Here is a 56,404-nt window from a genome sequence, read left to right as displayed (position 1 = left end):
ACCATGTCGTTCGGCTCGGTGACGGTGAAATTCTCCTCGCCGAAGAACACGCTGTAACTGAAGAAGAACGGACCCATGAGCGGGATGGTCGCTGTGCCCGCATAATCCTTCGATATCACGAACTCGGACGGCTCCAGCCCGCGCTCGCGCATCGCCTGCTCGACCAGCGGCAGCTTGCGCATGAACTGGGCTGAGAAGCCGCCGACGGTGGATTGCAGGATGATCGACATGGTGATCGCCCAATCGATGCTGTCGGTCCGATCATTCTGGGTCGGATGAGCGGCGAGGCTGGTTCAAGATGACTGGCCCCGCGCCTCCGCGAACATGCTGGACATCACACGCAAGAAAGCCGGCGTTGCCGCCGGCTTTCTGTCTTTTCGATCCGCCAATTTCTCGCCGCGGCGAAGCCCGCTTAGTGCGCGGCTTCCAGCGCGGCCTGTTCGGCCCTTGCGATCGTGCCCTTGACCGCGGACTGCACCTTCTCGAAGGCGCGGACCTCGATCTGGCGGACGCGCTCGCGCGACACGCCGAACTCGGCAGCGAGGTCTTCCAGCGTCATCGGCTCATCGGCGAGGCGGCGAGCCTCGAAGATGCGGCGTTCGCGCGGGTTGAGCACGCCCATGGCGCCGTTCAGCGCGTCACGGCGTTCGTCATACTCCTCGTGCTCGGCCAGCATGGCTTCCTGGTTGGGCGTATTGTCGACCAGCCAGTCCTGCCATTCGCCGGCTTCGCCGTCGTCGCGGATCGGTGCGTTGAGCGACGCGTCGCCACCGAGGCGGCGGTTCATGTCGATCACGTCCTGGTCCGTGACGCCGAGGCGCTTGGCAATGATCTTCACCTGGTCGGGGCGCAGATCGCCCTCGTCCAGCGCGTTGATCTTGCTCTTCGCCTTGCGCAGGTTGAAGAACAGCTTCTTCTGGTTCGCGGTGGTGCCCATCTTCACGAGCGACCAGGAACGCAGAATGTACTCTTGAATCGACGCCTTGATCCACCACATGGCGTAGGTGGCGAGACGGAACCCCTTCTCGGGTTCGAAACGTTTCACCGCCTGCATCAGGCCGACATTGCCTTCCGAGACGACCTCGGAGATCGGCAGGCCGTAGCCGCGATAGCCCATGGCGATCTTGGCCACGAGCCGGAGATGGCTGGTGACGAGTTGGTGCGCCGCGTCGCGATCGTCATGCTCGCGCCAACGCTTGGCGAGCATGTATTCCTGCTGGGGTTCCAGCATCGGGAACTTGCGGATCTCGGCGAGGTAACGGGAAAGGCCGGATTCTCCATTGAGGACCGGCAAAGCAGCGGTACGGGCCATACTGAAGCCCTCCAAAGGTTCAGGCCCCCGATAGCGGCGGGCCAGGCAGACGACCGCTGTGTTAAAGCCGGCCGTAGCTGCGATGTTCCGTTGGTCATTTCCAACGCACGCGCAATATACCCCATGGGGGGCCAAAAAGGGAAGGATTGCTGACGTCACGACCCCGTGTGGCAGCTATAACTTTTTGTAATGTAACGCTTTTCTTAAAGGGCCTGCGTCATGCCGCCGCTTTCAGGGAGCCCTGGAGGAGAAGCAAATCCTCCGGCAAAGCCGCCTCCCAGTGGAGTAATTCTCCGGTCCTCGGGTGCTCCAATACCAGCAAATACGCATGCAGGGCCTGCCGCCCAAGCGCGGTCAGCGCGACCTGCGACTCGGGACCGAGCTGGTTCGCCTTGGTCTTGAAATGCGGGCCATAGACCGCATCGCCCATCAGGGGATGACCGATATGGGCGAGGTGGACGCGGATCTGGTGGGTGCGCCCGGTCTCGAGCTCGCAGGCCAGCAGCGTCGCGATCGGCTTGCCGTCGCGCCCGTTAAAACTCTCCAGAATCTCCCAATGCGTCACCGCCTCGCGGCCGCCCTGGCGCACCGCCATCTTCTCGCGCGCATGCGGATGGCGGTCGATCGGCGCGTCGACGGTGCCGCGATGGCGGCCAGGGACGCCCCAGGCAAAGGCCATGTAGCCGCGGCGCATCGCACCGGTGCGGCCGTGGTCGGCGAATTGCGCGGTCAGCGAGGCATGGGCGAGGTCGTTCTTGGCGACCACCATCAGCCCCGTCGTGTCCTTGTCGAGCCGGTGCACGATGCCGGGCCGGCGCACCCCGCCGATGCCCGACAGCGAAGAGCCGCAATGGGCGATCAGCGCGTTCACCAGCGTGCCGGTCTCGTGGCCGGCCGCGGGGTGCACGACCAGGCCCTTGGGCTTGTTGATGACGATGATATCGTCGTCCTCGAACACGATATCGAGGGCGATATCCTCCCCCTTCGGCTCCGGTGGGGCCGCTTCCGGCACGTCGATTATGATCGTATCCCCGGATGTGACGTGATAAGCGGGGTCGCGGACCGCGGAGGCCTTCAGGCTCACCGCGCCCGCCAGGATCAGGGCTTTCAGCCTCGATCGCGACAGGTCGGTGAGGTGGGCCGCCAGCACGCGGTCGAGCCGGGTCGAGCCCTCGTTGCCGGCGACGACAACCTCCAACCTTTGCGCAGAGCCAGAATTTTCCATGACGACGACTGATACCGCTGTTCCCGAACCGAGCCCCGAGCAGGCCGCGCTGTTCGCGCGGGTGCGGCGGATGATGCTGATCGCGGGGTTGACCACGGCGCTGGCGATCTGCGCCGTGCTGATCGCGGTGGGCTACCGCCTTTTCAAGTCCGAGGGAAGGGCGGCCGAGGCGGCCAGTGACGTCACCGCCATCCTGCCGAAGGGCGCCAAAATCGTCTCGACCGGCCTCGCCGGCGACCGCCTCGTGGTCACCCTGGATGTGGGGGGCGTGATAGAGATCCGCGCCTTCGACGCCCACACGCTCAAGCCGGCCGGACGACTGAAATTCGCCAATGAGCCGTAAAAGGCTCCTCGGGGTCCTTGCGGCGGACAAATTTCGAGGCTATTGGCTAGCCCTCACGCTCCCTTCGTCTAGCGGTTAGGACGCGGCCCTCTCAAGGCTGAAACAGGGGTTCGATTCCCCTAGGGAGCGCCAAATCCGCGATATTCCTCGACTTTTTGCTGCGCCCCCATCCGACGGCGGCCCCGTCCGGCCGCGCGATCTCGCTTGGTCATAGGTTGCGCGCCGCAGCGTCGACGCTGATGCTGATGAAGCGATCGAGTGGACCCGCCCTCACATTCACTCCCGCGCAAAGTAAGCCACATCGCGCCGTCGCTTCCGTGCCGCGCGATGGTTGCATGACGAGGCGCGCGGCTCGGGCTCCGCTCGACGCCTGTTTGAGCGGCGATCGCGAGAAGAGCCTTGGCCGTAAGCCCTGGCCGCAAGTTCAGTGATGCGCCGAAATGCTCCTGACGGTCTCGGTGAGCATATCACCGGACGTGGAATGGCCGACGTCGCCCAGGCTGATGATGCCGACCATCCGCTTGCTCTTGTTGATCACCGGCAGCCTGCGGACCTGCAGCTTCTCCATGTGATGCATCGCCTTGGCGAGGTCATCGTCCTCGCGGCAGCAATGGATGCCCTCGGTCATCACGTCGCGCGCCGTCGCGCGGCCGGCATCGAAGCTGTGGCTCGCGAGCCCTTTGCAGACGATATCACGGTCGGTCACCATTCCGACCAGCTTGTCATCCTCGCCAATCGGAATGCAGCCGATGTCATGCGCCCGCATCAGTTTGGCAAGCTCGGTGATTGGGGTGTTGGGGCTGACCCAGTCGACACCCTTGTGCATCACGTCTTTGACTTTCATGGCGAGCCTCCGTTCGTGGGTTTCAAGTGCGTTGATGCAATGACGGCACCCCCAATCTTCCGAACTCCGACCAGACAAGCGCAGACACTCTCGCCGCCATCCTGCGGAACAGTATGGCGGCGACCTCGCGGCCAGAGTTCCCGCCCAAGATCGCAACGGCAATGGGCGGTCTAATCCTCAGTCATGCGCGCTGAAGCGCCCGTGCGGTGCGTTGGCCGTCAGGCGCGCAAACTGCGCGTGACCCATATGGAGCAGCGTCTCATGATCGCCGGCTTCCATATAGATGTCTGGCTGTGCCTCGATGCTGTCGTCGACGATCATTTCCAATCCGTAGCATTTGCCGACGGCGGGAACCGCACCGTGTGCACAGTCGCTGAACAGCCGATTGACCTCGGTTTCATTGGCCATGTGGACATTGTCGCCGAGGCTTGTCCTCAGGTCCGACAGGCGGAGGTGATGCGATGCGGGCAAGATGGCCAGCATGTATCCGCCGTCGCGCCGCAACACGATGCCCTTGGCGAGGCGGTCCCCCGAGATATGGCATGCCTCGGCCGTTCGAGCCGACGTCATGCTGAGTTCGTGCGGGATCACCTCGTACTGGATGTTCTCAGCGGCGAGGTATTTCTGGAGCGTGGGAGCAACGGCCATGGCATCACCTCCGATGCGGAATGCAAACCATCCACCGTGAGGTCGACCTGCAGACTCTCGCCATACGATGGGCGGCTGCCTGACTAGAGACCCAACATAGATCTTCCATCCGCAAGCTGCAATTCAGCGTTCGCGGTTTTATTCTGCGCGGAGCGCCATCGGTCGAGACTGGCACTCAAAGCCGGCCGTTCCCTCGGAGCCGCGACGACGATGCGCAGGAGCCAGCTTTTCGCCTGGCTCGGCGCAGCCACTCTCTCACGCCGTCGTGCCGTCGATCGAGCGGCGGATCACCTTCTGCACCTCCGTATTCGACAGGAACAGATCGTGGTTGATGATGCCCCAGCCTTCCTGGGAGGCATCGACCACGCGCACGCCGAGCCGCGCGATGACGGCCTTTTCGGCGGCGCCGACCCTGGTCATTCCACCTGCGATCTGTCCCGACAGCGCGAGTGCGCGGTCGTTCGTGGCGGCGATCACGGTGATCTTGCCGGCCAGCGGGCCGATGCGCTGGATCGCCGACGAGAACACGTCCATGTCGATATCAGGCGCGGCAAACACCACCGCGCCGATCTTGCTCGTAACGGTGTCGCCGTATCGCGCATGGAGCTGACGCAGGCTTTCGAGCGTCAGCATGGTTCCCATGCTGTGGGCGACGATGTGCACGCGGCCGGCGCTTGGCGCCGACACCAGCGCAGAGAGTACGCGTTCGAAATCGTCGCGAGACCACATCGCGCTGTCGCGGTCATAGGCATAGTCGAACAGGCCGGCCTTGGAGGGCCAGGAGAACACCATGGTCCGGCCGCGGAACTTGATTCCATCGGAGAGATGGGCGCCGTCCAGCACGGCCGTCTCGAATGTCTGCTTGAAGCCGTGCACATAGATCAGCACGTCTCCTGTCCCGGCTTGCGCAGCGAGATCGCCAGCGTCGGCCGGCACGGGTTCGACCCGATCAAGGCGCCAATCGCCAAGTCCAACGGAGGCGAGGGAAAGACGACTCTCGTCCGGCGCCGCCAGCTTGGCCCGCGCGACCGTCATGGCCGTCGCGCGTTCCGGCCCAAACCAGGGTTTGGCACGGGCGCCGTTGACGGGCTTGCGCGTGGTGGTGACAAGCACTGTCGGATCGACGGAGAGGGACGAGGCGTCGAAGCGCGCGCCGGTCGCACCCAGGCCGGCGCATCCGCCGAGCGCGAGGGCACTTCCTGCCGACATGAGTCCGCCGAGGAAGGCACGGCGCGAAACGGAATGACGGGAGTCGCGTTGCAGAGGACGTCGGACGATCACTGGGAACCTTTGGGAACTTTGCCCACCTCACGCCGCCCCGCCTAGCTCACTGAATGACAATGCAGGCGAGAAGACGGCGGAGCAGCTTCGCGGCCGGTTCAAAGTCATGGCCTTCGAACAGGTGCCGCATCAGCCGATGATGCCGATCGCGTGGAGCGTCCACAATCGCGCAAGGCTTACTCCGTGGCTTTCGCCGCGTAGGCCCGCCCCGTCAAGCGAAACAGGCCAGAGTTTCTGTCAACCCCTCCCCGCAAAAATATTCCCATTTACCGAAATTCGGATTTGTCGTATGTGTCGGCCATCCCAGCCCACCAAAGGGGCGGTCGTACGTCGTTTCGAACGCGGGCGGGGAGTTGCGGTGGACGCGGGCGGCGTTAAAGGCGGAGCTTGCGCGTGCAGGGCGAGGTCATCTCGTGAGCAAGCGTGACCCGCGAAGACGAACGGCGCCCCTGCGTACGGCGAAACCGTGTGGTCCTGGCCGTCGTTGCTACGGTCAAGCCTTTCGCGGAGATGCGAGCGAGCCCAACCGGGAAGACTGCATCATCCAATTCGCGGGGCGAGGGAGGCCAGAAGGAAAGTTCGGCTCCCGGGAGAGCGCGGCATAGGCCGTCAAACCATCGCGCAGGGAAGGCCTGGTTTCGGCTGCCCTGTGTCTCCCCTGTGCATTGCGTGTGCAATCTGTTCAGCACGGGGGTCTTTACGGGTGCCAGCCGGCGCCCGGCCTTCCCTGCGCCCTTTCCTTCGAGAGGGTGAGGAGAGCAGCATCACTCGGGCAAAACATGCCGCGAGGACGCGGGCGCGCGGGTTGCCTGCCAGATGACCTTCCGTGCGAGCATGATGCGTCGGCTTCAGTGGAGGTGGTCGTCGCTTCCGGAATCTGCCTTGATGCGATTTCGAGGTGGAGGGAGTGACGATATGAGCGGCTTGGTGATCTCTGGCGGCCGGGTGGTAGATCCCGCGAGTGGGATGGACGCCGTCGGCGACGTGGCGGTGGTGGACGGCAAGGTCGCCGCGGTCGGCACGGGCCTCGGCGGCGCCGAGCGGGTGATCGACGCGACCGGGCTCGTGGTCGCCCCCGGCTTCATCGACCTGCACGCCCATGGCCAATCCATTCCGGCGGACCGCATGCAGGCGTTCGACGGGGTGACGACGACGCTCGATCTCGAGGCCGGCGTGCTGCCGGTCGGGTCCTGGTATGAGCGCCAGGCGAGAAAAGGCCGCGTGCTGAACTATGGCGCCGCCACCAACTGGGCGTTTGCGCGCATCGGCGCAATGACCGGCTCCAATGCGGAGAGCTCGCTGGAGGCGTTCGGCAACGCCATGCGCGACCGCCGCTGGATGGACAACGTGGCGAGTGATGCGGAGGTCGCCGGCATTCTCGAGCGTCTTTCGCGCGGTCTCGATGAAGGCGGCATCGGCGTCGGCATCCTCAATGCCTACGCGCCGGGCGCCGGCGTGCAGGAGCTGACCGCGGTCTGCCAGCTCGCCGCCGCCAAGGACGTGCCGACCTTCACCCACGTCGCCTTCATGTCGCGCATCGACCCCGAGAGCGCGGTGGAAGCCTATATTCGCCTGATCGGCTATGCCGGCGCCACCGGCGCGCACATGCACATCTGCCATTTCAATTCGTCGAGCAAGACCGACGTCGAGCGTTGCCGCGTGCTGATCGCGAAGGCGCAGGCGCAGGGCCTGCCCATCACGGTCGAAGCCTATCCTTACGGCACCGGTTCGACCGTGCTGGCCGCCGCCTTCTTCAGCGACCCCGAATTCGTCGAACGCAACGGCACCGGCTACGATTCCGTGCAGCGCGTGACCGACGGCTATCGCTTCCATGACCGCGAGGAGCTCTTGAAGGCGCAGGCCGAAGAGCCGTCCTCGCTGGTGCTCTGGCACATCCTCGACATCGATAACAATGCGCATCACCGCGACCTGCTCGACATGTCGGTGCTGTATCCCGGCGGCGCGATCGCGTCCGACGCGATGCCGTGGACGACGTCGGACGGCAAGACCTACACCGGCGATGCCTGGCCGCTGCCTGACGATGCCACCTCGCATCCGCGCTCGGCCGGCTGCTTCACGAAATTCATCCGCGAATGGGTGCGCGAGCGCAAGACCGTGTCGCTGCTCGAAGGCGTGCGCAAATGCGCGCTGATCCCGGCGGAAATCCTGTCGCAGAGCACGCCGGCGATGCGCGCCAAGGGCCGGCTGACGAAGGACGCGGACGCCGACATCGTCGTGTTCGACTACGAGAAGCTCTCGGACCGTGCGACCTTCACGGCGATGAACCGTCCCTCCGAAGGCGTGCGGCATCTCGTGGTCAGCGGCGAGGTGCTGATCAGCGACGGCGTGCTGGACCTCGCGGCGCGGCCGGGTAAGCCGGTGCGCCGCCCCGTCGTCGGGGGCTGACCCATGCCGGTCCCCATTCTCCTGGTGACGGGCTTTCTGGGGGCGGGCAAGACCACGGTCGTGAACCATCTGTTGGCGCATGCGGAGGGACGGCGGATCGCCGCAATCGTCAACGATTTCGGCGCTATCAACATCGATGCGGAGCTGATCGCGGGCGCCAGCGACGGCGTTGTCAGCCTCGCCAACGGCTGCATCTGCTGCTCGCTCGAAGGCGATCTCCTGCGCACGCTTTCGACACTGCTGCGGCGAGATCCGAAACCGGACTACATCGTGATCGAGACCAGCGGCGTCGCCGATCCCGCCGACATCGTCCGCAATCTGATGGACCCCGTGATCCTGCGCGAGGCGCCGCTGGAGACGGTGCTGTGTGTGATCGACGCCGCGACACCGCCGGCCGCCCTGGACGATGCCCTCCAGCGCTCGCAATTGCGCGTAGCCGATATCGTGGCGCTGACCAAGCTGGATCTGGCGGAAGAGGGCGCGGGTGCGCGGATGCGTCAGGCCATCCGCGCCTTGCGCCTTCCCGCCGTGGTGGTCGAGGCGCGGCATGGCGAGATTCCGTCCGCGCTGCTGTTCCCCGCGAACGTCGAGCGTGCGCCCGTGGCGCGCGATCCGGGCCCGAAACGACCGGCGGAGGAGCGCTTCGAGACGCTGAGCTGGACCTCGGACCGCCCGATCTCGCTGCCCCGCCTGCAGCAGGCCATCGGCAAGCTGGCGCCAAAACTCGCGCGCGCAAAAGGCCTGTTCGAGACCGTCGAGCAGCCCGGCCGCCAGATGGTGTTTCAATTCGCCGCCGGCCGCGCCACGCTGGCCCCGGGCGATGCGCCGGCGGCAGGCGTGCCACGGTCGCGGATCGTCTTCATCGCCGAGCTCGGCGTGCTCTCCAAGGCCGAGCTCGACGGCATCATGGATGCGTGCGTTGTCGAATGAAGCTGCAGTCTGTGCCGTCTCACGCGAACTGCGCGACGCCGTTTCCGACCGACCAGTTCTCCGCGGGGGCGTCGAGCACGTTGACGAACACGTCCTCGGGCCGGATGCCCGGGCTTTCGCCGAGCAGGTCCGCGATCCGGCGATACAACGCCTTCTTCTGCTCGGGAGTGCGCGAGGCGAACACCGTGATCTGGATCAGCACCGCGTCGTCGCTGCGCTCGACGCCGTAGGCGTTGCCGCAGCGGAAATTCGCCGGCTCATGCTCCGTGATGGCCATGAACGCGTCGTCCACGGGCACGTTCAGCGCCTCGCGCATGGCGCGGTAGAGGCCGTCGAGAATCGCCTGCCGGTAGGCTTGCGGCTTGCCGGCGCGCATCGAGATGTGGAGCAGAGGCATCGCGCGTCCCTTTGCATGCGGGCCCGACCAGCAGGGCGAATGCGTGCGCCGCTGTTCGGCCCAGTGTTGAAACGGGCTATCAATTCCAATTGGTTTTTGACACGATGTCGAGAAAGCATGTTCTTGACGTTGTGTCAAATACTTCCAAAAGGAGCCGAGCTTGCGGCCGCGCGAATTCGATCATGACGAGGTCCTGCGCATCGCGTTCGACCAGTTCTGGCGCAAGGGCGTGCGCGGCACCTCGCTGTCGGACATCGCGCGCGATGCCGGCGTCCAGCGCGGCAGCCTCTACAACGCCTTCGGCAGCAAGGAAGCGCTGTTCCTGCAGGCCTATGAACGCTATGCCGGGGATTATCTCGCAGCGCTGCAGAAGGCGCTCGGGACGGGCTCCTTGCGCAAGCGCCTCACCGCGTTCTTCGATCTGACCATCACCAATTTCCGCTCGGGCACGCCGCCGCGCGGCTGTCCGACCACGCGCGGGCTGATGGAGCTCGGCGCCGCGGAAGGCGAGGGGCTGGACGAAGACGCGCGCCAGGTCTTTGCGGGCCTTATTTCGCGTATCACAGCACTGGTTCAGGACACGTTGTCGGCAGGCGCCGAGCGCGGCGAGTTCAACGGCAATGCCGCGGCCGCGGCGCTGCACATCGTCACCGTGACGCGCGGCCTCGCCGTGCTCGAACGTGCCTTCGGCGACGAGCCGCAATTGCGCAAGATCGCCGCGCACACCATCGATCTCGTGCTCGGCAGGAAAGGCGGCTAGATGTCAGCACAGAGCAAGCGCGTTGACCGCCCGTGTCGCCGCGGCTTCCTTGCCCGAGCCGACGAACGCGCAGACGATGGATTCGAGCTCGCCCGGCTGCTTGCGGCGCGCGACCGCCAGCAACCGCATCAATTCCGTCTCGTCTTTCGACAGCCGACGACAGGACGGCGGCATGAAGCACAGCTCGCATGGCCGGCCGCTGCGCAGGATTCTGACCAGCGCGGCAGCCCGCGCCACCAGCAGCGGACTGTCGGCAATGCCAGGCGCCTCGTCGGCAAAGCGATAGGCGGCCTCCCAGCAATCGGAGGCGCCGGTGGTGTAGGCCGCTCCGATGAAGCGGAACAGCGACAGCGCGACGCGGCAGAAATCATCGTAGCTGTCGACGCAGGGGCGCGCTCCAAGCGCGGCCTGGAGCGGACAGAGCCGCGATTGGCCGGCGTCAGGCACAGAACCGCAAATATCCGGGGTCATGACCGATCTCGTCAGTGCAATGTCGGGCTTCCGACCAGCCAGCTCTTCATCGCCATGGTCCGGTCATGGTCGAAGGATCGCACCTGGCGGTCGGGCATGATGAGACCAGCCATGCGGAAGATCGTGGCGAAACCCCGCACGGGCGCCAGCGCCCAATCGGCGCCGACCGGCGGCAGCCAGCTCTCGAACCGTTCGCGCACGATGTCGATGCGATCCTGTTGTGCCGCGGCGATGGCCTGCAGAATCCCGCGCTCGCTGTCCGACATGCGCGGACAGGTCGGGCAGTGCACCTCGATCGCGGTGTGGGCCGTGCAGGCGAAGATCTCGATGATGGATTCCAGCGAGAGCACGGCATCGCCCACGCGGAAATGGTCGTACACCTCCTGGACATCGGCTGCGGTCGGAACGGCGCCGCCGCTGCGTGCCTTGGCCCGGAATCCCCAGATGAAGAGCCGTTCCGCCGCACTGAGCGCGGGAAGATCGACAGACCCTGATGATGTCGATTGATGCATGAAACCTCTGGCCCTTGGCTGCGCTCACGCCACAGCTGGCGCTGATTGTCTGCATCGATCGTTCTGCCGGAACCCGCCCCAAGTCAACGCTCGCAGGGGCGATATCGAGGTCTTCTAGTTTTGAAGAGGTTTATATTCGAAGACGGGCGCGGCGCCGCGAGGGCGCGAAAGCCGTGCGCGGCGGCCGGGCCTCGGCGGCCGCTTGGGGAACCCGAATGCTTAAAGCTTTGCTAAGAGGATCGGGATAAATTGGCATGTCTGTCCCGCCAAATTTCGTGAGCTCCGATGATTTTCTCCCGCATCAGTTTCAAGCTGGTCCTGATTGTCGGCATCAGCCTTCTCGGCATGATCGCGCTGGCGCCGATCGCGCTGTCGACCCTGCGCACGCAGATGGTCGCCGATCGTCAGGCCAAGACGCAGCAGATGGTCGATGTCGGCTACGGCATCCTCGCCCACTACCAGAAGCTCGAGAGCGACGGGAAACTCCCGCGCGAGCAGGCCCAGGCCGCCGCGATCGCCGAGATCAAGAGCCTGCGCTACGACAAGGTCGAGTATTTCTGGATCAACGACATGGCCCCCAAAATGGTCATGCATCCGATCAAGCCGGAGCTCGACGGCAAGGATCTGTCCGGGATGAAGGATCCCGCCGGCAACGCGCTATTCATGGGCTTCGTCGACGTCGTCAAGAAGCAGGGCGCGGGCTTCTACGGCTACCTCTGGCCGAAGCCCGGCTTCGACCAGCCGGTCGGGAAAATCTCCTATGTGAAGGGCTTTGCGCCCTGGGGCTGGATCATCGGCACCGGCATCTATCTCGACGATGTCGACGCCGTGTTCCGCCAGGCTGCGACGACGTTCGGCTACGTCTGTCTCGCCGTGCTGGTCCTGGTCCTCGGTGCGTCCTTCGTGATCGGCCGCAGCGTGACCCGGCCACTGGCAAAAATCACCGCGCTGACCGAGCGGCTTGCCGCCGGCGACAGCGCGTTCGAGGTGCCCTATACCGACCGCAACAACGAGGTCGGCGGGCTCGCCAAGGCGCTGGCCGTGTTCAAGGACAATGCGTCGGCCGTCGGGCGGATGCATGCCGAGCAGCAGGAGCTGAAGCAGCGGGCCGACGGCGAGAAGCGCAAGGCGATGACCGATCTCGCCGGCAAGTTCGAGGCGAGCGTTCAGGCCGTCGTCCGCGACGTCTTCAACGAGGCGCGCGCGATGCAGCAGGCAGCCCAGGGCATGTCGGAAACCGCGGACAAGGCGACCGACCGCGCGAGCTTCGTCGCCTCCGCCTGCCAGCAGGCCTCGAGCAACGTGCAGACGGTGGCCTCCGCCGCCGGCCAGCTGTCGTCCTCGATCTCGGAGATCAGCCAGCGCGTCGCACAGGCCGCGACGGTGGCCGACAAGGCCGCCGCCGACGGTCAGCGCACCAACGACACCGTGCAGGGGCTGGCAGCGGCCGCGCACAAGATCGGCGAGGTCATCGACCTCATCAACCAGATCGCCTCGCAGACCAATCTGCTCGCACTCAACGCCACGATCGAGGCGGCGCGGGCGGGCGAAGCCGGCAAGGGCTTTGCGGTGGTTGCGAGCGAAGTGAAGTCGCTGGCGAGCCAGACGGCAAAAGCGACCGACGAGATCGGCGCTCAGATCACGGCGATCCAGGCCGAGACCAATCAGGTCGTCGGCAACATCGAGAGCATCCGTGCCACCATCATGGAGGTCAACGAGATCTCCTCATCGATCGCTGCCGCGGTCGAGGAGCAGGGCGCCGCGACGCAGGCGATCGCCCACAGCGTGCAGGAGGCGGCCTCCGGCACCGACCAGGTCTCGCAGAACATCTCCGGCGTCAGCGACGCGACCGCGGCGACCGGCCAGGCCGCAGGCCTCGTGCTGCAATCGAGCGGCCGCCTGACGCAGAAGCTGCAATCGCTCGAAAACGAAGTCAGCGCTTTCGTCGCGGGCGTGCGCGCGGCCTAGGTCCGGCGCTCGCTTGCGGCGCCGCGAAAATGCTTCGCTATGTCGACGCGTGTCGCCACCCAGACGCGGCCTTCGAGTCGCGCCAATTCCGCGAGAATGGCCTTCACTGCGCGGAAACGCGCAGGCCGGCCGCAAATGCGCAGGTGGAATCCGATCGACAGCATCGCGGAGCGGCCGCGCTCGGCCTCCTCGATCAGCGTCGCGACCGCGGCGCTGACGTAACCGGAAAAATCATCCGGCTGCACGAAGCCGTTCGGATGGAAGAACTTCATGTCGTTGGTGTCGAAGCCGTAGGGCAGGATCAGCATCGATCCGTGCGGCGACCGGCTCCAATAGGGCAGGTCGTCGTCGAGTGCGTTGGAATCGTAGGCGAAGCCGAGATCGATAAGGATGTCACGCGTCCAGGCGCTCTGGCTGCCGCGGGTCATGAAGCCGACCGGCCCAACGCCGGTTGCGTGAGCAATGACGTTGCGCGTCTTCTCGATGTCGCGGCGTTCGGTCTCGGCATCGGCATAGAGCGCGTGCGGCAGCCAGCGCCAGCCGTGCACCGCCGGCTCGTGTCCCGCTTCGATCACGGCACGGGCAAGCTCAGGCACGCGCTCGACCGCGCGGCCGCACATCATGAAGGTCGAGCGGACATCAGCGTCGGCGAAGGCGTCGAGGAAGCGCCACAGGCCGGAGCGCATGCCGTAGTCAAACACCTGCTCCTGCACGAGATCGCGCACGCCGGGCGGTGATGTCGATGCGACCTCGCCGTAGCGCTCGGTCTCGGCGTCGCCCTGCTCGACTGCGAGCTCGGCGCCTTCCTCGAAGTTCACCACGAGCGACACCGCGACGCGGGCGCCGTTGGGCCAGACGATATCCGGCCGCGCGCGGCCATATCCACGAAGATCGCGTTGGATCGGCATGATCAGCGATTCCCGATCTGGCGGCTGACGCCGCCGAAGATCTCGGCGCAGACGAGGCCGGCGAGTGTCACCAGTACGATCACGCCGGAGACCGCGGCGACCCGGACGTCGAGGCTGCCCTCGAGGATCGCCCAGAGCTTGATCGGCAGGACTTCGGTGCGGGCATCGGCGAGAAACAGCGACACCGGCACATTGTCGAACGAGGTCAGGAACGCGACAAAGCAGCTCGCGACGATGCCGCGGCGGATCAACGGCAGCGTGATACGACGGAACGTGTACCAGCGGCTGGCGCCCAGGCTGAGCGAGCAGGTGATCAGCACCGGATTGAGCTGCTGCACGGAAGCGCCGACCATCCGGATCACGAAGGGCACGCAGATGACGGTGTGGCCGAGCACGAGCGTCGCCGCGGACAGGCGGATGCCGAGCAGGTTGAAGACCAGCAGCAGCGACAGGCCGAAGGCCATCGCGGGCAGCACCATCGGCGACATGAACAGCGCGTCCAGCACGCGAGCGATCTTCAGCCTGCTGCGCGCCAGTCCGAGCGCCGCCGCGCCGCCCAGCATCGCGGAGAGGATCGTCGCCGCCGCCGCGACCTTGAAGCTGGTCAGCGCGGGCTCGACGATCTCCTGCGATTGCAGCAGTTCGACATACCAGCGCAGCGACCAGCTCGGCGGCGGGAATTTCAGGGTGATGCCACCGGTGAAGGAAATGATGACAACGACCAGTGTCGGCGCCAATAGCAGCAGCATCCCGAGGCCGGTGATCGTGCCAACGACGCCCGAATATACTCGATCGACGAAGCTACGCTGCATCGACGCCTCGCACGTAGCGGCGGGACAGCGCACCGACGGCAAAGACGATGCCGGTCACGGCCAGCGTGAAGATCAGCGACAGCGCGGCCGAGAACGGCCAGTCCTGCACGCCGACCGCCTGCTGGTAGATGTAGGACGGCATCAGGATGATGCGTCCGCCGCCCACCAGCGTCTGGGTGATGAAGGCGGTCGCCGCCGCGGCAAAGACGAGCAGCCATCCGGCGATGGCGCCGGGCAGCGTCAGCGGCAGGATGACAGTGACGAAGATGCGGGCGCGGCTTGCGCCGAGGCCCTCTGCCGCCCGCGTCAAGTTGCCGTCGAGCCGCAGCAGGCTGTTGATGACCGGCAGCGCCATCAACGGGAGCTGTATCTGCGTCAGCGCCAGGACCATGCCCTCCCAGGTGTAGAGCAGACGGGCAGGCGCTTGCCAGAACCCCAGCGACAGCATCGCCGAGTTGACGATGCCGTCGCGGCCGAGGATGACGATCCAGGCGAAGGTGCGCACCACCGTGCTGGTCAGCAGCGGCAGCATGATCAAGAAGGTGATCAGGGTGCGCATGAACGGACCGCTCGCAGCATAGACGAGCGCGAGCGGATAGGCGAGGACCAGCGTCGCCAGCGCGACTTCTGCCCCTAACCATAACGTGTCCGTCAGCACCTTGATGCTGAACGGATCGGTGAAGAAGCGCAGATATTGCGCCAGCGACAGCTCCGCGAACTGTGGCGTGCGGAACAGGCTGATCGCGACGAGCGCAAGCAGCGGCAGCACGAAGGCTGCGAAGAACAGTGTCGCCAGCGGGACCACCGGCAGCAGCTGTCTTGATGCGCTCGTGCTAGTTCGAATCATCTAGATCTTCACTTCCTTGCTGAAGCGGGTGATCCATTCGCCGCGCAGCGGCTGGAACTTGGTCCAGTCGAGCAGCACATTATTGGAAACGAGCTCGTCGACGCTCTTGGCGACAGTGAGATTCGCGCCAGTCAGCACGACCTTTCTGTTGGTCGGCATCATCACCCAGGGCGCCGCCTCGATGCCCTTTTGCGTTTCGGCTGACATCGCGGTGTCGAGATACTCGAGCACCGCCTTCGGATCCTGGTTGTTCTTCACGATCTGCGCGCTGGTGCGGATCACGACGGCGCCCGATTTCGGCTTGGCGAAGGCAATATCGACGCCCTTGGCGGCGAGCAGCGCCACGTTGTTCCAGAAGTTGAAGGCGATATCGATCTCACCTTGCTGGAACAGCGCCGCCAGCGCGCCGGGCGAGGCCGCGATCGCGCCGACGTTCGGCAGCAGCTTCTTCATCGCTTCAAAAGCCGGCTCGATATTGGTCTCGGAGCCGCCGTTCAGCTTTGCGATCTCGACCATGAAGGCGGTGCCGAGGCTCGAGCCGAGCCCGGTGATGCCGACGCGTCCCTTGTATTCGGGCTTCCACAGATCCTCCCAGGAGGTCGGCGGTGTCGTGATCTTCTTCGGATTGTAGGCGATGCCGATCAATTGACAGGTGATCACGGGGGCGTAGCCGTCGGGATGGCGGAACGCGCTCGGAATGTCGGCGTATGATTTTGACTGTTCGACCGGGAATTTCTCCAACACGCCGCTTGCGATCGCCGGAATCAGCGGGCCCTCGTCGAACAGCACCACGTCGAACGGCGGCGCGTTGCGCGAGGCCTGGATCTTGCCGATCTGGTCGACGCCGAGCAGGGGCGTAAAGGTGACGCTGCCGTCGCTGGTCTTCTTGAAGGCCGGCCCGACCACGGCGCGAAACGCTTCGTCAAAGCTTCCGGGATAGGTCGTCGCCACGATCGAGGTCGCGGCGCGCGATGATGTCGGCCATCCGAGGCTTGCCGCCGCAAGCGCGGCCGAACCGGTCGTGAGCAGCGATCTTCGGGATAGGCTCATGTCAAACGCTCCTTTGCTGATGGTCCGGGACGCCGTCGACCGGCGTGCTGAAAACGCTGACGCGCGAGACGTCGGAGATTGCGAGCCAGGCGGTCGATCCCGTCTGCGCCTTCGCCGTGGTCGCGGCGCGCGCCTGGCTGATCTTCACCGCCTCGCCGCTCGGGGTGACGCCCTCGGTGACGCTGACGGCGCCGAGCGGCACGGTGGCGCGGATCGTGACGGGAATGGCGCCCGGTCGATCGGCGGCGCCGAATGCGATGTTCTCGGGTCGCACCGAGATCGTCACCGGCGTGCCGCGCCGTCGTTGCGCGGAGCGCCCGAGGTCGATCTCGGGACCCGCCTCCAGCAACACGCGGTCCGCCTCGGTGACGGTGCCGCGCAGCAAATTGGTGTGACCGATGAAGCTCGATATGAAGAGGCTGGCCGGCCGGTCGTAGAGCGCGTCCGGGTTGTCGATCTGCTCGATGCGTCCCTTGTTGAGGACGACGATGCGGTCGGCCATCGACAGCGCCTCCTCCTGGTCGTGCGTGACGATGATGGAGGTGACGCCGAAGGTCTTCAGCAGGCTCTTGATCTCGATCTGCATGTCGAGGCGCAGATTCTTGTCGAGCGCCGAGAACGGCTCGTCGAGCAGGACGAGGCCTGGATCGATCGCAAGCGCGCGCGCCAGAGCCACGCGCTGCTGCTGTCCGCCGGACAGCTCTCCGGGCAGCCGGCGCGCGAACGCCGTCATCTGGACGAGGCCGAGCATCTGCTCGACCTTGGCAGAGACCGTGGCGCCGGGCGTCTTGCGCGCCCGCAAGCCGTAGGCAACATTCTCGAACACGGAAAGATGCGGAAACAGCGCGTAGTTCTGGAACACCATGCCGATGCGGCGGCGGTTTGCGGGGATATGCTCGACGCGTGCACCGTCGAAGCGGACTTCCCCCCTGGACGGCCGCAGGAAGCCGGCGATGATCTGGAGCATCGTGGTCTTGCCGCAGCCTGACGGCCCGAGTAGCGCGATCAGCTCTCCGGCGGCGACGGCAAGATCGATCTCGTCCAGCGCGACCGTCGCGCCGAAAGCATGGCCGATGCCCTTCAGATCCAGCGAATGTCCGCGCACGTCACTCAACGCCAGCTCCGTCGTTTGCGTTGTCCTGCCGGAGGGTCGTCAGCAAGCGCCGTGCCAGTGCAGACGGTTCACCAACACATTGTGAATACGTAGGTAATTGATTGTCGCCAAATATTGGCGCCAATATTGTGGCTATATTGTAAACAGATATTGGCCTCGTTTGTATAAAAAATAGGCTGCGGCAACATTCCAGAATCCTGTAAAAGCGAGGCATGAAGCGAACCCGCCCCCTCAAGCGCTCGCGGAAGCGCCCCGCGCCGAAACACGGGGAGCCAGATGCCGTCGATCCGCGCAGCATCGACGATGATCCGGTGGTCCAGGGCATCCTGACCGCCATCAGCCAGAAGCGGCTCAAGCCCGGCGCCAAGCTCGGCGAGGACAAGCTTGCTTCTGCCTTCGGCACGACGCGGATTCACGTCCGGCAGGCGCTCGCCCATCTCGCCTCGCGCAAGGTGGTGATGCAGATCCCCAACCGCGGGGCGTTCGTGTACCGGCCGAGCTGGGAGGAGGCGCAGGACATCTTTGCCGCGCGCCGCATCATCGAGGTCGCCGCGGTCGCCGCGGCAGTCGACCGGCTGGACAAGTCCGGCAGAGCCGCGCTGAAGGCGCACATGGAGCTGGAGGCGCGCCACGATCGCAACGACCGCTGGGCCTCGCTGTCGCTTACGGCGGAATTCCATATCCTGGTCGCCAAGCTTGCGGGCAACCGCGTTCTGTTGGACATGTCGCGCGAGCTGATGCTGCGGACATCGCTGGCCATCGCGACGTTCGAGCAGCCGGGCGAGCCGGATTGCTCGCCCGATGCACACCCCGACATCGGGGCGTTGATCCTCGCCCGGGACAAGGCGGGCGCGATCCACGCGATGCGTCATCACATCGAGGAGATGGAGCGCCGGATCAGCCGGCAGGGGGACAAGGACGAGGTCGACGAATTCACTGCGATCTTCAAGGAGATCGGTGCGCGCTCACGGGCCGGCGCCTGACATGTCAGGCCGTCGCATCCTCCTGATCAATCCGAACAGCCTCGAGGCGACCACCGCGATGATGGTCGCCATTGCGAGGTCCGCAGTTCCCGACAGCTTCGACGTCGTCGGCGCCACCGCAACACGCGCTCCCCAAATGATCGTTTCGGCGGCTGCGCTGGACGCGGCTGCGCCCGAGGTCGAGGAGATCGCGAGCGCGCATCGGAACCTTTGCGACGGCATGATCGTCGCTGCGTTCGGCGACCCGGGCCTCGCCGGGATCAAGAGCGCGCTGAACCTGCCTGCAGTCGGCATCGGCGAGGCGTCGATGCTCGCGGCGGCCGAAGGTGGTCGTCGCTTCGGCGTGGCGACCACGACGCCGCTGCTCGGGGCGAAGATCGACGCCTTGCCTGAAGCGCTGGGCTTGCGATCCAGCTATACGGGCACGCGCTTCGCCGATGGCGATCCGCACGAGCTGATGCGCGATTCGGAACGGCTGCGCGCGGCTCTTGCCGGCGCGGTCGAAGCCTGCATCGTGAAGGACGGAGCTGAGGCTGTGATCATCGGTGGCGGGCCGCTCGGCGGAGCTGCGCGAACGCTTCAGCCCATGTTCGCCGTGCCGATCATCGCGCCGATCCCGTCTGCCGTGGCGCGGATTATTTGCCTCGTCGCAGCGCGTGCGGCCGGCTGATATTCCGGCCCGCGGGAGCGGTCATCGCAACCGGCTTCCGCAGCCTTGACGGCAGCGGCTAAAGTGAAGAAGCAGGACCATCGAACCTGCCGACCCGCTCCGCTTGCGGGCATGGAGACCGCCGCATGTCGTTCAAGAAGCTCCTGATTGCCAATCGCGGCGAGATCGCCATCCGCATCGCGCGCGCGGCGGCCGACGCCGGCATCGCGACCGTTGCGATCCATCCCACTGATGATGCGCTGTCGCTGCACGTGCGCGTTGCCGACGAGGCCGTCGAAATCCCCGGCCGCGGCGCCCGGGCCTATCTCGACATCGATGCGGTGGTGACGGCGGCAAAGAGCGTCGGCTCCGATGCCGTGCATCCCGGCTACGGCTTCCTTAGCGAGAACGCGGCATTCGCCAAGGCGTGCGCCGATGCAGGACTCACCTTCGTCGGACCGAAGCCGGCCGCGCTCGAATTGTTCGGCGACAAGGTCGCGGCACGACAACTGGCAAAGCGTTGCGGCGTGCCGATCATTGCCGGCACCAGCGGGCCGTCCTCGCTGGAGGAGATCACGGCGTTCTTCAGCTCCCTCGGCAGCAATGCTGCGATCGTGATCAAGGCCATGGCCGGCGGCGGTGGGCGCGGCATGCGCGTCGTCGAGAACGCGGCCGATCTCACGGAGGCCTATGCGCGCTGCCAGTCCGAGGCCAAGGCTGCCTTCGGCTTCGACGGTGTCTATGCCGAGCGGCTGATCCGGCAGGCGCGCCATATCGAGGTGCAGATCATCGGCGATCGTCACGGCGCGATCTCCCATCTCTGGGAGCGCGAATGCACCATCCAGCGCCGGCACCAGAAGCTGATCGAGGTGGCGCCGAGCCCGTCGCTGAGCGATCCCTTGCGCGGCCGCATCATCGAGGCGGCGAAGCAGCTTGCGACGGCGGCGATTTACGACAATCTCGGCACGTTCGAGTTCCTGGTCGACGGCACCGCCGAGGACAGCTTTGCTTTCATCGAGGCCAATCCGCGGCTCCAGGTCGAGCACACCGTGACCGAGGAAGTGCTCGGGCTCGACCTCGTCCGCGCCCAGCTCGCGGTCGCATCAGGCGCAACGCTGTCCTCGCTTGGCCTTGCGCAGGGATCGATCCCGAAGCCGCGCGGCCATGCCATGCAGCTCCGCGTCAACATGGAGACGCTGGACGCATCAGGCGCGACGCATCCGACCGGCGGCGTGCTCGCTGTTTTCGAGCCGCCGTCAGGGCCGGGCGTGCGCGTCGACAGTTTTGGTTACGCCGGCTACAAGACCAGCGCGGCCTTCGACTCGCTCCTCGCGAAAGTCATCGTGCATACGCCGGGCGAAACCTGGCATGATGTCGTTGCAAAAGCCTCGCGCGCCTTGCGCGAGTTCCGGATCGACGGCGTGGTCACCAATATCGCCTTCCTGCAGGCGGTGCTGGCGCATCCTGATTTCAGGACCAACCGAATCGCGACCGACTTCATCGATCGCAATATCGCAAAGCTCGTCGATGCCGCCGACGGTGCGGCCAAGCCGCTCTACTTTGCGCCGACCGAAGGAAGTGGCGTTTACGGCGCGGAGACGCACGTCGCGCAGATCGTGCCTGAAGGCACGGTGATGGTCGCAGCGCCCTTGCAAGGAACCATCGTCACCATTCAGGTGAAGGAGGGCGAGATCGTGCGCCCCGGCCAGCAGCTCGCCGTGATCGAGTCCATGAAGATGGAGCATCTCGTGATGGCCGAGCAGGGCGGCCGGGTGACAAAACTCGCCGCCGGCGACGGTGCCACGCTGCTGCATGGCGAGGCGATCCTCTATCTGGAGCCGCTCGACGTCGCGGCCGACAGCACGACGGCCGAAGCCGATATCGATCTCGACCACATCCGCCCCGACCTCGCCGAGCTGATCGCGCGCCAGGCCAACACGCTGGATGCGAATCGCCCCGCCTCGGTCGAGCGCCGCCGCAACACCAATCAGCGCACCGCGCGCGAGAACGTCGCCCAGCTCGTCGACGAAGGCTCGTTCATGGAATACGGCAGCCTTGCCATCGCGGCGCAGCGCCGCCGCCGCAAGCTCGACGACCTCATCAAGAACACGCCGGCCGACGGCCTCGTCATGGGCGTCGCTACGGTGAATGGCAAGAAGTTCGGACCCGAGGGTGCGCGCTGCATCGTCGTGGCCTATGACTACACGGTGCTCGCGGGCACGCAGGGCCACATGAACCACAAGAAGATCGACCGCATGCTGACCCTTGCGGAAGACTGGCGCGTGCCGCTGGTGTTCTATGCCGAAGGTGGCGGCGGCCGGCCCGGCGACACTGATCGGCTCGGCATGACCGGTCTCGACGGTCCGTCCTTCGTGCAGTTCGCAAGGCTCTCCGGCCTCGTGCCCGTGATTGGTGTCGTCTCCGGCTATTGCTTCGCCGGCAACGCCGCGATGCTCGGCTGCTGCGACGTCATCATCGCCACCAAGAACGCCTCGATCGGCATGGGCGGCCCTGCGATGATCGAGGGCGGCGGCCTCGGCGTCTATCACCCCGCCGAGGTCGGCCCTGTCTCGTTCCAGTCGCCGAACGGCGTCATCGACATCCTCGTCGAGGACGAGGAGGAGGCGACATCCGTCGCGCAAAAATACCTGTCCTATTTCCAGGGCGCGGTGACGGGGTGGGAGGCCGCCGACCAGCGCCTGCTGCGCCGGGCCATCCCCGAGAATCGCCTGCGCGTCTACGATATCCGCAGCGTCATCGATCTCGTCGCCGACAAGGATTCCGTTCTGGAGCTGCGCCGCGACTACGGCGTCGGCATGATCACCGCGCTGATCCGCATCGAAGGAAGGCCGTTCGGCCTGATCGCCAACAATCCGCGCCATCTCGGCGGCGCCATCGATGCCGATGCCGGCGACAAGGCCGCGCGCTTCCTCCAGCTCTGCGACGCCTTCGACTTGCCCGTCGTCTCGCTCTGCGACACGCCCGGCTTCATGGTCGGCCCGGAAGCGGAGAAGACCGCGATCGTGCGCCACGTCTCCCGCATGTTCGTCACGGGCGCGAGCCTCACCGTGCCGCTGTTCGGCATCGTGCTGCGCAAGGGGTATGGCCTCGGCGCACAGTCGATGATCGGCGGCGGCTTCCACGCCTCGTTCTTCACCGCGGCCTGGCCGACCGGCGAGTTCGGCGGCATGGGGCTGGAGGGGTACGTCCGCCTCGGCTTCCGCAAGGAGATGGAAGCCATCGCCGACCCCGAGGAGCGCGAGACCTATTACCGCAACAAGGTCGCCGAGCTCTATGCCAACGGCAAGGCGGTCTCGATCGCCTCGGTGTTCGAGATCGACAACGTCATCGACCCCGCCGATACGCGGCGCTGGATCATGGCCGGACTCCGTTCGGTGCCGAAGCCGCCGGCCAGGGCCGGGAAGAAGCGGCCGTGCATCGATACGTGGTGAGGGCGGTGCAGCAATAGCTGCGTTCCGGTTCCGGATTGACATCCCCGCCTGTGGTGCCAGACTTTGCACAATAATACAGGGTGGAGACGTCCGCGATGGCCAGCCTGTCGGCCTCGAACCATGTCGCCCGTGTCTTGTCCGTCGCCAATCAATTGGCCGACGTCGATGCCTCTTCGCGCATTGCCGATTCCTGGCGGCGCTGCCTGATCAGCCACAAGCTCGACCCCGCCCGCCAGGGACCGCCGCAGACGCTGACCGAGGCCGAGGTCCGGCATGTCGCCGAACCGATGGAGCAGCTGATCCAGCTGGCGACGCCGGAGCTCGAAGACCTCGCGCGGGTGCTGCGCGAGGCCGGCTATTGCGTCAATCTCGCCGACCCCAGCGCCACGATGCTGTGGAGCCGGCTGCCCGGCCCGGCCGATACTGAAATATTCATGCGCTGGAAGGTCTATACCGGCTCGAATTTTTCCGAGGCTTTCGAAGGTACCAACGGGCTCGGCACCGCACTTGCGGAGCAAAGGCCGATCCTGGTGCATCGTGACGAGCATTTTCGCGCGCAGTGGCACATGTTCTCCTGCGCCGTGGCGCCGCTGTTCGACCACGCCGGTCGCCTCGCCGGTGCCGTGAACATCACCTCTTGCCGAGAGGATCTCGAGCGCGCTGCGCATCAGCTCGCGCTCGCGGTGACGATGGAGGCGACGCGGCGCATGGAGGGCGCGATCTTCCGCGGTCATTTCCGCAACGCCTGGATCGCGACCGTGCCGGGCGACGGCGGCAGCGGTCTGCTGGCCTATGACGACGATCGCCGCATCGTCGGCGCCTGCCGTTCGGCGCGCGCATTGCTGGGCCTCACCGACGGCTTGATCGCATCCGGCATCGACCTGTCGCGCTACGTCAAGTTCGATCGTCATGCCGCCCGCGGCGCGGACGAGACAGTCGAGTTGCGTCGCGCCGATGGCAGTGCGTTAGGGCAGGGGCATGTTGCGCCGCCCCTGCAGACGAGATCATCGGCGCGTCCGCTCGCGCCGCGCCGCGATGCGCCTGTCGATCGCTTCGACGCGCTGCACCGGCTCGCCGGCCGCGATCCCGGGCTGATCAGAAGCGTGAAGCGGCTCCGAAGCATCGGCGATCACAATCTGCCCGTGCTGCTGCACGGCGAAACCGGCGTCGGCAAGGACGTGTTCGCGCGCGCCATTCACGCCGCGAGCAGCCGGGCGCGCAGCAATTATGTCGCGCTGAATTGCGCGGCGATGCCGGAGAGCCTGATCGACGCCGAGCTGTTCGGCTACGAGGCCGGCGCCTTCACCGGCGCACGGCGCGACGGCTCGAAAGGGCTGATCGTGCAGGCCGACGGCGGCACGCTGTTCCTCGACGAGATCGGCGACATGCCGATCGCGCTGCAGACGCGTTTGCTACGCGTGCTGGAAAACCGAGAGGTTTGGCCGCTCGGCGCACTCAAGCCTGTCGCCGTCGACATCCGCCTGATCAGCGCCACCCACCGCGATCTCGGCCGCATGGCCGAAGAAGGCGGCTTCCGCGCCGACCTCTATTTTCGCCTGCGCGGCCTGGAGGTGCGGCTGCCGGCCTTGCGCGAGCGTGCCGACCGGGACGACGTCATCCGCCAGATCGCGCGCGAGGAGGCGCCGAACTGTCGCCTCTCGGATGAAGCGTGGTCGCGGCTCTCGGCCTATTCCTATCCCGGCAACATGCGCCAGCTCCGCCACGTGTTGCGGCTCGCCGGCTGCACGGCGGAGAACGGCGTCATCACCGATGCGGATCTCGACCTGCCGCCGTTCGGGAAAGCGGAGCCGGACCTCGAAGCGGCCGAGCGCGCCACGATCGTCGAGGCGCTCCGCAAGCACGGCGGACGCGTCACCGAAGCAGCACGGGCACTGAAGCTCAGCCGCGCGACGCTCTATCGGAAGATCAAGCTGCTGAAGATCGAAACGGCGCAGTAGCGGTCTCTGTCCCAGATCACAGACGTCGTAAGGTGGGCAAAGGCGCACTTGCGCCGTGCCCACGTCTTCTCGTTTAGGACCTAAGACGTGGGCACGCTTCCGCCTTCGCTCTTCGAGCTACGGCGGACAAGTCGCTTTGCCCACCCTACGATCTCTGTAGTCGTGGATCGCTTGCGTGGCGCCTCTTACGAAAAATCCGTCCAGCTCAGATGCCGTGAATCGAGGTCGCCGACCGTCACCGTTTCGCGCATCTCGTGCGGGGTGTGGAAACTGCTGCGCAGGTACACCAGCGGCGCTGCGGACGCCAAATGCGACACGCCGCGCACTTCGCCGACGAAGATCGAATGCGTCGTCGTCTCGAACTCCTGCGCCAGCACGCAATCGAATGCGGCGACCGCATCCGTCAGCACCGGGGCGCCGGTCGCGCCGCGCGTCCACTGTCCGAACGCAAAACGGTCGTCGCCGTTGACGCCCTTCTGGCCGCTGAAGGTGAGCGCGAGCAGGGCGTGATCCTCGTGCAGGAAGTTGATCGCGAAGGCGCCTTCCTCGCGGATGCGCCCATGTGCGCTGGCGTTGCGGTTGACGCAGACGATCAGCGACGGCGGGGAGTCCGACAGCGAGCAGGCCGAGGTCACCGTCAATCCCGTGCGCTTGCCGTGCTCGGCGCCGACCGTGACCAGCGCGACGGCGCCGGCACATTGGCGCATCGCCTGCTTGAAATCCTTTGCGTCCACGCTCACGCCGAGGCCTCCGAAATGGAAACGGGTGCGACACGATCGCGCCGCACCCGCTGAGCGTCAAGCCGCCTTCTTCGCGGAGCCGAGATGCGCAAGGCGCGGCATCACCTCGTTCTTCAGCAGCGAGAGCGAGTGATGCCAGGCTTCCGCCTTGTGCTTGTAGTCGAAGCCGAACACCAGCAGCACGCCGAAGCCGCCGACCTCGTCGTAGATCTTCTCGATCTTCTCGGCGACGGTCGCGGGCGAGCCGACGATCCAGTTCCGCTTGGCGCAATATTCGACGGTGACGTCGCTGTCGGGCACATCAGGGGCGTGCTTGAGATAATCCTTGAAGCCGAAATGGCCGAGCAGCGGCAGGAAATACTCGCCCATCATCCGGCCCATCATGTCGCCGGTCGAGAGCTTCCAGGCTTCCTCGTCGGTGTCGGCGACGAACACCTCGCGCACCAGACGCCAATCCTGCCGGTTCGGCTTGCGCCCGGTCTTGGCGGCGCCGATCTCGACGGAGTCCCAGTGGCTCGAGACATAGGCCGGGTTGAGGTTGAGGCTCATCGGGATGAAGCCGCGCTCGCCGGCGAGCTTCAGCGTGTCCGAGTTCTTCGACAGCCCGGCGACGCCGATCGGCGGGTGCGGCGCCTGCAGCGGCTTGATGTGCGGCTTGAGGAAGTCGAACATCGTGTCCGGCTTGGTCACCGTCCAGAACTTGCCCTTGTGGGTGAAGGGCGCGGGCTCGGTCCACAGCTTCAGGATGATCTCCAGCGCCTCGCGCGTCATGTCGCGGTTCTGCCCGCTCATGCCGTCGACGTTGAACATCGCCCAGTCGCTCGGCAGGCCGGAGGCCGCGACGCCGAAATTGAGCCGGCCCTCGGAGAGATGGTCGAGCATCGCGACCCGGTTGGCGAGCTCGGCCGGATGGTGATAGGGCAGCAGGAATCCGCCCGGCCCGATCCGAAGCTTCTTGGTCTGCATCAGGGCCTGCGCGATCAGGAGGTCCGGCGTGGGATTGGGTTCCCAGGGCGCGGTGTGGTGCTCGCCGACCCAGGCCTCCTGATAGCCGAGCTCGTCGAGCCAGCGCATGACCTGCAGGTCCCAATCGTTCCCTTCCTTCAGGCCGCACTCCGGCGGATGCGAAGGCATCGTGAAATAGCCGATCTCCATGGGTTTCCTCATCTGATGTTGACGCGTCTTGTCGCGCGTTGACGGAGTTGAGCAACGAAGCTTCAGCAAGCGCTGTGCCAGCGGTTCAGCAAGCGCTGTGCCAGCGGTTCAGCAAGCGCTGTGCCAGCACGGCTGAGCCTCGAATTGCGGAGAAAGGGCTGGTTTGCCCGCACAATAGCCGGTATCCCGGCGGTAGACCCGCAAGACGTCGTCTCATTGTCGCGAGACGGCGTCCCGGCCGTGAGACGAGGACAGTTTCGAATGACCGAACCCGCTTATGTCGCGGTGGACTGGGGCACCAGCAGTTTCCGGTTGTGGCTGGTCGATCGTGCCGGCCAGGTGCTGACCGAGCGCCGCAGCGGCGAGGGCATGCTGGCGGCGGCGAAGGCAGGCTTTCCCGCCGTGCTGCGATCGCATCTTGCGGCGATCGAAGCGCCGGATCATCTGCCGGTTCTGGTCTGCGGCATGGCCGGTGCCAAGACTGGCTGGGTCGAAGCCGGCTATGTCGACACGCCGGCGCCGCTCTCGGCCGTCCTGAAACAGGCCGTGCGCGTCCCCGGCGAAGCGCGCGACATCCGCATCCTGCCGGGCATCGCGCAGCGCGATGCAGCCGCGCCGGACGTCATGCGCGGCGAGGAAACGCAGCTGCTCGGCGCGCTCGGCCTCGATGCCGCGGGCGAGGCGCTGGTCTGCATGCCCGGCACGCATTCGAAATGGGTGCGCGTGAGGGACGGCGTGGTCGAACGCTTCTCCACCTTCATGACCGGCGAGCTCTTCAGCGTCGTCTCGCGCGAGACCATCCTGTCGCTCGCGGTCGCCGGCGCCGACGAGGCCGAGGATGTCGCGAGCTTCAAGGCGGCGGTGAAGGCCGCCTATGAGGCGCCGGCCTTCGCCGCCAATCTCTTGTTCGGCGCGCGGTCGCGCCAGCTTCTGTTCGGCGGCACGCCGGCCGCGGCGCGCGAGACGCTGTCGGGGACGTTGATCGGCGTCGAGCTGGCGGCGGGGCTTTCGGGCCTCGTGCCGCAAGCGGGCGTCAAGCTGATCGCCTCGGGGCGGCTTGCGATGCTGTACCGGCTGGCGTTCGAGGCGCTGTCGGTCAACGCTGATACGGTCGATGCGGATGAAGCCGTCCGCCGTGGCCTTTCGATGGCAGCTGCCGCGATCTGGACGAAATCAGAGGATCTTTGAGATGAGCGTTCCCTTTCCGCCGATGAAGCGGCCGCTGGTTGCGATCCTGCGTGGCGTCAAGCCCGAGGAGACCGAGGCGATCGTCGCCGTGCTGATCGAAGCCGGCATGACCGCGATCGAGATCCCCCTGAACTCGCCCGATCCGTTCCGCTCCATTGCAACGGCGGTGAAGCAGGCACCTCCGGGCGTGCTGATCGGCGCCGGCACGGTGCTGGCGACCGCGGATGTCGATCGTCTCAATGACGTCGGCGGCAGGCTGATGGTCTCGCCGAATGTGGACACGCAGGTGCTCGTGCGTGCGCATCAATACGCCATGGTCACGCTACCCGGCGTGTTTTCGCCGACCGAGGCGCTGCTTGCCGCGCGCTCCGGCGCATCGGGCCTGAAATTCTTTCCGGCCAGCGTGCTAGGTGCCTCCGGCATTGCCGCGATCCGCGCCGTGCTGCCATCAGGCGTCATGATCGCGGCCGTCGGCGGCGTCTCCGATCAGAATTTTGCCGAGTACATCAAGGGCGGCGTCACCGCCTTCGGGCTCGGCTCCAGCCTCTACAAGCCCGGCATGAGCGTCGCCGACGTCGCCGCGCGCGCGAAGGCGACGATCGCGGCTTACGATCGGGCAATTCAGAAAGATTGAACGGACAATAACTAGCCGTGATCCTGACATAGCCTATTGTGCCACCACATGGAGTCGCGATGCTGATACTTGCGCATCGTGTGATGTGACTGGCTGAATCAGGAGACCGACATGGCGATCAACAACGTGGCCGATCTGTTCGTGGCAACGCTCGAGCAGGCCGGCGTCAAGCGCATCTACGGCATCGTCGGCGACAGCCTGAACGCCCTGACCGAGGCGCTGCGCCGCCGCGGCACCATCGAATGGATCCATGTCCGCCACGAGGAGGTCGCCGCGTTCGCCGCCGCCGGCGAAGCCGAGATGACCGGAAGCCTTGCGGTGTGCGCGGGCTCCTGCGGCCCCGGCAATCTGCATCTGATCAACGGCCTGTTCGACGCACATCGCAGCCGCGTTCCCGTGCTGGCGATCGCGGCGCAGATCCCGACCGCCGAGATCGGCGGTGGCTATTTCCAGGAGACCCATCCGCAGAACCTGTTCCGCGAATGCAGCCATTATTGCGAGCTGGTGTCCGACCCGAGCCAGCTTCCTTACGTGCTGGAGAATGCCATCCGTGCGGCGGTGGGCCTGCGCGGTGTCGCCGTCGTCGCCATGCCCGGCGACGTCGCGTTCCGCAGCCCGCCCAAGCGCGCGCTGTCGACCACGCGCGGACTCGCGCTGTCGGCGCCCCATGTGGTGCCGCAGGCGAATGAGCTGAAGGCGCTCGCCGATCTCCTCAACGGCACCGAGCGCGTCACCCTGTTCTGCGGTCGCGGCTGCGCCGGCGCGCATGCGCCCTTGATGCAGCTGGCCGAAGCGCTGAAGAGCCCGATCGTGCATGCGCTCGGTGGCAAGGAGCACGTCGAATACGACAACCCCTATGACGTCGGCATGACCGGCTTCATCGGCTTCTCCTCGGGCTATGCCGCCATGCACGCCTGCGACGCGCTGGTGATGCTCGGCACCGATTTTCCCTACAAGCAATTCTTTCCGACCGATGCGAAGGTCGCGCAGATCGACATCCGCCCGGAAAATCTGGGACGGCGCTGCAAGATCGATCTCGGCCTCGTCGGCGACGTCAAGTTGACCATCGAAGCGCTGCTGCCGCTGCTGAAAGCGAAGACGCAGCGCAAGCATCTCGACGACGCCGTCGCGCACTACAAGAAGGCGCGCGAGGGTTTGGACTCGCTCGCCAAGGGCACGCCGGGCAGCAAGCCGATCCACCCGCAATATCTCGCAAAGATCATCAGCGACCATGCCTCCGACGATGCGGTCTTCACCGTCGATGTCGGCACGCCCACGGTGTGGGCCGCGCGCTATCTCGAGATGAACGGCCGCCGCCGGCTGGTCGGCTCCTTCGTGCACGGCTCGATGGCCAACGCGATGCCGCAGGCGATCGGCGCGCAGGCCGCCCAGCCGGGCCGCCAGGTCATCTCGCTCTCCGGCGACGGCGGCTTCACCATGATGATGGGCGATCTGATCACGCTGACGCAAGAGAAGCTGCCGGTGAAGGTCGTGATCTTCAACAACGGCGTGCTCGGCTTCGTCGCGCTGGAGATGAAGGCGGCAGGTTTCGTCGACACCAATGTCGACCTGGAGAATCCCGATTTCGCGGCGATGGCGCGCGCAATGGGCATCTTTGCCAAACGCGTCGAGGACCCCGGCGAGCTCCCCGGTGCGGTCAAGGAGATGCTCGCCCATGACGGCCCGGCCCTGCTCGACGTCGTCACCGCCAAGCAGGAGCTGTCGATGCCGCCGACCATCACCACCGAGCAGGTCAAGGGGTTCAGCCTCTGGGTCCTGCGCGCGGTGATGAACGGCCGCGGTGACGAGGTGCTTGATCTTGCGAAGACGAATTTGTTGCCGCGTTAGCTCCGCTTCACCGAAGGCGCGGGCAGCTGCTCCTGGCGGCGCTGGAAGCGCTGCCAGTGCAGCACGCTGCCGATCAGCAGGGCCGGCAGGAAGCCGAGCGCGATCAGGAAATGCGGCAGCTGCGTCGGCGAGACGAAGGCGATGGCGATGTCCGAGATCAGCCAGAGCGCTGCGAACATCACCGCAAAGTCCGTTCGCGCGCAGCGCAAATAGTAGAACACCGCGGTGATGACGATCGCGGGGCCGATCGCAACGCCGATCATGATCGCGGTCAGCTCCTTCGGCGTCAACGCGTCGAGCATCATCGCGGCCAGCAGCCAGAGTGCGGCGAACATGGCGACGATGTCGAGCGGATGCCGCAATTCAATACCTCTCGCGGGGACGCGCTATCGTTGTGGCCGGAGCTGCGGCCGTCAAGTCAAAATGCGCTTATTCCTCGTCACTTCCGGGCGTCGGGCGCAGCATGAAATGGCCGAAGGCGGTGGCGATCGGCTTGGCCGCGTCATCCTGCCAGGCGCGCGCCTCGAAGGCGACGATACGCCGACCCTGCTTCACGATCGAGACGTTGGCAAACGTGTCGAGCGCACGGCCGGAGCGCAGATAGTTGACGGTGAGCCCGATCGGCTTGGGTGGCGCGGCGGCGCCGAGCTCGCGCGCGACGCCGATGACAGCCGTGGTCTCGAGGAAGGCTCCGGTCATGCCGCCATGGATCGCGGGCAGGATCGGGTTGCCGATGATTTTTGGCGAGAACGGCATCGTCAGTGTGCCGTCGTCATTGACGCGGATGCCGAGAGCGCGCGCGAACGGGCTGCGCGCGAAGGGGCCATCCGGATCTTCCGGCGCCTCCAGCACCGGGATGCTGCGCGCATCCATCCTGCGGTCGGCGAGCATGTTGGTGCGGTTGGCGCCGATCATGAAGCAGGCGGTCGCAGTCGCTACCGGATCGTCCTCGGACTCCTGATAGGCGGTGGAGCGCACGAAGGCGATCGAGCGCGTGGTGCGGTAGCAGACCGAATGCGCCTTGATGTCGAGGCCGGGTGTCGCCGGCTTCTGGTAGTCGATGCGCAGGTCGAGGGTTGCGATCGCGCGCGTGCCGTCGAGCGCAAGTTGCACCGCCATGCCGCAGCTCTCGTCCAGCATCGCGGTGACGACGCCGCCATGCAGCACGCCGGTCTCGGTGTCGCCGACGAAGACGGGACGATAGGGCAGGCTCGACCAGGCCTCAGCCGGCGCAAAGCGGTCGAGCTGGAGCCCGCTGATATGGCCGTAATCGGAGCGGCGGCCCTGGACGGCGTCGGCGAGTTCCTCGAACGGGAGCGTGGTTGGTATGGTGCTCATGGGAAGGTTCTAGACCAGTGTCGGGCGCCGCGCAAAACCCCGAATTGGCCTCGACAGAGCAGGCCGAAGCACCGATGGTGGGCGCTTCGTTCGCCGACTAGCCGCAAGGAGCGCCCATGGCCGACCCCGAAACGCCCGCCAACAATCAGGGGCCCGTCACCATTTCGAGCTCCAGCTCCGAGCGGGCGCCGATCATCTATTTCGACGGTGCGTCCTGCTTCGGCCATCACAACGGCGCGATCCAGATCGAGCTCGCCGCGAACCTCCTGATGCCGGTCGGCGCGGCCGTCAGGGTCGACGTGATCCAGACCGCGCATCTGCGCTGCAGCGTGGCCGCAGCGCTTGCGCTGCGCGAAGCCCTCGACAAGGCACTGGCGATGTTCCGGCAGGGCCAGCAACAGCCGGTGACGGAGGAGATCCCCGCGGTGAAGAATTGAGATCGGAACGCTCTAGGATCCCGTCGCGAAACAAGACCTCATCCTGAGGGCCCGCCATCGGCGGGCGTCTCGAAGGATGGCCGCGAGCGCGAGGGCCTACGAAACAAATAGGCCTGCCTCAGCCCACATGCACCTTCGGCTTCTTGCCGCCGTTCCACTTGCCGTCGAGGGCGCGTTCGATCTGGGCGGCGAGTTGCAAGAGCAGGCCGTCATTGGCCTGCTTCGCGATGGCCTGGATGCCGAGCGGCAGGCCGTGGTCCTGGGCCGCCATCGGCATCGAGATCGCGGGCATGCCGCAGAGATTGGCGAGCGGCGTGAAGGCGAAGAAGCGCCAGAGATTGTCGAACCAGTCGCGCACATCGGGATTGTCGGAGATGGTGAGATATTCCCTGGTGCCGACCTTCGGTGTCGGCAGCGCGGTGATTGGCGTCAGGATCACGTCCCACTGCTCGAAGAAGGCGCCGAAGCCGCGCGATGTCGTGTTGAAAACGCCCTGCATTTTCGCGCGCTCGGCAAAGGTGGTGTGGCGGCCGGCTTCCCAGATCCGGATGTTCATCGGCTCGATCAGATCTTCCGGCGGTCTTTCCAGCCCGCGGGCGGCGAGCATGTTGGAGATCACCACCGCGAAATTCGAAATGTAGCACGTGGTCTGCGCCTCGAATGCAGCGGGAAGGTCGATCTCCGGCAGCGCATAGTCGACGTGATGGCCGAGGCCTTCGAGGAAGCGTCCGGCCTTCTCCAGCTCGGCTGCGAGCTCGGGCGTCGCGGTGTAGTTGCCCCATGTGTGCGACAGCGCGATGCGCAGCTTCGAGGGATCGCGCTTGATCATCTCGGAATAGGGCTGCGCCGTGGTCCAGAACGGCATGAACTCGCCGGGTGCCGGCCCGCGGGCATGATCGACGAAGGCGGCGGTGTCGCGCACCGAGCGCGACTGGCAGCCCTGGATCGAGACGAGGCCGGTGAGATCGGACATGTGGGGGGCGAGCGAGAACACGCCGCGCGAGACTTTCAGCCCGATATTGCCGTTGACGCCGGCGGGAATGCGGATCGAGCCGCCGCCGTCGGTCGCATGCGCGATCGGCACCACGCCGGCCGCGACCATCGCGGCGCTGCCGGCCGACGAGCCGCAGGTGGTGTAGTCGGTATTCCAGGGATTGCGGGTGACGTAGACGGCGGGATTATCGGCCGAAGAGCACACGCCGAATTCCGGCGTCGTGGTGCGCCCGATCAGGTTGAGGCCGGCCTGGCGGAATTTGCCGGTGAGGAAGGTATCGGCCGCGGCGCGATTGCCGCGCATCAACAGCGAGCCCATTTCCTGCAGCCGGCCCTTCATGGTCGGCCCGAGGTCCTTCATCAGGAACGGCAGGCCGGCGAACGGACCTGCGAGATTGGCGCCGTCCTTGGTGGGATCGGCGATCACGTCCTCGAACAGCTCGACCACGCCCGACAGCGCCGGATTGACCTTGGCGACACCGGCGGCAGCCTGGCGCGCCAATTCCTTCGCCGTCAGCTCGCCCTTGCGGACACGCCCCGCCAGCGCGACGCCATCGTGCTGCGCCCATTCAGTCCAGCTCATCGGCAAAGTCATGAAATCCAAATCCCTTTGATGCGGCGCCACCTTCCTTTAGCAAGGGACCGCCTGAATCAACTGAGCCGGCACGAGGGGCAGGGTTGCATAGGGCGGAGAGGTCGCAAGGCGGGTCTCAATCCGGCAGTGGTGCGATGGTTGCAACCGGGCTGGCGGACGTTCGACCGTAGCCTGCCGCGCCAATCCCGGATTACGCCTGCGCTGCATCCATCGTTACTGTGTCGCCCTCTGTCAATCCATAAGCGCAAAAATATTCCACTTTACCGAAATTCGGTTTCGGCGTATGTGTCGCCCATCCTGATCCGGCGAGAGGGGCGGTCGTACGTCGTCACGAGCCGCGGATCGGGGAGCGGTGGACGCGGCAGCGTCGTGCACGAGAGGCGGGAGCAGGGCGGGATGAACCCCGTGAGGTCCCGGCGGCGTGCGGACGAGCGGCGCTGATGCGTACGGCCAAATCGCGTGGTCCTGGCTGTCGTTGCTACAGCCAAGCCTTGCGAGGTGCGCCGCCCGACCGGGCGAAGCGCATCGTCAATCCGCGAGGTGACGGAGGCAAGCAGGAACTCGTCTCCGGGGAGAGCGCGCCATACGCCGTCAGACCATCGCGCAGGGAAGGCCGGATGATCGGCTGCCCTGTGTCTCCCTCGTGCATTGCGTGTGCAATGTCTTCGCACGGGGGTCTTGCGGGTGCCAGCCGGCACTCGGCCTTCCCTGCGCCCTTTCTATTGAGGGCGCGAAGAAGAGAGCAAAACTCGGGCGGAAGCGCCGCGAGGAGGAGAAGCCATGTCTGCGAGTCACAACCTCCGACATCGTAGGGTGGGCAAAGCGCAAGCGTGCCCACGCATCTCGTGCCGCAAATTGAGTTTGGTGGGCACGGCGCTTCGCGCCTTTGCCCACCCTACGGCACGTGTCTGCCGCTCACATCGGCACGCCCCCACGAATGTGGCGAGATCGCATCTGTTCGACAAAAAAATCCCCTGTCGACGGTCCTCCGCGGTACCTTGATGAATCAACCCCGGTTGGTCCATAAGCGGCGTCCCGTGGCCGGTGGTTCGCCCCCGCGTTGCGTGCTTGGATAGAGGAATTCTCGCGTGGCAAATATCAACCAGAAAATTGCGCAGGAGCTTGGGGTTCGGGCGGAGCAGGTCGAGGCGACGGTGACGCTGCTCGATGGCGGCGCCACGGTTCCCTTCATCGCCCGCTACCGCAAGGAAGCGACCGGTGCGCTCGACGACGCGCAATTGCGCACCCTGGAGGAGCGCCTGGGTTACCTGCGCGAGCTCGAGGACCGCCGCAAGGCCATCCTCGAATCAGTCCGCGAGCAGGGCAAGCTCGATGCCGCGCTCGAGGCCTCCATTCTCGCCGCCGACAGCAAGGCCCGTCTCGAAGACATCTATCTGCCGTTCAAGCCGAAGCGCCGCACCAAGGCGGAGATCGCCAAGGAGGCCGGCCTCGAGCCGCTCGCCAACCAGCTGATGGCGGAGCCGACCAACGATCCGAAGGTCGTGGCCGAAGGCTTCATCAACGCCGAGAAGGGCGTTGCGGATGCCGCCGCCGCGCTGGATGGTGCCCGCGCCATCCTGGTCGAACGCTTCGACGAGGACGCCGATCTGATCGGCGCGCTTCGCGAGGAAATGTGGACCAATGCGCGCATGGCCTCCAAGGTGCGCGACGGCAAGAAGACCGAGGGCGAGAAGTTCGCCGACTATTTCGAGTTCTCCGAGCCGCTGACCAAGCTGCCCTCGCACCGCATCCTCGCGATGTTCCGCGGCGAGAAGGAGGAGATCCTCGACCTGCAGATCCAGGCCGAGGCCGAGGCGCCGCCGCCGGGCGTGCCCAGCGCCTATGAACTGAAGATCATGAAGCGGTTCGGCATCGCCGACCTCAAGCGCGCCGGCGACCGCTGGCTGATCGACACCGTGCGCTGGGCCTGGCGCACCAAGATTCAGGTCCATCTCAATATCGACCTGCGCATGCGGCTGTGGAACGCCGCCGAGACCGAGGCCGTGCGCGTGTTCGCCTCCAATTTGCGCGATCTCCTGCTGGCCGCGCCGGCCGGCACCCGCGTCACCATGGGGCTCGATCCCGGCTACCGCACCGGCGTCAAGGTCGCCGTCACCGATGCGACCGGCAAGGTGGTCGATACCGCCGTGATCTATCCGCACGAGCCGCAGCGGCAGTGGAACGAGTCGCTCGCGATCCTCGGCAAGCTCGCACTGAAGCATCGTGTCGAGCTGATCGCGATCGGCAACGGCACCGCCTCGCGCGAGACCGACAAGCTCGCAGGCGATCTCGTCAAGGGCCTGGCCGAGCTGAAGATGACCAAGATCGTGGTGTCGGAAGCCGGCGCGTCGGTCTATTCGGCCTCGGCTTTCGCCTCGGAGGAATTGCCCGGTCTCGACGTCACCCTGCGCGGCGCGGTCTCGATCGCGCGGCGTCTGCAGGATCCGCTCGCCGAGCTCGTCAAGATCGAGCCCAAGGCGATCGGCGTCGGCCAGTATCAGCACGATCTCGGCCAGGCCAAGCTCGCAAAATCGCTCGACGCCGTGGTCGAGGACTGCGTGAACGCCGTCGGTGTCGACGTCAACACCGCGTCCGCACCGCTGCTTGCCCGCGTGTCGGGCGTCGGCTCCGGTCTGGCGCAGAGCATCGTGGCCCACCGTGACGCCAACGGCCCGTTCAAGTCGCGCAAGGCGCTGAAGGACGTGCCGCGGCTCGGGCCGAAGGCGTTCGAGCAGTGCGCCGGCTTCCTGCGCATCCTCGGCGGCGAGGACCCGCTCGACGCGTCCGGCGTGCATCCGGAAGCTTATCCGGTGGTGCGCCGGATCCTCAGCGCCACCAAGAGCGACATCAAGGCGCTGATCGGCAGCAGCGAGATCGTGCGCACCTTGAAGCCGAAGGATTTCGTCGACGAGACCTTCGGTCTGCCGACCGTCACCGACATCTTGAAGGAATTGGAAAAGCCCGGCCGCGATCCGCGTCCGGCGTTCAAGGCCGCCGTGTTCAAGGAAGGCGTCGAGGAGATCAAGCATCTCCAGAAGGGCATGATCCTCGAGGGCACCGTGACCAACGTCGCCGCGTTCGGCGCCTTCGTCGACATCGGCGTGCACCAGGACGGCCTCGTGCACATCTCCGCGATGTCCAAGACCTACATCAAGGATCCGCGCGAGGTGGTGAAGCCCGGCGACATCGTCAAGGTCAAGGTGCTGGACTTCGAGGTCGCGCGAAAGCGCATCTCGCTGACCTTGCGCCTCGACGACGAGGTCGGCGCCAAGAAGGACGCCCCCGGCATGCAGCGCGACAACAGCTCGCGCAACCCTTCCCGCATGACGTCGTCCGCACCGCGCAAGCAGGAATCGTCCGGCGGCGGTGCGCTCGCCGAAGCCCTGCGCCGCGCGGCGGAGAAGAACAACGGCAAGCGGGCGTGAGATCTTAACCTCTCCCCGCCCTTTGCGGGGAGAGGTGAGCTGCTCGACGTATGGAAAGCTTTCTCCACGTCGTCATTGCTTCGTCGCAAGGGCTCCTCGCAATGACGGGGAGAGAGTTGGGCTCCCTCTCCCTAACACCCGCGTCAGAATCTGGCGCGTTTGTAAGTTGCAGGCGCCGCTCGCTTCCTCTCATCTGATCGTCCTCGTGCGGCGTTGAGACCGCCGCACTGCAAGGAGGATGCTTCGATGAACAGCAGGCTTCTCAAAGGCCTCACCGCGGTGACGCTCGCCGCGGTGATGGCGGCAGCTTCACCGGTGCTCGCCAGAGGCGGCGGTGGCGGACATGGCGGCTTCGGCGGTGGTGGCCATTTCGGTGGTGGTGGTCATTTCGGTGGCGGCGGGATGCGCGCCGGCGGCTTTAGCGGCATGCATGTCGGCGGGATGGGCGGCGCGCGCTTCGCCCATGTCGGCGGTCCCGCCTTTGGCGGCGCACGCTTCGCGCATGCGGGGATCGGGCCGCGTTTCGCCGGTGCCGGCTGGCACGGTCACCGCGGCTTCCACCATCATCATTTCCGTCGTTTCGCCGTCTTCGGCGCGCCCTTCATTTACGCCGGCTACAATGACGGCTGCTGGCGCAGGAGCTGGACGCCCTACGGATGGCAATGGGTCAATGTGTGCGGAGACTATTGGTAGTCGCATCGCCGTACCGCACCATTGTCGCGGTCGCCACCGGGCGGTTCCGTCCAGCCCCGGAACGGGATAGTCTGGTGGCGATCGTTCGCGCGGAGTTTTGCATGACCGGAGGTCACCGTCGCATCCTGGTCGTCGAGGACGATCCGGAAACCGCAGGCCAGCTCGTCGAGGAATTGACGACCTCCGGCTACGACGTCGATCTCGCAGCCAACGGCCGTGAAGCCCTGAGCCACGGCGCCGCGCGCGACTATGCCGTGATCACGATCGACCGCATGTTGCCCGATATCGACGGCATCAGCGTGATGCGGCAATTGCGCGACGACGGCGTCGCCGCGCCGTTCCTGATCATCTCCGCGCTCGGCGAGGTCGATGATCGCGTCCGCGGCCTGCGCGCCGGCGGCGACGATTATCTCGTCAAGCCGTTCTCCTTCACCGAATTGCTGGCGCGGCTGGAGGCGCTCGGCCGCCGCAGCGAGACCATCGCCAAGGAGACGCTGCTGCGGGTCGGCGACCTCGCCATCGACCTGATCGCACGCAACGCCAGCCGCCGCGGCCGCAAGATCCCGCTGCTGCCGCGCGAATTCCAGCTGCTCGAATATCTCGTCCGCAACGAGGGCCGCGTCGTCTCCCGCGCGATGCTGCTCCAGCACGTCTGGGACTTGCATTTCGATCCCTCCACCAACATCATCGATGTCTATGTCGGTCGCGTCCGCCGCAAGGTCGACGATGCCCAGGCCTATCCGCTGATTCATACCATACGCGGCATCGGATATTGCCTCCGTGCTCCTGGTTAAGACGCTCCGCTCCTCGACCTTCCGCCTGGCGCTGATCGCGATCGCGGCCTTCGGGCTGATCGTCGCGGCGATCATGGCCTATGTCTATTTCGGCACGCTGGCCTATGTGGAGAGCCGGGTCGGCGACGCCGGCGATCACGGCGGGTTCACCGCGATGATCGAGCTTGCGATGGCCGCGGTTGCCGTGCTGCTGCTGGTGCTCGCCGGGCTCGCCGCCGTGCTGGTGACGCGGCGCACGGTGGGGCGGATCGAGGAGATCAACGCCACCAGCCGCGCCATCATGCTTTCCGGCCTCGACCAGCGCATCCCCTTGCGCGGCAGCCATGACGAATGGGACCGCGTCGCCGAAAACCTCAACCAGATGCTCGACCGCATCGAGACGCTGATGGGCGAGGTCAAGCAGGTCAGCGACAACGTCGCCCACGATCTGCGCACGCCGCTGACGCGGATGCGCGGCCGGCTGGAAAAGGCCTATCACCACGAGCGCAACAGCGAGGCGGATGCCGCGCTGATCGGCGACACCATCGCCGATCTCGACGCCGTGCTCGGCATGTTCGCCTCCATCACCCGGATCTCCGAGATCGAGACCCGTGCCCGCACCGGCGCCTTCCGCGCGCTGAACCTGACTGAAATCGCCGGCGAGGTCGTCGAGCTCTACGACGCCGCCGCCGAGGAGGTCGCAACCCGCCTCAGCCTTGCCGGAGACCGCGAGGTGGCGATCACGGGCGATCGCGACCTGCTGTTCGATGCCATCGCCAATCTCGTCGACAACGCGATCAAGCACGGCTGCAAAGGCGGGCAGGTGACCGTGACTTGCCGCAGCGCCGAGGGCGGCGCGGTGATCGCGATCGCCGACGATGGTCCGGGCATTCCCACGGAAGAGCGCGATCACGTCTTCAAGCGCTTCTACCGGCTCGAGCAGAGCCGCTACACACCGGGCAATGGTCTTGGCCTCAGCCTCGTCGCCGCGGTCGCGCGCCTCCACGGCGCGGGAGTGGCGCTGCATGACAATGCGCCGGGCCTGACGGTCGAGCTCAGCTTCCCGATCGCGCTATAGCTCGATCACGCCGCGGCGTGCCGCATGCGCCACCGCGTCGGTGCGGCCGGTGGCGTCCAGCTTGGCGAGCAGCGAGCCGACATGGAATTTGACGGTGTGCACGGAGATGCCGAGCCGTCGCGCGATCATCTTGTTGGACGCGCCCTCGGCCATCAGCGCCAGCACGTCGAGCTCGCGCTGCGTCAGCGCGATGTCGGCGGGCATGATGCGTGGATCGCGGGCGACGATCGTCGCCGTGGCGGCCTCGCCCGGCGCGGCAAGGCGAAGTCCGGCGATATTGCCGAGCAAAGCCGCCAGGCGATCGGCGAGGGCGGGATCGTCGATCTCCAGCGCAAGCACGATTTCCGGTGCGTTGTCCTCGCTCACGCCTCCGGCCTCTCGCCGACCGTGACCTTGAAGCTGACCGGCTCGCCGCCGCGGCGCGCCGCGACATCGACCACCGCGCCGACGCTCGCCGGCCCCAGCGTTCGCGACAGGGCGCGCACGCCGGACAGTTTCTGGTCGTTGACTGCCACGATCACGTCGCCCTGGCGGATGCCGGCGGCGGCCGAAGGTCCGGTCTTGTCGACATTCATCACCATCGCGCCGATGCCGTCGTCGAGCCGGACCGGCTGGAGTCCGAGGCCGAGATATCCGCGCGCGATGCGGCCGCGCGTCTCGAGTTGCGCCGCGACCCGCTCGATCGTCGCCGTCGGGATCACCAGCACGCGCCGCGGCCCGAGCACGGCCATGCCGAAGGCTTCACCCGAAGCATCGAGTGCGAGGCCGCCCTGCTGGCTGGCGCGCAGGCGGACATCGAGCTCGATCCGCGCATCGATCTCGCCGCCGCGCAAGGAGCGCCAGCCGCTGCCGGATGCCGACACCAGCCCCAGCGCGGCACTCGGCGTCTCGCGGTTGGTGGCGACCAGGATCGACAACGCGCCGAGGGGCGGGACCGTGGCGGCGAGCTTGACCGGGGCAACAGCGGCCTCAGTGCGTAGCAGCGCGATATCGGTGGTGTGGTCGCGGCCCACGATCGTGGCGGCCGCCCGGCTGCCGTCGGGCAAGCCGATCTCGACCTCGCCCTCATCGGCCAGCGCCTCGTCGGCGGTGACGATCAGGCCTGGCTTCCACGCAAAGCCGGTGGCGCGGGAGCGATGCGAGTGCACGGAGACGACAGAGGGCGCGGTGCGCGCCACTACGTCCGCGAGGGCGGACGATAGTGAGGACAGGGGAGTTGGGTCGGTCATGGCTGGCTCCTGAAGCTGTCCCCAATCTGGGATGTCGGGGGGAAACGCGAAACTGGCCGGGTGGTCAGGACACCGCCTGTTACGGCCGACGAACATGTGATTGGGAGCCGCTCACGGGAACGTGTAGCAATCGGCCCGAGATTGCGCCGCACGGCCTTAAGCCCTTTCAGCGAGCCCTGACTGACCATGACCATCGACCTCACCCGCCGCACCCTGCTGCAACTCGCCGGCGCGACCTCGCTGGCCATGGCGGCCGCGGCCGCGGCGCGCGCCGAGGGCACCCCGCAGGGCGGCGGCCCGACCTTTGCCAGCCGCACGCCGATGCGGGTCGGCATGGTGACGCTGCGGGTGAAGAATCTCGACAAGGTCGCGGACTACTACCGCGATGTCATCGGCCTCACGGTGATGGAGCGCTCGGCGACTGCGGCGAAGCTCGGTACGGCCGGGGTCACGCTGCTGGTGCTGGAGGCGCGGCCCGATGCGGCAATCGAGCCGCGCAATGCCGCCGGCCTCTACCACACCGCCTTCCTGATGCCGACCCGCAAGGACCTGGCGCGCTGGCTTGTGCACGCGGCCTCGCACCGCGTGAAGCTGTCGGGCTTTGCCGATCATCTCGTCAGCGAATCCGTTTATCTCGATGACCCCGAAGGCAACGGCATCGAGGTCTATGCCGACCGCGATCCCTCGCAATGGCAATGGAGCGAGGGCAGCGTGAAGATGGCGTCCGACGAGCTCAACATTCCCGACCTGCTGTCGCTGACCAATACGCGCGTGCCTGATTACGCCAGGGCACCGGACGGAATGCGCATCGGCCACATGCATCTGCGGGTCGGCGATCTCGCGCAGGCCGGAGGCTTCTATCATGGCGCGATCGGCCTCGATCCGACCCGCAGCCGCAATGGCGCGGCGTTCCTGTCGTCGGGGCGCTATCATCATCACCTCGGCATGAACGTCTGGCAGAGCCAGGGCGCCGGCCAGCGCGACGATCAGATGACGGGTCTCGCCTGGTTCTCGCTGGTCATGGCGAAGCCGGAGCTGCTCGCCGCGCAGGAAGCGCGCCTGCGCAAAGGTGGTGTGAAGGTCACGGCGCTTGCCGGCGGCGTGGAGGCGATCGATCCCTGGGGCACGCGAGTACGCTTGCTCAAGGTTTGATCGCGGGGGCGGGCATTGCTAAGACCCGTCGGGTGCCAGCTTCCGGAGCCCCCGACATGTCCGAATTCCACGGCGTCTTTCCCTACCTCGTCTCCCCCGTCGATGCCGACGGCACGGTGCGCACCGGCGTCCTCGCAAAGCTCTGCGACGATCTGATCGGCGCCGGCGTGCACGGACTGACGCCGCTGGGCTCGACCGGTGAGTTCGCCTATCTCAGTGCCGCGCAACGCACGGCGGTCGTGCAGACCACGATCGAGGCCGCGAGGGGCCGGGTGCCCGTGATCGCGGGCGTCGCCTCGACCTCGACGGCGGATGCGGTGGCGCAGGCGAGGACCTACCAGAAGTGTGGGGCCGACGGCATCCTGGCGATCCTGGAGGCGTATTTTCCGCTCACCGACGCCCAGGTCGAGGCCTACTTCCGCGCCATCGCGGATGCCGTCGACATTCCCGTCGTCATCTACACCAATCCGCAATTCCAGCGCTCGGACCTCACCCTCGACGTGATCGCGCGCCTCGCCGAGCATCCGCGCATCGGCTACATCAAGGACGCATCGACCAACACCGGTCGGCTGCTCTCGATCATGAACCGTTGCGGCGATGCCTTGCGGGTGTTCTCGGCCTCCGCCCACATCCCGGCCGCGGTGATGCTGATCGGCGGGCTTGGCTGGATGGCGGGACCGGCCTGCATCATCCCGCGCCAGAGTGTCGCGCTCTACGACCTCTGCGAGGCTGGCCGCTGGGACGAGGCCATGGCGCTGCAGCGCCGGCTGTGGCGCATCAACGAGGCCTTCGCCCGCTTCAATCTCGCCGCCTGCATCAAGGCCGGGCTTTCGATCCAGGGCTACGACGTCGGCGACCCCGTCCCGCCGCAGGCGGCGCTGACGGCCGAGGCGCGCAAGGTGGTGGAGGCGGCGCTGCGGGAGCTGGCGTAGCTTCCGTAGGTTGGGCAAAGCGACTTGTCCGCCGTAGCTCGAAGAGCGAAGGCGGAAGCGTGCCCACGACTTTTCTCGACGTCCAAGAGATCGTGGGCACGGCGCAAGTGCGCCTTTGCCCACCCCACGGATTCGCGTGTCGCGGGACAGCATGCCGAATCCGCGGATATCCCGCCCAAAACCGCGGCTGGTATGCCCTTGATCGATCCGCTAAAAGGCTGCCCGCAGTTTCGAAAAGACCTCGAGGACCCCACGGAATGAACATTCTTCCCGGCAATTTGCGTTTCGGAGCGGGGCAGCCCGTCAAGCGTTTGGAAGACCAGCGGCTGCTGACCGGGAAGGGGCAGTTCATCGACGACAAGCCGGGCGACGGCGCCCTGTGGCTCTACGTGCTGCGCTCGCCGCATGCCCACGCCAAGATCGTCTCGATCGACACCAGTGCAGCCGCCGCGATGCCGGGCGTGACCGCGATCTACACCGGCGCCGACCTCGTCAAGGACGATGTCGGCAGCATCCCGACGCTGAGCATCTTCAAGCGCCCCGACGGCAAGCCGATGACGGTGCCGCCGCGCCGATTGCTCGCCCATGAGGTCGTCCGCTACGCCGGCGAGGCCGTGGCGGCCGTCGTGGCGTCGTCCCGCGTCGAGGCGCAGAGCGCGGCCGAGGCAATCGTCGTCGAGTACGACGTGCAGCCGGCGGTGGTCGACCCCGTCGAGGCCGTGAAATCAGGCGCGCCCGTGGTGTGGCCGGAGGCGCCCGACAACATCGTCGGCGCGATGTCTTACGGCGATGCCGCCAAGGTGGACGAGGCGTTTGCCAAGGCGGCGCACACCGTCGAGCTCGACCTCGTCAGCCAGCGCCTCGTGCCGTCCGCGATGGAGCCGCGCTCGACCATTGCCGAGATCGACAACAAGACCGGCCGCCTGCTGCTGCACGTGCAGTCGCAGACCCCGGCCTCGACCCGCGACGTGCTCGCCGAGGCCGTGCTGAAGCGTCCCAAGGACAGCGTGCGCGTGCTGGTCGGCGACATCGGCGGCGGCTTTGGCCAGAAGACCAACCTCTATCCCGAGGACGGCATCGTCGCTTACGCCGCAACCAAGCTGAGCAAGAAGATCCGCTGGCGCGGCGATCGCACCGACGAGTTCGTCGGTGGCACCCACGGCCGCGATCTCACCTCGACGGCGTCCTTCGCGCTCGACGAGAAGGGCAAGGTGCTGGCCTATCGCGTCAGGTCGATCGGCTGCACCGGCGCCTATTCCTCGGGCGCGGCGAACATCATCCCGCTGGTGCTCGGCCCGTTCGTGCAGACCGGCGTCTACGACCTGCCGCTGGTGCATTTCGAGGTGCAGTCGGTGATGACCCACACCGCGCCGGTCGGCGCCTATCGCGGCGCAGGCCGGCCCGAGGCCGTGTTCATCGTCGAACGCCTGTTCGACGCTGCTGCGCGAAAAATCGGCATCGATCCGCGCGCGATCCGCAAAGCCAATTACATCAAGCCGGCGCAGCTGCCCTACACGAATGCCGCCGGACAGGTGTACGATTCCGGCGCCTTCGCGCACATGCTCGACCGCGCCGTGAAGCTCGCCGACTGGGACGGCTTTGCCGCGCGCAAGAAGGCGGCGAAGAAGAAGGGCCTGCTCTACGGACGCGGGCTCACCTCCTACATCGAATGGACCGGCGGCCGCGCCCACACCGAGAAGGTCAGCCTGCACGCGACCTCTCAAGGGCGCGTCGTGCTGCATTCCGGCACCATGGCGATGGGGCAGGGGCTGCAGACCACCTACACCCAGATGATCTCCGACACACTCGGCATTGCCATGGACAAGATCGACGTGGTCCAGGGCGACACCGATTTGGCGATGGGCTTCGGCAGCGTCGGTTCGCGTTCGCTGTTCGTCGGCGGCACGGCGGTCGCGGTCTCCTCCAACGATCTGATCCAGAAGGCGCGCGAGAAGGCGGCGAACGTGCTGGAGACCTCGGTCGAGGACATCGAATATCAGGGCGGCATGCTCACCGTGGTCGGCACCGATCGCCGCATCAGCCTGTTCGACATTGCGGAGAAGGAGAGCGGGGCCAAGCTCAGCGTCGATTCGGAAGGCGAAGTCGACGGTCCGAGCTGGCCAAACGGCACGCATATCTGCGAGGTCGAGATCGACCCCGAGACCGGCGTCTCCAAGGTCGTGCGCTACACCACCGTCGACGACGTCGGTGTCGCCGTGAACCCGATGCTGGTCACCGGCCAGATCCATGGCGGTGTTGCGCAAGGCATCGGCCAGGCGCTCTACGAAGGCGTCTCATATGACGCCGACGGCCAGCTCCTCACCGCCAGCTACCAGGATTACTGCATCCCGCGCGCCGACGACGTGCCGCCGATCGTGGTGACGCTGGATGATTCCGCGCCCTGCCGCACCAATCCGCTCGGCGCCAAGGGCTGCGGCGAATCCGGCGCCATCGGCGGCCCGCCTTGCGTCACCAACGGCGTGATGGACGCGCTCGCCGAGCTCGGCATCACCCAGCTCAACACGCCGCTGACGCCGCAGAAGGTCTGGCAGGCGATCCGGGACGCGAAGGCGGCGGGGTAGTCGTTCGCTCCAAACTCCGCTGTCGTCCCGGACAAGCGCGCCATTAGCGCGCGCCGATCCGGGACCCATAACCACAGGGAGTGGTTGTGGCGCGAACTGGTAACTCCGAGTCCCCGCAATCACATCTCCCTGTGGCTATGGGTCCCGGATCTGCGCTTACGCTTGTCCGGGACGACAGCGGAGTGTGTAGCGCTCGCTCGCGCCAAATGCTCGGGCTACGGCGCTAAATCCCCAGCATCATCTTCGCAATAATATCGCGCTGGATCTCCGAGGTGCCACCGAAGATGGTGTAGGCGCGGCCGTTGAGATATTCCGGCACCATTGTCAGCATCTCCTCCGGCGTCGCCGGCTCGTGATTGAGCTGGTAGAGCGGTCGCATGGGCTCGACGGCGAGGGCGTCGTGGCCGATCACGTCGACTCCGAGCCGCGTCACGGCCTGGCGGATTTCGCTGTTGCGCAGCTTCAGGATCGACGACACCGCGCCGGGATTCTGCCCGGTCTGCAATGCCGAGAGCACGCGCAGCTCGGTCATTTCAAGCGCGTCGATATCGACCTCCACCTCCGAGATGCGCGCCGCGATATCGGGGCTGTCGATGGCGCGGCCGGTCAGGTCCGATTCGGCGAGATCCGAAATCGCTTTCAGCCCCTCGCGCAGCTTGGCCGAGGCGATGCCCGAGCCGCGCTCGAACTCGAGCAGATATTTGCCGTAGGTCCAGCCCTTGCCTTCCTCGCCGACCCGGTTGGCCACGGGCACGCGGACGTCGTCGAAGAACACCTGGTTGACCTCGTGGTCGCCCCCGATCGTCAGGATCGGGCGTATCGTGATCCCCGGCGTCTTCATGTCGATCAGGATGAAGCTGATGCCGTCCTGCTGCCGCGGCCCGTCGCTGGTGCGCACCAGCGCGAACATGCGGTTGGCGTGATGCGCATGCGTGGTCCAGATTTTTGTGCCGTTGATGACGTAGTCGTCGCCGTCGCGCACCGCGCGCGTCTTCAGCGAGGACAGATCGGAGCCGGAGCCCGGCTCGGAATAGCCCTGGCACCAATAATCCTCGCCGGAGAGAATCCGCGGCAGGTAGAAGTTTTTCTGCTCGGGCGAGCCGAACCCGATGATGACGGGCCCGACCATCTTTACCCCCATCACATTGACGTTCGGTACGCCGGCCCGTGCGGATTCGGTCTCGAAGATCCAGCGCTGCGCCGGCGTCCAGCGCGGCCCGCCATGCTCGACCGGCCAGCCCGGCGCGCCCCAGCCCTGCCTGTGTAGCGCGCGCTGCCAGGCCATGCCGATATCAGGGTCGGAGAATACCGATGGCGTCAGCGCGGTCGCGCGCTTCATCTCCTCAGTGAGATTCTTGGCGATGAAGCCGCGCACCTCGTCCTGGAAGGCGCGCTCCTCGGCATTGAACGACAGGTCCATGAGGCTCTCCCGATATCAGGCCTTGCGGCCAAGTTCGGCGTGACGGGCATAGTGGTGCGCGCTGCCGCCAAACAGCGTGTCGAAGGCGACCAGCCGCTTGAAATAGGCGCCGACCTCGAGCTCCTCGGTGACGCCCATGCCGCCATGAAGCTGGATCGACTGCTCGCCGACGAACCGTGCGCATTTGCCGATCTTGGCTTTCGCGGCAGACGCCGCACGGGCCCGCTCGACCGGCGGGCTATCCGCCTTCAGCGCAGCCCGCAGCGCCATCGAGCGCGCCTCGTCAACCTGCATCGCCATGTCGGCGAGGCGATGGCGGATCACCTGGTTGGCCGACAGCGGCCGTCCGAACTGCTTTCGGATCTTGGTGTATTCGAGCGTGGTGTCCAGCAGCGTCTGCATGATGCCGACGGCTTCTGCGCCGAGCGCGGCCATGGCGCGGTCAATGGCCCATTCGATGGTCGGCAGCGCGTCGTGGCCGTCACCGAGCAGGGCGTCCTCCGGCAGATGCACGTCGGACAGCTCGATGTTGCAGGCGCGTCCGCCGCCGAGGCGCGGATAGTCGCTGACGACGAGGCCAGGCGTCGTCGCCGGCACGAGGAACAGGCCGATCCGTCCCGAAGGCCTCTGATGATCATGAATGTGCGCGGAGACGATGATCTCGTCGGCGGCATGGCCGTCGAGCACGGCGATCTTGCTGCCGGCAAGGCGCCAGCCGTTCGCCGTCTTGTTGGCTGATGTCGCGACCTTGGCGAGATCGAACCTCGCCGCGCGCTCGGAATGCGCAAACGCAAGCTTCAAGGATCCATCCGCGATCTTCGGCAGGCTCTCCTGCTTCTGCTCATTGGTGCCGCAACGGTCGATCAGTGCAGCACCCATCACCACGGTCGCGACATAGGGCTCCGACACCAGCCCGCGGCCGAACGCTTCCATCAGGATGCCGATCTCGACGGCACCGCCGCCTAGCCCGCCGAACTCTTCCGCAATCGGCAGCGCCAGCCAGCCGAGCTCGGCGAACTGCTTCCACACCGCCGGGCTGAAGCCGAGTGGATCGTTCGCCATCTTGCGGCGGTGATCGGCATCGTAGCTTCCGGCCACGAAGCGCTCCGCGCTCTCGCGCAGCAATCTTTGCTCGTCGCTGAGGTTAAGATCCATCGCAATTACTCCGCGGCCGCCGGCGGCTTGCGCACGGAGGGATGCAGACCGGAGGGATCGACGATCATGCCGAATTCCTGAAGATTGTGGGCGTGGCAGAGCTGATGCAGCGCGAAGGCCTGGTCGATCGCGGCGGGCTGGCCCATCACGTCGACGGAGCGGTTCACCGCTTCCTTGGTCATCTTCAGCGCGAAGGCCGGCTTTGCCGCGATCCTGCGCGCCAGCTCCAGCGTGCGCGCAGAAAGCTCCGCGCGTGGCACGACCTGATTGACCATGCCGAGCTGCCGCGCCACCTCGGCGCTCCAGTTGTCGGCGGTGAACAGGAACTCCTTGGCCTTGCGCGCGCCGAGCTCCCAGGGGTGCACGAACCATTCGACGCCGCAGACGCCCATGGTCACCACGGGATCGCAGAACTGTGCGTCGTCGCTGGCCATGATGAGGTCGCAGGCCCAGGCCAGCATCAGTCCGCCGGCGATGCACTTGCCGTGCACCTCGGCAATGGTCGGCTTGGCGAGGTTGCGCCAGCGCCGGGTGATCTGGAGATAGATTTCCTGCTCGCGCGCGAAGCGGCCATGGGCATTTGGTTCAGCAAAACCGCCCCAATTTCCGATCGGTGGAAAATCGACACCGGCGGTATTCTTGCCGCCGGGACGCAGATCATGGCCGGAGGAGAAATGCGGACCGTTGCCGGCGAGGATGATCACCTTGACCGAGTCGTCCTGCACCGCCGCGTCGAAGGCGGCGTTGAGGTCGTAGGTCATTTGCAGGTTCTGCGCGTTGCGCGCCTCCGGCCGGTTCATCACGATCCGGGTGATCGCTGGATCCGGCCTCTCCACGAGGATGGTCTCGAACGAGGTCATCGCGTTCCCCCGGTGTTCTGTCTTATTGTTTCGTCGAGTTGACTATGTCGGTCAGGGATAGGCAAGAGGCTTGCGTCAGTCGGCTGGGGTGCGCAGCGCAGTCATTCCGGGATGGTCCGAAGGACCAGACCCGGAATCTCGAGATTTTCAGGTGCGCAAGGGCGCACCATAGCTCGCTTCGCGCCCCGGAATGAACCCGAAAAGCTGGTACCGCGTTATCGCTATCTGATATTGAGTTACGGGATTCCACCGGGAGAAATTTAATGCGCAAGATCCTGACCGTGCTGGCGGCGCTGGCCTCGCTGAGCCTCACCAATTGCGGCTACAACGCGATCCAGAGCGAGGACGAGCAGATCAAGTCCAACTGGTCCGAAGTCGTGAACCAGTATCAGCGCCGCGCCGACCTCGTGCCCAATCTCGTCAACTCCGTGAAGGGCTTTGCCCAGCAGGAGAAGGACGTGCTGCTCGGCGTCACCAATGCCCGCGCCAAGGTCGGCAGCGTCCAAGCGACGCCCGAGGTGCTGAACGATCCGGCCGCCTTCCAGAAGTTCCAGGCCGCGCAGGGCGAGCTCTCCAGCGCACTGTCGCGGCTGCTGGTCGTCACCGAGAACTACCCGCAGCTCAAGTCGGACGCGCTGTTCAAGGATCTGATGTCACAGCTCGAAGGCACCGAGAACCGCATCACGGTGGCGCGCAACCGCTACATCAAGGCGGTGCAGGATTACAACGTCACCATCCGCTCGTTCCCGAGCAACCTCACCGCCATGATGTTCGGCTACAAGGAGAAGCCGAACTTCTCGGTCGCAAACGAGAAGGAAATCTCGACCGCGCCGAAGGTGGACTTCAACCCGGCGCCGGCACCGTCGAAGTAAGCGCGCGCCGTTTTGCGAATGCGCCAAGCTCCACCCACCGCCGTCATTCCCCGCGGAAGCGGGGAATCCAGTACGCCGCGGCCTCTCCGTGGGCTTCTGGCGTCTCTGGAATACTGGATCGCCCGGTCGAGCCGGGCGAGGACAGCGAGTTGGTGGCGCGCGGCTTTCGTTGCGGCGCTCGTCCTCGCCTTCGCGCTCCCCGCCTCAGCCGACGTCGCCGTTCCCCAGCTCACCGGCCGCGTGGTCGATCAGACCGGGACGCTGTCCAGCAGCGAGACCGCCGCGCTGTCGCAAAAGCTGCGGGACTTCGAAACACGCAAGGGCAGCCAGATCGCCGTCCTGATCGTGCCGACCACGCAGCCGGAGACGATCGAGCAATTCTCGATCCGCGTTGCGGAGGCCTGGAAGATCGGCCGCAAGAAGGTCGACGACGGCGCGATCCTCGTCGTCGCCAAGAACGACCGGCATCTGCGCATCGAGGTCGGCTACGGCCTCGAAGGCGCGCTCACCGACGTCACCTCGCGCCGGATCATCGATGAGATCATCACACCGAAATTCAGGAGCGGCGATTTCGCCGGCGGCATTGCCGACGGCGTCGAGCGCATGATGCGGGTGATCGACGGCGAACCCTTGCCGGTTCCCTCGCCCACCGTAAACTTCGGCAGTCTCGACGATCTCGCACCGCTCTTCATCGTCACGCTGTTCGTCTCGGTGGGCATCGGCGGCGCCTTCCGGGCCGCGCTCGGACGGCTGCTCGGATCGTTCGTGACTGGAGGCATCATTGCGGCGCTGACCTGGTTCATTCTCGGGTCTTTCGCACTTGCCCTCGCGCTGGGTGGTCTCGGCTTCATCATCGGATTCGTCGCCGATCTGTTTTCGGTGATCACGCCGGGCACTGGCCGCTCGCGCGGCGGCTCCTGGTCGAGCGGCTCCTCGTCGGGCGGCTGGAGCAGCGGATCGTCGAGCAGTGACAGTGGCGGCTTCAGCGGCGGTGGCGGCAGTTTTGGCGGCGGCGGCGCCTCGGGGAGCTGGTAGCGGTATGAGCATCAAGCGCATCGCCAGACATCTCGTGCAGCATCATTGGCGGGCAAAGCAGATCTTTCCGCCGGCCGTGCTCGCCCGCATCGAGCAGGCGATCAGGCAGGGCGAGACCACCCATTCCGGCCAGGTCCGCTTCGTGGTCGAAGGCGCACTCGACGGCGCGCCGCTGTTCCGCAACCAGCCGGCCCGCGAGCGCGCGCTCGACGTGTTTGCGCATCTGCGCATCTGGGACACCGCGCATAACAACGGCGTCCTGATCTATCTCCTGCTCGCCGACCGCGATGTCGAGATCGTCGCCGACCGTGGCATCCACGCCAAGGTCGGTGCCGAAGGCTGGGAGAGCATCTGCCGCGCCATGGAGGCGGAGTTCAGGTCGGGCCAGTTCGAGCGCGGCGTAATCGACGGCATCACGGCGGTGTCGCGCGAACTGGCGCGGCATTTTCCGCCCGGCGCATCGCATGCGAACGAGCTGCCGGATGCGCCGGTCGTGATGTGAACGGAGCGCGCTCCGTTCTCTCACCGTCATCCCCGCGCAACGGCTCCGCCGTTGCGCGGGGATGACGGAAGTGACAAGGGACGCCCAGCGCCTATTCCGCGGCCGTTCATCTTCGCCCGATTACAATTTGTTTCACGCCCGCCACACCGGTTCCACTTTCCCGGCCAAATTCGGCCCCGGATAACTTCCTAAAATTTCGGTAAGCGTGTCCGCAGGTAAGGATTTCGCAAGCAATGAAAGTTACCAAAAGGTCAACCCAGACTGGAGTATTTGAGCCGTGAGCGAACCAATGCCCGAGCAGGCTGCCCAGGACGCCGGCGTCGTCGAAGCTGCTGCGACCGCGCCGCAGGCCAATGAGGCCGCTGGGATCGAGGCTCCCTCGATTGCGCCGGACCATGAGGCGCCACCCAAGCCGGATCCGGTAAAGATCGAGCCGCCGAAGATTGAGGCATCCCGGATCGACGTGCCGAAGCTCGAAGCCAAAGCCGAAACCAAGCCCGAGCCGAAGCCCGGCAAGCTGATCGTCATGGCGCCGTCGGAGCGGAACTGGGACCGTGAGGATTTTGCTCCGCATGTGAAGGCGGAAGAGCCGCGTGAGACCGGCAGCAAGCGCCGCCTGTCGGCGATGGCCGCGGTGGTGGCGATCGCCGCCGGCGTTGGCGCCGTCAGCGGCGCGCTCGCAACCGCCGGCATGATGCATTTCGCCGCCCCGGCCCAAGCGCCGGTGCAGGTCGCCGACACCAGCGCGCTCGATGCTTCGGTCGCCCGGATCGATGCCGACCTCGTCGCGCTCAAGGCCAATGTCGACCACAGCTCGAAAACCGGCGTCACCCAGTTCAACCGGGCCAACGACCGCCTCGACAAGCTCGAGAAGGCGCAGGCCGAGCCGATGGCCAAAATCGCAAAGCTGTCCGAGACCGTCGACAAGCTCCGCGCCACGCCGCCCGCCGCCCCCGCGCAGGCCGCAGCAGCGGTGCCCAAGGAGACCACCGGCTCGATCGCGCCGACCCAGGTTGCGACCGCCGCCGCCGCGCCGGCCCCAGTGGCTGCCGCACCCAAGACCGAGGTCGGCCGCCTGCCGACGGTCGAAGGCTGGCGGCTGCGCAACGCCGGCAATGGCGGTGCGCTGATCGAGGGCCGCGACGGGCTCTACGAGGTCTATCCCGGCGATCCCATCCCCGGCCTTGGTCGCGTCGATGCGATCCGGCGCCAGGACGGCCGCTGGGTGGTCGTCACCAGCAAGGGCCTGATCACCGGACGCTGAGCGGCTCAGATACGACTTTCGAAAGGCGCTTCACCACCATGTGAAGCGCCTTTTTGCTTGAATAGGCGGACCGCCGCGGTGTTACCTCAGGCATGAGCCGCGCGTTGCGAATTTTCCTTGTTGCCGCCGTGTTGTTCGGCGGTACTGCCGCGCTGTCGGCCGCGCAGACCCCGTCGCTGACGCGCGGCACCGCCATCACCGATCCCGATCTGCTGCGCAAGCTCGACGACGGCGACGCTCTCACGCTCCAGCGCCTGTTGGCGCCGGAGCGCAAAGCGAATGGTCCGCTGACGACCGACCGGCTGTTTTCAGAGCTGTCCCAGCTCAAGGACATTCCGCCGGCGATCGATGCGGAGTTCGAGCGCTACATCACAGGGCAGAGGGCGGCCTATCCGAGCGAGACCATCGGCGTCGGCGAGGGCTTTGACGTGCAGCTGTTCGATCGGGCCGTGCTGAAATCGCGCGACACGCGCTTCGTGCTGGCCGGCATCGTCAACCGCATGGACCGCGCCTACGCCTCGGAGGAGTCCTGCGGCGAGATCCGCCTGATCTATCGGCTGGCGCGCTTCGACGGCACAACCGCGACGCGGCTGCCGATGACGCTCAATCTGGTGATGAAGGCGCGCGATGCGCGCCAGATGGACGCGAACGGCAAACCGATCAATTGCGCCGAACTCGCGCGGCGCTGGCTCGACGACGGCAACTGGCAGGAGCTGATCGGCAGTCGAGACGACGCCATGCTCGATCGCATCGAGACCAACATCCAGCTCTCGGTCGCGGCCAAGTCGGCGCTGCATGACTTCCGCTCCGACTATCTGCTCAAGGTGTTCAAGTACAATTCCGCCACGAAGGCCTTCGAGGAATCGACGCTGGAGAACCAGGTCGACCGCGACCGGATCATGGCGGACGAGGCGCTTCGGCGCGACTTCAAGGATTGGCTGTTCGCACCCGAGCATCTTCGCGAGTTCGATCGCGGCACCGTGCTGATCCCCGAGAAATTCCTGGCAAGGAGTGCGGTGGTGCCGACGCCGGCCGGCCTCGATGCTTCGGCGCTGCAGCCGGAATTCGGCATGATGCAGGCTGAGGGGGAGGGCAAAGCGGTCTTCACCGATAACGACGTGGTCGGTGCGTTGAAGCAGGCGGCCGCGCGCGGCGACATGCAGAACATCCGCTCGGTCGCGGGCTTCCAGCGCCGGCTCAACGACGTCACCTGTTCAGGCTGCCACCAGACTCGCGGCATCGGCGGCTTTCACTTTCCGGGCGTCGATTGGCTGGCGGACAGGCCGTCCAATGCGAGCATCGTACCGGCCTCGCCCCACTTTCTCGGCGACCAGCCCCGCCGCCGCGACATCCTGACCGCGTTCGCCGCAGGCAGACGCCCTGATTTCTCACGCGGATTTGCCAGCCGGCCGCAGACCCGCGGCAGCCGGGAGCTCGCCGGGAGCGAGTATCAGGACGGCTGGGGCGCGCATTGTTCCCTGCAAGATGCGGGATCGGGAACGCGAGATGAGAGTTTTACGTCATGGAGCTGTGCTAACGGTCTCACCTGTCAGGCTGCCCCGGCCTCGCGCCGCATCGGCATGTGCTTCATCAAGACGCGTTGAGCCCGCAAAGCGATTTGGATGATTCATGACGAATACTGGCGATGCCAACAAGGAGCGCAATCGCGAGATCGCGCGCAATGAGGAAGTCAAGCAGGTCACCGGCAGCACCCGCGTCAGCATCTGGGCGATCGCGATGGCCGTTATCGTCGGTGGCATCCTGTTCACGCTCGGCTGGCTGTCGCTGCGGTAGCTGCGCTCTCTTTCGTCATGGCCGGGACAAGCCCGGCCATGACGGGGCTGAGGGTTCAGTGCTCGCACCCTCACGTCGCGTAATTCGTCATCCGCTTGCCCGGCAGCAGCTCGTACGCCGGCTTCCAGCCGGGCAGTGCGGCCATGCGGCCGCGCCAGGCGTGGATGGCAGGATGGCTCGTGGCGAAATCGAAGCCGTGCTCGTCGCTCGGATAATGCAGATAGGCCATCATCGAGATGTCGGCGACGGTCGGCCTAGTGCCGATCGCGAAGGCGTTGTGCTGAAGATGCCCGTCCAGGATGCCGAGGAAGTCCTCGAGCCGGCGGCGAAAGTGTTTCAGCACTTGCGGATCGTTCTTCTCGGTGAAGGCCCGCATGAAGCGATAGGTCGCCATGTAGCCGGTGAGCTTGTGGTTGTCCCAGAACAGCCAGCGCAGCAGCTCGAACTTCTCTTCCTCCGTGTCGGCGCCGAAGCGGCCGTACTGCTCGGCGAGCTTCAAGAGGAGCGGCGCAGTCTGCGTCATCTTCAGCCCATCGACTTCGAGCACCGGGATTTCGCCCATCTCGTTGACGGCCTTGCGCCATTCTGCCGTGCGCGTGACGCCGCCGCCGAAATCGGTCCAGACCGGCTCGAACCTCTCGCCGCAAAGCGTCAGCATCAGTGCCAGCTTGTAGCTGTTGCCGGATTCGGGGAAGTAGTGCAGGCGGTAACTGGGCATGGGACCTCGCGGCGTGGTTTTGCCGGTAGTTTATAGCGAGATCGCCCGGTATCGTCATTGCGAGCGTAGCGAAGCAATCCAGCAATGCATCAGCGGAGATACTCTGGATTGCTTCGCTGCGCTCGCAATGACGGAGGTCGTGAAGACGGGCTGTCTGCCCGCTGTCGTCCCGGACGAGCGAAGCGAAGATCCGGGACCCATAGCCACAGGCCGTGGTTTGGCGAAGACTCGGAGTGACCAGTCGCGCCCACAACCACTCCCTGTGGTTATGGGTCCCGGGCTTGCGCTTGCGCGCCCCGGGGACGACGGCGGAGTGTGAGTGCGCTCCTAGCCTACCGCTCCCGAACCCCTCAGCTGCTTGATCGCAGTCTCGTCGTATCCCGCCTCGCGCAAAATCTCGTCACTGTGCTCGCCGACAGCGGGCGGCTTGCGCGGCTGGACCTTCTTGGTGCCGTCGATCCAGATCGGGCTGGAGATGGTCAGCATGGTGTCGTTCTCGAACGGCACCAGCACCTCGTTGTCGAGCATCTGCTTGTCGTTGGGGATGTCGTCGAGAATGCCGACGATGCCGAACACGAGGCCGTTGCCGTCGAGAATCTTGCGCCAATCGGCAAGATCCCTGGTCGCGAAAGTCTCGTCGAAGATCTTGATCAGCTCCACCGAGCGGGCGTGACGGTCGGGTTTGGTGGCAAAGCGCGGATCGCTGATGAGGTCTTCGCGCCCGAGGCACTTCGCCAGCGTCGGAAACTGCTTCTCCTCGCTCAGCAGCGACAGGATCAGCCAGCGGCCGTCCCTGCATTGATAGTGGTTGGCGACTGCGTTCAGCGCGCGCTCACGCGGACGCCGCTCGCCGAACTTGGCGCCGCAGAGTTTTGCCTGCGCCAGCACGCTCGCGGCCCACACCCCGTTCGCCATCAGATTGGAGGCGACGTGCGAGCCCTTGCCGGTCTTCTCGCGCTGATAGAGCGCGGTGACGATGGCGCCGTAGAACGCCATGGCGCAGGGGTGGTCGCCCATGCCGGCGACCGAGCGGGCCGGGGTGGTGTCGATGTCGGCACGGACCAGGTCCATCAGGCCCGAGCGCGCCCAATAGGCATTGCTGTCGAAGCCGGGCTTGTTGGC

The 56,404-nt window shown here is 66.0% G+C and carries 52 protein-coding genes and 1 tRNA gene (2 of these 53 running past the window's edge); 27 read left to right on the top strand and 26 right to left on the bottom strand.

Going from position 1 to position 56,404, the window contains the following annotated elements; all coding sequences use genetic code 11:
* From XI03_RS13800 to XI03_RS13790, 3 genes are all read right to left on the bottom strand, one after another.
* Window positions 1-230, bottom strand: partial view of a hypothetical protein gene (locus XI03_RS13800; RefSeq protein WP_271592427.1) — the 5' portion only. Its footprint begins 112 nt before the window's first position; 230 of the gene's 342 nt are visible here — the first part of the coding sequence; the start codon lies at window positions 228-230; its stop codon lies off the left edge, out of view.
* 182 nt (window positions 231-412) lie between these two features.
* Window positions 413-1,312, bottom strand: a complete 900-nt coding sequence (gene rpoH / locus XI03_RS13795; protein ID WP_018318222.1) for an RNA polymerase sigma factor RpoH — start codon at window positions 1,310-1,312, stop codon at window positions 413-415.
* Window positions 1,313-1,529: 217 nt separating this feature from the next.
* Window positions 1,530-2,537, bottom strand: a complete 1,008-nt coding sequence (locus XI03_RS13790) for an RluA family pseudouridine synthase (protein ID WP_271592426.1) — start codon at window positions 2,535-2,537, stop codon at window positions 1,530-1,532.
* Between XI03_RS13790 and XI03_RS13785 the strand changes: the two genes are divergently transcribed.
* On the top strand, window positions 2,536-2,880 hold the full coding sequence (locus tag XI03_RS13785; RefSeq protein WP_271592425.1) for a hypothetical protein: 345 nt from the start codon (window positions 2,536-2,538) through the stop codon (window positions 2,878-2,880). The genes XI03_RS13790 and XI03_RS13785 overlap by 2 nt on opposite strands.
* 57 nt (window positions 2,881-2,937) lie before the next feature.
* Window positions 2,938-3,012 (top strand) — tRNA-Glu (locus XI03_RS13780).
* 292 nt (window positions 3,013-3,304) lie between these two features.
* On the opposite strand, the gene XI03_RS13775 is transcribed toward XI03_RS13780, so the two are convergent.
* From XI03_RS13775 to XI03_RS13765, 3 genes are all read right to left on the bottom strand, one after another.
* Window positions 3,305-3,724, bottom strand: coding sequence for a CBS domain-containing protein (locus XI03_RS13775; protein ID WP_038948176.1), 420 nt, complete (start codon window positions 3,722-3,724; stop codon window positions 3,305-3,307).
* A gap of 177 nt (window positions 3,725-3,901) precedes the next feature.
* Window positions 3,902-4,372: an aminoacyl-tRNA deacylase gene (locus tag XI03_RS13770; RefSeq protein ID WP_038948177.1), complete on the bottom strand. Its 471-nt coding sequence runs from the start codon at window positions 4,370-4,372 to the stop codon at window positions 3,902-3,904.
* A 255-nt stretch (window positions 4,373-4,627) separates the two neighbouring features.
* The gene (locus tag XI03_RS13765) at window positions 4,628-5,581 is read right to left on the bottom strand and encodes an alpha/beta hydrolase (protein ID WP_271592424.1); all 954 of its coding nucleotides are present in this window, start codon (window positions 5,579-5,581) and stop codon (window positions 4,628-4,630) included.
* A 987-nt stretch (window positions 5,582-6,568) separates the two neighbouring features.
* Between XI03_RS13765 and XI03_RS13760 the strand changes: the two genes are divergently transcribed.
* Both XI03_RS13760 and XI03_RS13755 read left to right on the top strand, forming a co-directional pair.
* Window positions 6,569-8,059, top strand: a complete 1,491-nt coding sequence (locus XI03_RS13760) for an amidohydrolase family protein (protein WP_271592423.1) — start codon at window positions 6,569-6,571, stop codon at window positions 8,057-8,059.
* Between the two features lie 3 nt (window positions 8,060-8,062).
* Window positions 8,063-8,989 (top strand): CobW family GTP-binding protein, encoded by a 927-nt coding sequence (locus XI03_RS13755; RefSeq protein WP_271592422.1) that lies wholly within the window; start codon window positions 8,063-8,065, stop codon window positions 8,987-8,989.
* Window positions 8,990-9,008: 19 nt separating this feature from the next.
* Here the strand turns inward: XI03_RS13755 and XI03_RS13750 are convergent, their stop codons facing one another.
* On the bottom strand, window positions 9,009-9,386 hold the full coding sequence (locus XI03_RS13750) for a tautomerase family protein (protein WP_271592421.1): 378 nt from the start codon (window positions 9,384-9,386) through the stop codon (window positions 9,009-9,011).
* 160 nt (window positions 9,387-9,546) lie between these two features.
* On the opposite strand from XI03_RS13750, the gene XI03_RS13745 reads away from it, so the two are divergent.
* On the top strand, window positions 9,547-10,146 hold the full coding sequence (locus tag XI03_RS13745) for a TetR/AcrR family transcriptional regulator (protein ID WP_028140447.1): 600 nt from the start codon (window positions 9,547-9,549) through the stop codon (window positions 10,144-10,146).
* A gap of 3 nt (window positions 10,147-10,149) precedes the next feature.
* Here XI03_RS13745 and XI03_RS13740 read toward each other — a convergent pair whose 3' ends face one another.
* Complete coding sequence (locus tag XI03_RS13740; protein WP_028140446.1) at window positions 10,150-10,617, bottom strand: hypothetical protein; 468 nt, start codon at window positions 10,615-10,617, stop codon at window positions 10,150-10,152.
* Window positions 10,618-10,628: 11 nt separating this feature from the next.
* A complete protein-coding gene (locus tag XI03_RS13735) occupies window positions 10,629-11,129 on the bottom strand; it encodes a hypothetical protein (RefSeq protein ID WP_271592420.1) in 501 nt (166 codons plus the stop codon).
* Between the two features lie 285 nt (window positions 11,130-11,414).
* Here XI03_RS13735 and XI03_RS13730 point away from each other — a divergent pair, with 285 nt between their 5' ends.
* Complete coding sequence (locus XI03_RS13730; protein ID WP_038971070.1) at window positions 11,415-13,097, top strand: methyl-accepting chemotaxis protein; 1,683 nt, start codon at window positions 11,415-11,417, stop codon at window positions 13,095-13,097.
* On the opposite strand, the gene XI03_RS13725 is transcribed toward XI03_RS13730, so the two are convergent.
* Genes XI03_RS13725 through XI03_RS13705 form a run of 5 tightly spaced genes read right to left on the bottom strand, consistent with a single transcriptional unit; the run spans window position 13,094 to window position 17,828 of the window.
* On the bottom strand, window positions 13,094-14,005 hold the full coding sequence (locus XI03_RS13725; RefSeq protein WP_271592419.1) for a polysaccharide deacetylase family protein: 912 nt from the start codon (window positions 14,003-14,005) through the stop codon (window positions 13,094-13,096). The genes XI03_RS13730 and XI03_RS13725 overlap by 4 nt on opposite strands.
* Window positions 14,006-14,007: 2 nt before the next feature.
* Window positions 14,008-14,817, bottom strand: a complete 810-nt coding sequence (locus XI03_RS13720; RefSeq protein ID WP_212474893.1) for an ABC transporter permease — start codon at window positions 14,815-14,817, stop codon at window positions 14,008-14,010.
* On the bottom strand, window positions 14,807-15,664 hold the full coding sequence (locus XI03_RS13715) for an ABC transporter permease (protein WP_271592418.1): 858 nt from the start codon (window positions 15,662-15,664) through the stop codon (window positions 14,807-14,809). Before XI03_RS13715 ends, XI03_RS13720 begins: the two co-directional genes overlap by 11 nt.
* Window positions 15,665-16,714: an ABC transporter substrate-binding protein gene (locus tag XI03_RS13710; RefSeq protein WP_271592417.1), complete on the bottom strand. Its 1,050-nt coding sequence runs from the start codon at window positions 16,712-16,714 to the stop codon at window positions 15,665-15,667.
* A gap of 1 nt (window position 16,715) precedes the next feature.
* On the bottom strand, window positions 16,716-17,828 hold the full coding sequence (locus tag XI03_RS13705) for an ABC transporter ATP-binding protein (RefSeq protein WP_370155037.1): 1,113 nt from the start codon (window positions 17,826-17,828) through the stop codon (window positions 16,716-16,718).
* Between the two features lie 212 nt (window positions 17,829-18,040).
* On the opposite strand from XI03_RS13705, the gene XI03_RS13700 reads away from it, so the two are divergent.
* The 4 genes from XI03_RS13700 (at window position 18,041) to XI03_RS13685 (ending at window position 24,870) form a co-directional block, all read left to right on the top strand.
* Window positions 18,041-18,811 (top strand): GntR family transcriptional regulator, encoded by a 771-nt coding sequence (locus XI03_RS13700; protein WP_271592416.1) that lies wholly within the window; start codon window positions 18,041-18,043, stop codon window positions 18,809-18,811.
* A gap of 1 nt (window position 18,812) precedes the next feature.
* Window positions 18,813-19,481: an aspartate/glutamate racemase family protein gene (locus XI03_RS13695; protein WP_212474889.1), complete on the top strand. Its 669-nt coding sequence runs from the start codon at window positions 18,813-18,815 to the stop codon at window positions 19,479-19,481.
* Between the two features lie 125 nt (window positions 19,482-19,606).
* Window positions 19,607-22,912 carry an acetyl-CoA carboxylase family protein gene (locus XI03_RS13690; RefSeq protein ID WP_271592415.1) on the top strand — a complete coding sequence of 1,102 codons (3,306 nt, stop codon included), beginning with the start codon at window positions 19,607-19,609 and terminating at the stop codon, window positions 22,910-22,912.
* A 95-nt stretch (window positions 22,913-23,007) separates the two neighbouring features.
* Window positions 23,008-24,870, top strand: a complete 1,863-nt coding sequence (locus tag XI03_RS13685) for a sigma-54-dependent Fis family transcriptional regulator (RefSeq protein ID WP_271592414.1) — start codon at window positions 23,008-23,010, stop codon at window positions 24,868-24,870.
* A 185-nt stretch (window positions 24,871-25,055) separates the two neighbouring features.
* Here XI03_RS13685 and XI03_RS13680 read toward each other — a convergent pair whose 3' ends face one another.
* Entirely contained in the window at window positions 25,056-25,610 is a 555-nt protein-coding gene (locus XI03_RS13680) for a flavin reductase family protein (RefSeq protein WP_271592413.1), read from the bottom strand.
* Window positions 25,611-25,667: 57 nt separating this feature from the next.
* Window positions 25,668-26,765 carry an LLM class flavin-dependent oxidoreductase gene (locus tag XI03_RS13675; RefSeq protein WP_038948189.1) on the bottom strand — a complete coding sequence of 366 codons (1,098 nt, stop codon included), beginning with the start codon at window positions 26,763-26,765 and terminating at the stop codon, window positions 25,668-25,670.
* A gap of 261 nt (window positions 26,766-27,026) precedes the next feature.
* Here XI03_RS13675 and XI03_RS13670 point away from each other — a divergent pair, with 261 nt between their 5' ends.
* The 3 genes from XI03_RS13670 to poxB all read left to right on the top strand — a co-directional run bounded on the left by XI03_RS13670 (window position 27,027) and on the right by poxB (window position 30,435).
* Entirely contained in the window at window positions 27,027-27,953 is a 927-nt protein-coding gene (locus XI03_RS13670) for a 2-dehydro-3-deoxygalactonokinase (RefSeq protein WP_028140438.1), read from the top strand.
* 1 nt (window position 27,954) lies between these two features.
* A complete protein-coding gene (locus XI03_RS13665; RefSeq protein WP_271592412.1) occupies window positions 27,955-28,587 on the top strand; it encodes a 2-dehydro-3-deoxy-6-phosphogalactonate aldolase in 633 nt (210 codons plus the stop codon).
* Between the two features lie 111 nt (window positions 28,588-28,698).
* The gene (gene poxB, locus XI03_RS13660; RefSeq protein ID WP_271592411.1) at window positions 28,699-30,435 is read left to right on the top strand and encodes a ubiquinone-dependent pyruvate dehydrogenase; all 1,737 of its coding nucleotides are present in this window, start codon (window positions 28,699-28,701) and stop codon (window positions 30,433-30,435) included.
* Here poxB and XI03_RS13655 read toward each other — a convergent pair.
* Both XI03_RS13655 and XI03_RS13650 read right to left on the bottom strand, forming a co-directional pair.
* Window positions 30,432-30,797, bottom strand: coding sequence for a hypothetical protein (locus XI03_RS13655; protein WP_038948193.1), 366 nt, complete (start codon window positions 30,795-30,797; stop codon window positions 30,432-30,434). The two genes, poxB and XI03_RS13655, sit on opposite strands and share 4 nt — an antisense overlap.
* 67 nt (window positions 30,798-30,864) lie before the next feature.
* Window positions 30,865-31,773 (bottom strand): PaaI family thioesterase, encoded by a 909-nt coding sequence (locus XI03_RS13650; protein ID WP_038948194.1) that lies wholly within the window; start codon window positions 31,771-31,773, stop codon window positions 30,865-30,867.
* Window positions 31,774-31,889: 116 nt separating this feature from the next.
* Between XI03_RS13650 and XI03_RS13645 the strand changes: the two genes are divergently transcribed.
* Window positions 31,890-32,210, top strand: coding sequence for a hypothetical protein (locus XI03_RS13645; RefSeq protein WP_028140433.1), 321 nt, complete (start codon window positions 31,890-31,892; stop codon window positions 32,208-32,210).
* Window positions 32,211-32,328: 118 nt separating this feature from the next.
* On the opposite strand, the gene XI03_RS13640 is transcribed toward XI03_RS13645, so the two are convergent.
* Window positions 32,329-33,798: an amidase gene (locus tag XI03_RS13640; RefSeq protein WP_271592410.1), complete on the bottom strand. Its 1,470-nt coding sequence runs from the start codon at window positions 33,796-33,798 to the stop codon at window positions 32,329-32,331.
* Window positions 33,799-34,886: 1,088 nt separating this feature from the next.
* Between XI03_RS13640 and XI03_RS13635 the strand changes: the two genes are divergently transcribed.
* The 4 genes from XI03_RS13635 to XI03_RS13620 all read left to right on the top strand — a co-directional run bounded on the left by XI03_RS13635 (window position 34,887) and on the right by XI03_RS13620 (window position 39,767).
* Window positions 34,887-37,223: a Tex family protein gene (locus XI03_RS13635; protein ID WP_095426745.1), complete on the top strand. Its 2,337-nt coding sequence runs from the start codon at window positions 34,887-34,889 to the stop codon at window positions 37,221-37,223.
* 246 nt (window positions 37,224-37,469) lie between these two features.
* Entirely contained in the window at window positions 37,470-37,916 is a 447-nt protein-coding gene (locus XI03_RS13630) for a hypothetical protein (RefSeq protein ID WP_028140430.1), read from the top strand.
* A gap of 101 nt (window positions 37,917-38,017) precedes the next feature.
* Window positions 38,018-38,710 (top strand): response regulator transcription factor, encoded by a 693-nt coding sequence (locus XI03_RS13625; RefSeq protein WP_038948196.1) that lies wholly within the window; start codon window positions 38,018-38,020, stop codon window positions 38,708-38,710.
* A complete protein-coding gene (locus XI03_RS13620) occupies window positions 38,697-39,767 on the top strand; it encodes a sensor histidine kinase (protein ID WP_271592409.1) in 1,071 nt (356 codons plus the stop codon). Before XI03_RS13625 ends, XI03_RS13620 begins: the two co-directional genes overlap by 14 nt.
* Here the strand turns inward: XI03_RS13620 and XI03_RS13615 are convergent.
* Both XI03_RS13615 and XI03_RS13610 read right to left on the bottom strand, forming a co-directional pair.
* Window positions 39,762-40,133 carry a response regulator transcription factor gene (locus XI03_RS13615; RefSeq protein WP_271592408.1) on the bottom strand — a complete coding sequence of 124 codons (372 nt, stop codon included), beginning with the start codon at window positions 40,131-40,133 and terminating at the stop codon, window positions 39,762-39,764. The genes XI03_RS13620 and XI03_RS13615 overlap by 6 nt on opposite strands.
* Window positions 40,130-40,996, bottom strand: a complete 867-nt coding sequence (locus tag XI03_RS13610; protein ID WP_271592407.1) for a S1C family serine protease — start codon at window positions 40,994-40,996, stop codon at window positions 40,130-40,132. The genes XI03_RS13615 and XI03_RS13610 overlap by 4 nt, the downstream gene beginning before the upstream one ends.
* A gap of 186 nt (window positions 40,997-41,182) precedes the next feature.
* On the opposite strand from XI03_RS13610, the gene XI03_RS13605 reads away from it, so the two are divergent.
* The 3 genes from XI03_RS13605 to XI03_RS13595 all read left to right on the top strand — a co-directional run bounded on the left by XI03_RS13605 (window position 41,183) and on the right by XI03_RS13595 (window position 45,662).
* On the top strand, window positions 41,183-42,148 hold the full coding sequence (locus tag XI03_RS13605; RefSeq protein ID WP_271592406.1) for a VOC family protein: 966 nt from the start codon (window positions 41,183-41,185) through the stop codon (window positions 42,146-42,148).
* 56 nt (window positions 42,149-42,204) lie between these two features.
* Window positions 42,205-43,080, top strand: a complete 876-nt coding sequence (locus XI03_RS13600) for a dihydrodipicolinate synthase family protein (RefSeq protein ID WP_271592405.1) — start codon at window positions 42,205-42,207, stop codon at window positions 43,078-43,080.
* 257 nt (window positions 43,081-43,337) lie between these two features.
* The gene (locus XI03_RS13595) at window positions 43,338-45,662 is read left to right on the top strand and encodes a xanthine dehydrogenase family protein molybdopterin-binding subunit (protein WP_271592404.1); all 2,325 of its coding nucleotides are present in this window, start codon (window positions 43,338-43,340) and stop codon (window positions 45,660-45,662) included.
* 223 nt (window positions 45,663-45,885) lie between these two features.
* On the opposite strand, the gene XI03_RS13590 is transcribed toward XI03_RS13595, so the two are convergent.
* The 3 genes from XI03_RS13590 to XI03_RS13580 are packed head-to-tail and all read right to left on the bottom strand — an operon-like array spanning window position 45,886 to window position 49,097.
* Window positions 45,886-47,082: an acyl-CoA dehydrogenase family protein gene (locus XI03_RS13590; protein WP_212474881.1), complete on the bottom strand. Its 1,197-nt coding sequence runs from the start codon at window positions 47,080-47,082 to the stop codon at window positions 45,886-45,888.
* Window positions 47,083-47,097: 15 nt separating this feature from the next.
* Complete coding sequence (locus XI03_RS13585; protein ID WP_271592403.1) at window positions 47,098-48,237, bottom strand: acyl-CoA dehydrogenase family protein; 1,140 nt, start codon at window positions 48,235-48,237, stop codon at window positions 47,098-47,100.
* A 5-nt stretch (window positions 48,238-48,242) separates the two neighbouring features.
* Window positions 48,243-49,097 (bottom strand): enoyl-CoA hydratase, encoded by an 855-nt coding sequence (locus XI03_RS13580; protein WP_028140420.1) that lies wholly within the window; start codon window positions 49,095-49,097, stop codon window positions 48,243-48,245.
* Between the two features lie 263 nt (window positions 49,098-49,360).
* Here XI03_RS13580 and XI03_RS13575 point away from each other — a divergent pair, with 263 nt between their 5' ends.
* From XI03_RS13575 to XI03_RS13550, 6 genes are all read left to right on the top strand, one after another.
* Window positions 49,361-49,969 (top strand): LemA family protein, encoded by a 609-nt coding sequence (locus XI03_RS13575; RefSeq protein WP_028140419.1) that lies wholly within the window; start codon window positions 49,361-49,363, stop codon window positions 49,967-49,969.
* Between the two features lie 18 nt (window positions 49,970-49,987).
* On the top strand, window positions 49,988-51,004 hold the full coding sequence (locus tag XI03_RS13570) for a TPM domain-containing protein (RefSeq protein WP_370093082.1): 1,017 nt from the start codon (window positions 49,988-49,990) through the stop codon (window positions 51,002-51,004).
* 4 nt (window positions 51,005-51,008) lie between these two features.
* The gene (locus tag XI03_RS13565; protein WP_028140417.1) at window positions 51,009-51,506 is read left to right on the top strand and encodes a TPM domain-containing protein; all 498 of its coding nucleotides are present in this window, start codon (window positions 51,009-51,011) and stop codon (window positions 51,504-51,506) included.
* Between the two features lie 289 nt (window positions 51,507-51,795).
* A complete protein-coding gene (locus XI03_RS13560; protein ID WP_271592436.1) occupies window positions 51,796-52,770 on the top strand; it encodes a hypothetical protein in 975 nt (324 codons plus the stop codon).
* 92 nt (window positions 52,771-52,862) lie between these two features.
* Complete coding sequence (locus tag XI03_RS13555) at window positions 52,863-54,374, top strand: hypothetical protein (RefSeq protein WP_271592402.1); 1,512 nt, start codon at window positions 52,863-52,865, stop codon at window positions 54,372-54,374.
* Between the two features lie 25 nt (window positions 54,375-54,399).
* Window positions 54,400-54,564 carry a hypothetical protein gene (locus XI03_RS13550; protein ID WP_271592401.1) on the top strand — a complete coding sequence of 55 codons (165 nt, stop codon included), beginning with the start codon at window positions 54,400-54,402 and terminating at the stop codon, window positions 54,562-54,564.
* A gap of 70 nt (window positions 54,565-54,634) precedes the next feature.
* On the opposite strand, the gene XI03_RS13545 is transcribed toward XI03_RS13550, so the two are convergent.
* Complete coding sequence (locus tag XI03_RS13545) at window positions 54,635-55,282, bottom strand: glutathione S-transferase family protein (RefSeq protein WP_271592400.1); 648 nt, start codon at window positions 55,280-55,282, stop codon at window positions 54,635-54,637.
* Window positions 55,283-55,609: 327 nt separating this feature from the next.
* A protein-coding gene (locus XI03_RS13540) for a CaiB/BaiF CoA transferase family protein (protein WP_271592399.1) crosses the window boundary here: on the bottom strand, window positions 55,610-56,404 show its 3' portion. The gene runs 411 nt beyond the window's last position; 795 of the gene's 1,206 nt are visible here — the last part of the coding sequence; its start codon lies beyond the right edge, outside the window; its stop codon occupies window positions 55,610-55,612.

It is taken from the genome of Bradyrhizobium sp. CCBAU 65884, assembly GCF_028128835.1.
GTDB lineage: Bacteria > Pseudomonadota > Alphaproteobacteria > Rhizobiales > Xanthobacteraceae > Bradyrhizobium > Bradyrhizobium ottawaense.
The sequence above is the reverse complement of the archived record's forward strand: the minus strand, read 5'-3'. Positions and strand labels throughout refer to the sequence as shown.

Excerpts from the sequence above, each read along its gene's own strand:
- rpoH (WP_018318222.1), bottom strand. The coding sequence starts at position 1,312 with ATGGCCCGTACCGCTGCTTTGCCGGTCCTCAATGGAGAATCCGGCCTT.
- XI03_RS13785 (WP_271592425.1), top strand. The coding sequence starts at position 2,536 with ATGACGACGACTGATACCGCTGTTCCCGAACCGAGCCCCGAGCAGGCC.
- XI03_RS13790 (WP_271592426.1), bottom strand. The coding sequence starts at position 2,537 with ATGGAAAATTCTGGCTCTGCGCAAAGGTTGGAGGTTGTCGTCGCCGGC.
- XI03_RS13775 (WP_038948176.1), bottom strand. The coding sequence starts at position 3,724 with ATGAAAGTCAAAGACGTGATGCACAAGGGTGTCGACTGGGTCAGCCCC.
- XI03_RS13770 (WP_038948177.1), bottom strand. The coding sequence starts at position 4,372 with ATGGCCGTTGCTCCCACGCTCCAGAAATACCTCGCCGCTGAGAACATC.
- XI03_RS13765 (WP_271592424.1), bottom strand. The coding sequence starts at position 5,581 with ATGTCGGCAGGAAGTGCCCTCGCGCTCGGCGGATGCGCCGGCCTGGGT.
- XI03_RS13760 (WP_271592423.1), top strand. The coding sequence starts at position 6,569 with ATGAGCGGCTTGGTGATCTCTGGCGGCCGGGTGGTAGATCCCGCGAGT.
- XI03_RS13755 (WP_271592422.1), top strand. The coding sequence starts at position 8,063 with ATGCCGGTCCCCATTCTCCTGGTGACGGGCTTTCTGGGGGCGGGCAAG.
- XI03_RS13750 (WP_271592421.1), bottom strand. The coding sequence starts at position 9,386 with ATGCCTCTGCTCCACATCTCGATGCGCGCCGGCAAGCCGCAAGCCTAC.
- XI03_RS13740 (WP_028140446.1), bottom strand. The coding sequence starts at position 10,617 with ATGACCCCGGATATTTGCGGTTCTGTGCCTGACGCCGGCCAATCGCGG.
- XI03_RS13735 (WP_271592420.1), bottom strand. The coding sequence starts at position 11,129 with ATGCATCAATCGACATCATCAGGGTCTGTCGATCTTCCCGCGCTCAGT.
- XI03_RS13730 (WP_038971070.1), top strand. The coding sequence starts at position 11,415 with ATGATTTTCTCCCGCATCAGTTTCAAGCTGGTCCTGATTGTCGGCATC.
- XI03_RS13725 (WP_271592419.1), bottom strand. The coding sequence starts at position 14,005 with ATGCCGATCCAACGCGATCTTCGTGGATATGGCCGCGCGCGGCCGGAT.
- XI03_RS13720 (WP_212474893.1), bottom strand. The coding sequence starts at position 14,817 with ATGCAGCGTAGCTTCGTCGATCGAGTATATTCGGGCGTCGTTGGCACG.
- XI03_RS13715 (WP_271592418.1), bottom strand. The coding sequence starts at position 15,664 with ATGATTCGAACTAGCACGAGCGCATCAAGACAGCTGCTGCCGGTGGTC.
- XI03_RS13710 (WP_271592417.1), bottom strand. The coding sequence starts at position 16,714 with ATGAGCCTATCCCGAAGATCGCTGCTCACGACCGGTTCGGCCGCGCTT.
- XI03_RS13700 (WP_271592416.1), top strand. The coding sequence starts at position 18,041 with ATGAAGCGAACCCGCCCCCTCAAGCGCTCGCGGAAGCGCCCCGCGCCG.
- XI03_RS13695 (WP_212474889.1), top strand. The coding sequence starts at position 18,813 with ATGTCAGGCCGTCGCATCCTCCTGATCAATCCGAACAGCCTCGAGGCG.
- XI03_RS13690 (WP_271592415.1), top strand. The coding sequence starts at position 19,607 with ATGTCGTTCAAGAAGCTCCTGATTGCCAATCGCGGCGAGATCGCCATC.
- XI03_RS13685 (WP_271592414.1), top strand. The coding sequence starts at position 23,008 with ATGGCCAGCCTGTCGGCCTCGAACCATGTCGCCCGTGTCTTGTCCGTC.
- XI03_RS13675 (WP_038948189.1), bottom strand. The coding sequence starts at position 26,765 with ATGGAGATCGGCTATTTCACGATGCCTTCGCATCCGCCGGAGTGCGGC.
- XI03_RS13670 (WP_028140438.1), top strand. The coding sequence starts at position 27,027 with ATGACCGAACCCGCTTATGTCGCGGTGGACTGGGGCACCAGCAGTTTC.
- XI03_RS13665 (WP_271592412.1), top strand. The coding sequence starts at position 27,955 with ATGAGCGTTCCCTTTCCGCCGATGAAGCGGCCGCTGGTTGCGATCCTG.
- poxB (WP_271592411.1), top strand. The coding sequence starts at position 28,699 with ATGGCGATCAACAACGTGGCCGATCTGTTCGTGGCAACGCTCGAGCAG.
- XI03_RS13650 (WP_038948194.1), bottom strand. The coding sequence starts at position 31,773 with ATGAGCACCATACCAACCACGCTCCCGTTCGAGGAACTCGCCGACGCC.
- XI03_RS13645 (WP_028140433.1), top strand. The coding sequence starts at position 31,890 with ATGGCCGACCCCGAAACGCCCGCCAACAATCAGGGGCCCGTCACCATT.
- XI03_RS13640 (WP_271592410.1), bottom strand. The coding sequence starts at position 33,798 with ATGACTTTGCCGATGAGCTGGACTGAATGGGCGCAGCACGATGGCGTC.
- XI03_RS13630 (WP_028140430.1), top strand. The coding sequence starts at position 37,470 with ATGAACAGCAGGCTTCTCAAAGGCCTCACCGCGGTGACGCTCGCCGCG.
- XI03_RS13625 (WP_038948196.1), top strand. The coding sequence starts at position 38,018 with ATGACCGGAGGTCACCGTCGCATCCTGGTCGTCGAGGACGATCCGGAA.
- XI03_RS13610 (WP_271592407.1), bottom strand. The coding sequence starts at position 40,996 with ATGACCGACCCAACTCCCCTGTCCTCACTATCGTCCGCCCTCGCGGAC.
- XI03_RS13605 (WP_271592406.1), top strand. The coding sequence starts at position 41,183 with ATGACCATCGACCTCACCCGCCGCACCCTGCTGCAACTCGCCGGCGCG.
- XI03_RS13600 (WP_271592405.1), top strand. The coding sequence starts at position 42,205 with ATGTCCGAATTCCACGGCGTCTTTCCCTACCTCGTCTCCCCCGTCGAT.
- XI03_RS13595 (WP_271592404.1), top strand. The coding sequence starts at position 43,338 with ATGAACATTCTTCCCGGCAATTTGCGTTTCGGAGCGGGGCAGCCCGTC.
- XI03_RS13590 (WP_212474881.1), bottom strand. The coding sequence starts at position 47,082 with ATGGACCTGTCGTTCAATGCCGAGGAGCGCGCCTTCCAGGACGAGGTG.
- XI03_RS13585 (WP_271592403.1), bottom strand. The coding sequence starts at position 48,237 with ATGGATCTTAACCTCAGCGACGAGCAAAGATTGCTGCGCGAGAGCGCG.
- XI03_RS13580 (WP_028140420.1), bottom strand. The coding sequence starts at position 49,097 with ATGACCTCGTTCGAGACCATCCTCGTGGAGAGGCCGGATCCAGCGATC.
- XI03_RS13575 (WP_028140419.1), top strand. The coding sequence starts at position 49,361 with ATGCGCAAGATCCTGACCGTGCTGGCGGCGCTGGCCTCGCTGAGCCTC.
- XI03_RS13570 (WP_370093082.1), top strand. The coding sequence starts at position 49,988 with ATGCGCCAAGCTCCACCCACCGCCGTCATTCCCCGCGGAAGCGGGGAA.
- XI03_RS13565 (WP_028140417.1), top strand. The coding sequence starts at position 51,009 with ATGAGCATCAAGCGCATCGCCAGACATCTCGTGCAGCATCATTGGCGG.
- XI03_RS13560 (WP_271592436.1), top strand. The coding sequence starts at position 51,796 with ATGCCCGAGCAGGCTGCCCAGGACGCCGGCGTCGTCGAAGCTGCTGCG.
- XI03_RS13555 (WP_271592402.1), top strand. The coding sequence starts at position 52,863 with ATGAGCCGCGCGTTGCGAATTTTCCTTGTTGCCGCCGTGTTGTTCGGC.
- XI03_RS13550 (WP_271592401.1), top strand. The coding sequence starts at position 54,400 with ATGACGAATACTGGCGATGCCAACAAGGAGCGCAATCGCGAGATCGCG.
- XI03_RS13545 (WP_271592400.1), bottom strand. The coding sequence starts at position 55,282 with ATGCCCAGTTACCGCCTGCACTACTTCCCCGAATCCGGCAACAGCTAC.